At 69.5% G+C, this 55,181-nt stretch carries 63 protein-coding genes, 4 tRNA genes and 1 pseudogene (2 of these 68 only partly in view); 25 read left to right on the plus strand and 43 right to left on the minus strand.

The window, feature by feature from the left end; all coding sequences use genetic code 11:
• The 6 genes in view from AB0K11_RS10235 to AB0K11_RS10260 are tightly spaced (at most 56 nt apart) and all read right to left on the minus strand, a layout consistent with a single transcriptional unit that may run on beyond the window.
• Positions 1–892 carry the 5' portion of a TIGR03564 family F420-dependent LLM class oxidoreductase gene (locus AB0K11_RS10235; protein WP_364975477.1) on the minus strand. It extends 26 nt beyond the left edge of the window, so 892 of the gene's 918 nt are visible here — the first part of the coding sequence; its start codon is at positions 890–892; the stop codon falls past the left edge of the window.
• A 56-nt stretch (positions 893–948) separates the two neighbouring features.
• Complete coding sequence (locus AB0K11_RS10240; RefSeq protein WP_364975480.1) at positions 949–1,398, minus strand: SRPBCC family protein; 450 nt, start codon at positions 1,396–1,398, stop codon at positions 949–951.
• Between the two features lie 53 nt (positions 1,399–1,451).
• Complete coding sequence (locus AB0K11_RS10245) at positions 1,452–2,198, minus strand: alpha/beta hydrolase (RefSeq protein ID WP_364975483.1); 747 nt, start codon at positions 2,196–2,198, stop codon at positions 1,452–1,454.
• Between the two features lie 33 nt (positions 2,199–2,231).
• Positions 2,232–2,672, minus strand: coding sequence for an SRPBCC family protein (locus AB0K11_RS10250; protein ID WP_364975487.1), 441 nt, complete (start codon positions 2,670–2,672; stop codon positions 2,232–2,234).
• 6 nt (positions 2,673–2,678) lie between these two features.
• Positions 2,679–3,125 (minus strand): SRPBCC family protein, encoded by a 447-nt coding sequence (locus tag AB0K11_RS10255; RefSeq protein WP_364975490.1) that lies wholly within the window; start codon positions 3,123–3,125, stop codon positions 2,679–2,681.
• Positions 3,126–3,159: 34 nt separating this feature from the next.
• Complete coding sequence (locus tag AB0K11_RS10260) at positions 3,160–3,606, minus strand: SRPBCC family protein (RefSeq protein ID WP_364975492.1); 447 nt, start codon at positions 3,604–3,606, stop codon at positions 3,160–3,162.
• Positions 3,607–3,628: 22 nt separating this feature from the next.
• Here AB0K11_RS10260 and AB0K11_RS10265 point away from each other — a divergent pair, with 22 nt between their 5' ends.
• Positions 3,629–3,982: a UBP-type zinc finger domain-containing protein gene (locus tag AB0K11_RS10265; protein ID WP_364975496.1), complete on the plus strand. Its 354-nt coding sequence runs from the start codon at positions 3,629–3,631 to the stop codon at positions 3,980–3,982.
• Positions 3,983–4,033: 51 nt separating this feature from the next.
• Entirely contained in the window at positions 4,034–4,201 is a 168-nt protein-coding gene (locus AB0K11_RS10270; RefSeq protein WP_364975498.1) for a hypothetical protein, read from the plus strand.
• Between the two features lie 3 nt (positions 4,202–4,204).
• On the opposite strand, the gene AB0K11_RS10275 is transcribed toward AB0K11_RS10270, so the two are convergent.
• Complete coding sequence (locus AB0K11_RS10275) at positions 4,205–5,188, minus strand: NAD-dependent epimerase/dehydratase family protein (protein ID WP_364975500.1); 984 nt, start codon at positions 5,186–5,188, stop codon at positions 4,205–4,207.
• A gap of 92 nt (positions 5,189–5,280) precedes the next feature.
• Here AB0K11_RS10275 and AB0K11_RS10280 point away from each other — a divergent pair, with 92 nt between their 5' ends.
• On the plus strand, positions 5,281–6,651 hold the full coding sequence (locus tag AB0K11_RS10280; protein WP_364975502.1) for a wax ester/triacylglycerol synthase family O-acyltransferase: 1,371 nt from the start codon (positions 5,281–5,283) through the stop codon (positions 6,649–6,651).
• Between the two features lie 3 nt (positions 6,652–6,654).
• Here the strand turns inward: AB0K11_RS10280 and AB0K11_RS10285 are convergent, their stop codons facing one another.
• The 6 genes from AB0K11_RS10285 to AB0K11_RS10310 all read right to left on the minus strand — a co-directional run bounded on the left by AB0K11_RS10285 (position 6,655) and on the right by AB0K11_RS10310 (position 9,919).
• Complete coding sequence (locus AB0K11_RS10285) at positions 6,655–8,214, minus strand: NAD(P)/FAD-dependent oxidoreductase (RefSeq protein ID WP_364975505.1); 1,560 nt, start codon at positions 8,212–8,214, stop codon at positions 6,655–6,657.
• Positions 8,215–8,344: 130 nt separating this feature from the next.
• Positions 8,345–8,944, minus strand: a complete 600-nt coding sequence (locus AB0K11_RS10290; RefSeq protein ID WP_364975507.1) for a TetR/AcrR family transcriptional regulator — start codon at positions 8,942–8,944, stop codon at positions 8,345–8,347.
• Positions 8,945–8,984: 40 nt separating this feature from the next.
• Positions 8,985–9,587: a TetR/AcrR family transcriptional regulator gene (locus AB0K11_RS10295; protein ID WP_364975509.1), complete on the minus strand. Its 603-nt coding sequence runs from the start codon at positions 9,585–9,587 to the stop codon at positions 8,985–8,987.
• Positions 9,588–9,617: 30 nt separating this feature from the next.
• Positions 9,618–9,691: transfer RNA gene (locus tag AB0K11_RS10300), tRNA-Phe, on the minus strand.
• A gap of 39 nt (positions 9,692–9,730) precedes the next feature.
• A tRNA-Asp gene (locus tag AB0K11_RS10305) sits at positions 9,731–9,807 on the minus strand.
• 39 nt (positions 9,808–9,846) lie between these two features.
• Positions 9,847–9,919: transfer RNA gene (locus AB0K11_RS10310), tRNA-Glu, on the minus strand.
• A gap of 120 nt (positions 9,920–10,039) precedes the next feature.
• On the opposite strand from AB0K11_RS10310, the gene AB0K11_RS10315 reads away from it, so the two are divergent.
• Positions 10,040–10,115, plus strand: a tRNA-Lys gene (locus AB0K11_RS10315).
• Positions 10,116–10,135: 20 nt separating this feature from the next.
• Here AB0K11_RS10315 and AB0K11_RS10320 read toward each other — a convergent pair.
• The 6 genes from AB0K11_RS10320 to AB0K11_RS10345 all read right to left on the minus strand — a co-directional run bounded on the left by AB0K11_RS10320 (position 10,136) and on the right by AB0K11_RS10345 (position 14,238).
• Positions 10,136–10,801: a cation transporter gene (locus AB0K11_RS10320; protein WP_364975513.1), complete on the minus strand. Its 666-nt coding sequence runs from the start codon at positions 10,799–10,801 to the stop codon at positions 10,136–10,138.
• Complete coding sequence (locus AB0K11_RS10325; protein ID WP_364975516.1) at positions 10,801–11,145, minus strand: metalloregulator ArsR/SmtB family transcription factor; 345 nt, start codon at positions 11,143–11,145, stop codon at positions 10,801–10,803. The genes AB0K11_RS10320 and AB0K11_RS10325 overlap by 1 nt, the downstream gene beginning before the upstream one ends.
• 137 nt (positions 11,146–11,282) lie before the next feature.
• The gene (locus AB0K11_RS10330) at positions 11,283–11,552 is read right to left on the minus strand and encodes a hypothetical protein (RefSeq protein ID WP_364975519.1); all 270 of its coding nucleotides are present in this window, start codon (positions 11,550–11,552) and stop codon (positions 11,283–11,285) included.
• Between the two features lie 30 nt (positions 11,553–11,582).
• Complete coding sequence (locus AB0K11_RS10335) at positions 11,583–11,945, minus strand: group 1 truncated hemoglobin (RefSeq protein ID WP_364975521.1); 363 nt, start codon at positions 11,943–11,945, stop codon at positions 11,583–11,585.
• Positions 11,946–12,023: 78 nt separating this feature from the next.
• Complete coding sequence (locus AB0K11_RS10340; protein ID WP_364975523.1) at positions 12,024–13,199, minus strand: serine/threonine-protein kinase; 1,176 nt, start codon at positions 13,197–13,199, stop codon at positions 12,024–12,026.
• 34 nt (positions 13,200–13,233) lie between these two features.
• Positions 13,234–14,238, minus strand: a complete 1,005-nt coding sequence (locus AB0K11_RS10345; RefSeq protein WP_364975526.1) for an oxygenase MpaB family protein — start codon at positions 14,236–14,238, stop codon at positions 13,234–13,236.
• A 71-nt stretch (positions 14,239–14,309) separates the two neighbouring features.
• Here AB0K11_RS10345 and AB0K11_RS10350 point away from each other — a divergent pair, with 71 nt between their 5' ends.
• The 5 genes from AB0K11_RS10350 to phoU all read left to right on the plus strand — a co-directional run bounded on the left by AB0K11_RS10350 (position 14,310) and on the right by phoU (position 20,420).
• The gene (locus tag AB0K11_RS10350; protein WP_364975528.1) at positions 14,310–14,894 is read left to right on the plus strand and encodes a TetR/AcrR family transcriptional regulator; all 585 of its coding nucleotides are present in this window, start codon (positions 14,310–14,312) and stop codon (positions 14,892–14,894) included.
• Positions 14,895–15,046: 152 nt separating this feature from the next.
• On the plus strand, positions 15,047–16,042 hold the full coding sequence (locus AB0K11_RS10355) for an acyl-ACP desaturase (protein ID WP_364975531.1): 996 nt from the start codon (positions 15,047–15,049) through the stop codon (positions 16,040–16,042).
• The gene (dusB, locus tag AB0K11_RS10360) at positions 16,039–17,205 is read left to right on the plus strand and encodes a tRNA dihydrouridine synthase DusB (protein WP_364976737.1); all 1,167 of its coding nucleotides are present in this window, start codon (positions 16,039–16,041) and stop codon (positions 17,203–17,205) included. The genes AB0K11_RS10355 and dusB overlap by 4 nt, the downstream gene beginning before the upstream one ends.
• A 237-nt stretch (positions 17,206–17,442) precedes the next feature.
• The gene (locus tag AB0K11_RS10365; protein WP_364975533.1) at positions 17,443–19,647 is read left to right on the plus strand and encodes an LCP family protein; all 2,205 of its coding nucleotides are present in this window, start codon (positions 17,443–17,445) and stop codon (positions 19,645–19,647) included.
• A gap of 104 nt (positions 19,648–19,751) precedes the next feature.
• Positions 19,752–20,420, plus strand: coding sequence for a phosphate signaling complex protein PhoU (gene phoU, locus AB0K11_RS10370; protein WP_364975535.1), 669 nt, complete (start codon positions 19,752–19,754; stop codon positions 20,418–20,420).
• Between the two features lie 20 nt (positions 20,421–20,440).
• On the opposite strand, the gene AB0K11_RS10375 is transcribed toward phoU, so the two are convergent.
• From AB0K11_RS10375 to AB0K11_RS10420, 10 genes and pseudogenes are all read right to left on the minus strand, one after another.
• Positions 20,441–21,100, minus strand: coding sequence for a response regulator transcription factor (locus AB0K11_RS10375; protein WP_364976739.1), 660 nt, complete (start codon positions 21,098–21,100; stop codon positions 20,441–20,443).
• Positions 21,101–21,174: 74 nt separating this feature from the next.
• Positions 21,175–21,951 (minus strand): phosphate ABC transporter ATP-binding protein PstB, encoded by a 777-nt coding sequence (pstB, locus tag AB0K11_RS10380; protein ID WP_364975538.1) that lies wholly within the window; start codon positions 21,949–21,951, stop codon positions 21,175–21,177.
• 7 nt (positions 21,952–21,958) lie between these two features.
• A complete protein-coding gene (gene pstA / locus AB0K11_RS10385; RefSeq protein ID WP_364975540.1) occupies positions 21,959–22,870 on the minus strand; it encodes a phosphate ABC transporter permease PstA in 912 nt (303 codons plus the stop codon).
• A complete protein-coding gene (gene pstC / locus AB0K11_RS10390; RefSeq protein WP_364975542.1) occupies positions 22,867–23,913 on the minus strand; it encodes a phosphate ABC transporter permease subunit PstC in 1,047 nt (348 codons plus the stop codon). The genes pstA and pstC overlap by 4 nt, the downstream gene beginning before the upstream one ends.
• A 13-nt stretch (positions 23,914–23,926) precedes the next feature.
• The gene (gene pstS, locus AB0K11_RS10395) at positions 23,927–25,060 is read right to left on the minus strand and encodes a phosphate ABC transporter substrate-binding protein PstS (protein ID WP_364975544.1); all 1,134 of its coding nucleotides are present in this window, start codon (positions 25,058–25,060) and stop codon (positions 23,927–23,929) included.
• A gap of 157 nt (positions 25,061–25,217) precedes the next feature.
• Positions 25,218–25,670: a low molecular weight phosphatase family protein gene (locus AB0K11_RS10400; protein WP_364975546.1), complete on the minus strand. Its 453-nt coding sequence runs from the start codon at positions 25,668–25,670 to the stop codon at positions 25,218–25,220.
• Positions 25,671–25,722: 52 nt separating this feature from the next.
• Positions 25,723–26,772: pseudogene (arsB, locus tag AB0K11_RS10405) on the minus strand (ACR3 family arsenite efflux transporter); the annotation flags it as partial.
• Positions 26,769–27,146: a metalloregulator ArsR/SmtB family transcription factor gene (locus AB0K11_RS10410; RefSeq protein ID WP_364975548.1), complete on the minus strand. Its 378-nt coding sequence runs from the start codon at positions 27,144–27,146 to the stop codon at positions 26,769–26,771. The pseudogene arsB and the gene AB0K11_RS10410, both read right to left, overlap by 4 nt.
• A gap of 63 nt (positions 27,147–27,209) precedes the next feature.
• Positions 27,210–28,115 (minus strand): mycothiol synthase, encoded by a 906-nt coding sequence (gene mshD, locus AB0K11_RS10415; protein WP_364975551.1) that lies wholly within the window; start codon positions 28,113–28,115, stop codon positions 27,210–27,212.
• A complete protein-coding gene (locus tag AB0K11_RS10420; RefSeq protein WP_364975554.1) occupies positions 28,112–28,891 on the minus strand; it encodes a response regulator transcription factor in 780 nt (259 codons plus the stop codon). Before AB0K11_RS10420 ends, mshD begins: the two co-directional genes overlap by 4 nt.
• 166 nt (positions 28,892–29,057) lie before the next feature.
• Between AB0K11_RS10420 and lmeA the strand changes: the two genes are divergently transcribed.
• From lmeA to AB0K11_RS10460, 8 genes are all read left to right on the plus strand, one after another.
• On the plus strand, positions 29,058–29,855 hold the full coding sequence (gene lmeA, locus AB0K11_RS10425; RefSeq protein ID WP_364975556.1) for a mannan chain length control protein LmeA: 798 nt from the start codon (positions 29,058–29,060) through the stop codon (positions 29,853–29,855).
• On the plus strand, positions 29,852–30,274 hold the full coding sequence (locus AB0K11_RS10430; protein ID WP_364975559.1) for a thioredoxin family protein: 423 nt from the start codon (positions 29,852–29,854) through the stop codon (positions 30,272–30,274). Before lmeA ends, AB0K11_RS10430 begins: the two co-directional genes overlap by 4 nt.
• A gap of 29 nt (positions 30,275–30,303) precedes the next feature.
• Positions 30,304–30,396, plus strand: a complete 93-nt coding sequence (locus AB0K11_RS10435) for an Ms5788A family Cys-rich leader peptide (RefSeq protein ID WP_364975562.1) — start codon at positions 30,304–30,306, stop codon at positions 30,394–30,396.
• A gap of 86 nt (positions 30,397–30,482) precedes the next feature.
• Positions 30,483–30,938: a DUF4395 domain-containing protein gene (locus AB0K11_RS10440; protein ID WP_364975564.1), complete on the plus strand. Its 456-nt coding sequence runs from the start codon at positions 30,483–30,485 to the stop codon at positions 30,936–30,938.
• Between the two features lie 33 nt (positions 30,939–30,971).
• On the plus strand, positions 30,972–31,805 hold the full coding sequence (locus tag AB0K11_RS10445) for a sulfurtransferase (protein WP_364975566.1): 834 nt from the start codon (positions 30,972–30,974) through the stop codon (positions 31,803–31,805).
• Positions 31,806–31,810: 5 nt separating this feature from the next.
• Positions 31,811–32,113 carry a DUF1416 domain-containing protein gene (locus AB0K11_RS10450; RefSeq protein ID WP_264013941.1) on the plus strand — a complete coding sequence of 101 codons (303 nt, stop codon included), beginning with the start codon at positions 31,811–31,813 and terminating at the stop codon, positions 32,111–32,113.
• 222 nt (positions 32,114–32,335) lie between these two features.
• On the plus strand, positions 32,336–33,007 hold the full coding sequence (locus AB0K11_RS10455; RefSeq protein ID WP_364975570.1) for an FABP family protein: 672 nt from the start codon (positions 32,336–32,338) through the stop codon (positions 33,005–33,007).
• Complete coding sequence (locus tag AB0K11_RS10460; protein ID WP_364975573.1) at positions 33,004–33,270, plus strand: hypothetical protein; 267 nt, start codon at positions 33,004–33,006, stop codon at positions 33,268–33,270. Before AB0K11_RS10455 ends, AB0K11_RS10460 begins: the two co-directional genes overlap by 4 nt.
• Positions 33,271–33,291: 21 nt before the next feature.
• Here AB0K11_RS10460 and AB0K11_RS10465 read toward each other — a convergent pair whose 3' ends face one another.
• The 4 genes from AB0K11_RS10465 to AB0K11_RS10480 form a co-directional block, all read right to left on the minus strand.
• Positions 33,292–34,041, minus strand: a complete 750-nt coding sequence (locus AB0K11_RS10465) for an amino acid ABC transporter ATP-binding protein (RefSeq protein ID WP_364975576.1) — start codon at positions 34,039–34,041, stop codon at positions 33,292–33,294.
• Positions 34,038–34,880 (minus strand): amino acid ABC transporter permease, encoded by an 843-nt coding sequence (locus AB0K11_RS10470; RefSeq protein WP_364975578.1) that lies wholly within the window; start codon positions 34,878–34,880, stop codon positions 34,038–34,040. Before AB0K11_RS10470 ends, AB0K11_RS10465 begins: the two co-directional genes overlap by 4 nt.
• Positions 34,877–35,731 carry an ABC transporter substrate-binding protein gene (locus AB0K11_RS10475; protein WP_364975581.1) on the minus strand — a complete coding sequence of 285 codons (855 nt, stop codon included), beginning with the start codon at positions 35,729–35,731 and terminating at the stop codon, positions 34,877–34,879. Before AB0K11_RS10475 ends, AB0K11_RS10470 begins: the two co-directional genes overlap by 4 nt.
• A gap of 303 nt (positions 35,732–36,034) precedes the next feature.
• Positions 36,035–36,910 carry an aminodeoxychorismate lyase gene (locus tag AB0K11_RS10480; RefSeq protein ID WP_364975583.1) on the minus strand — a complete coding sequence of 292 codons (876 nt, stop codon included), beginning with the start codon at positions 36,908–36,910 and terminating at the stop codon, positions 36,035–36,037.
• 34 nt (positions 36,911–36,944) lie between these two features.
• On the opposite strand from AB0K11_RS10480, the gene AB0K11_RS10485 reads away from it, so the two are divergent.
• Complete coding sequence (locus AB0K11_RS10485; protein WP_364975586.1) at positions 36,945–38,030, plus strand: folate-binding protein YgfZ; 1,086 nt, start codon at positions 36,945–36,947, stop codon at positions 38,028–38,030.
• Positions 38,031–38,165: 135 nt separating this feature from the next.
• On the plus strand, positions 38,166–38,354 hold the full coding sequence (locus AB0K11_RS10490) for a DUF3073 domain-containing protein (RefSeq protein WP_364975588.1): 189 nt from the start codon (positions 38,166–38,168) through the stop codon (positions 38,352–38,354).
• A gap of 10 nt (positions 38,355–38,364) precedes the next feature.
• Here the strand turns inward: AB0K11_RS10490 and purM are convergent, their stop codons facing one another.
• Entirely contained in the window at positions 38,365–39,438 is a 1,074-nt protein-coding gene (gene purM / locus AB0K11_RS10495) for a phosphoribosylformylglycinamidine cyclo-ligase (RefSeq protein ID WP_364975590.1), read from the minus strand.
• 107 nt (positions 39,439–39,545) lie between these two features.
• Between purM and AB0K11_RS10500 the strand changes: the two genes are divergently transcribed.
• Both AB0K11_RS10500 and AB0K11_RS10505 read left to right on the plus strand, forming a co-directional pair.
• A complete protein-coding gene (locus AB0K11_RS10500; protein WP_364975592.1) occupies positions 39,546–39,992 on the plus strand; it encodes a cupin in 447 nt (148 codons plus the stop codon).
• A 75-nt stretch (positions 39,993–40,067) separates the two neighbouring features.
• On the plus strand, positions 40,068–41,048 hold the full coding sequence (locus tag AB0K11_RS10505; RefSeq protein WP_364975594.1) for an NAD(P)H-binding protein: 981 nt from the start codon (positions 40,068–40,070) through the stop codon (positions 41,046–41,048).
• Between the two features lie 3 nt (positions 41,049–41,051).
• On the opposite strand, the gene purF is transcribed toward AB0K11_RS10505, so the two are convergent.
• Positions 41,052–42,584 carry an amidophosphoribosyltransferase gene (purF, locus tag AB0K11_RS10510; protein WP_364975596.1) on the minus strand — a complete coding sequence of 511 codons (1,533 nt, stop codon included), beginning with the start codon at positions 42,582–42,584 and terminating at the stop codon, positions 41,052–41,054.
• 176 nt (positions 42,585–42,760) lie between these two features.
• Complete coding sequence (locus AB0K11_RS10515) at positions 42,761–43,153, minus strand: sterol carrier family protein (protein WP_364975598.1); 393 nt, start codon at positions 43,151–43,153, stop codon at positions 42,761–42,763.
• Between the two features lie 16 nt (positions 43,154–43,169).
• Here AB0K11_RS10515 and AB0K11_RS10520 point away from each other — a divergent pair, with 16 nt between their 5' ends.
• Positions 43,170–44,375, plus strand: a complete 1,206-nt coding sequence (locus AB0K11_RS10520; protein ID WP_364975600.1) for an MCE family protein — start codon at positions 43,170–43,172, stop codon at positions 44,373–44,375.
• 48 nt (positions 44,376–44,423) lie between these two features.
• Positions 44,424–44,846 (plus strand): PPOX class F420-dependent oxidoreductase, encoded by a 423-nt coding sequence (locus tag AB0K11_RS10525; RefSeq protein WP_364975603.1) that lies wholly within the window; start codon positions 44,424–44,426, stop codon positions 44,844–44,846.
• On the opposite strand, the gene AB0K11_RS10530 is transcribed toward AB0K11_RS10525, so the two are convergent.
• From AB0K11_RS10530 to AB0K11_RS10560, 7 genes are all read right to left on the minus strand, one after another.
• Positions 44,779–45,426 carry a CPBP family intramembrane glutamic endopeptidase gene (locus tag AB0K11_RS10530; protein ID WP_364975605.1) on the minus strand — a complete coding sequence of 216 codons (648 nt, stop codon included), beginning with the start codon at positions 45,424–45,426 and terminating at the stop codon, positions 44,779–44,781. The two genes, AB0K11_RS10525 and AB0K11_RS10530, sit on opposite strands and share 68 nt — an antisense overlap.
• 23 nt (positions 45,427–45,449) lie before the next feature.
• A complete protein-coding gene (locus tag AB0K11_RS10535; protein WP_364976741.1) occupies positions 45,450–47,141 on the minus strand; it encodes an alpha/beta hydrolase in 1,692 nt (563 codons plus the stop codon).
• 68 nt (positions 47,142–47,209) lie between these two features.
• A complete protein-coding gene (purL, locus tag AB0K11_RS10540; RefSeq protein ID WP_364976743.1) occupies positions 47,210–49,483 on the minus strand; it encodes a phosphoribosylformylglycinamidine synthase subunit PurL in 2,274 nt (757 codons plus the stop codon).
• Positions 49,484–49,512: 29 nt separating this feature from the next.
• Complete coding sequence (locus AB0K11_RS10545; protein WP_364975607.1) at positions 49,513–50,775, minus strand: cation:proton antiporter; 1,263 nt, start codon at positions 50,773–50,775, stop codon at positions 49,513–49,515.
• Positions 50,776–50,803: 28 nt separating this feature from the next.
• Positions 50,804–51,151, minus strand: coding sequence for a VOC family protein (locus AB0K11_RS10550; RefSeq protein WP_364975611.1), 348 nt, complete (start codon positions 51,149–51,151; stop codon positions 50,804–50,806).
• 15 nt (positions 51,152–51,166) lie between these two features.
• A complete protein-coding gene (locus AB0K11_RS10555) occupies positions 51,167–52,210 on the minus strand; it encodes an amidohydrolase family protein (protein ID WP_364975613.1) in 1,044 nt (347 codons plus the stop codon).
• Between the two features lie 49 nt (positions 52,211–52,259).
• Positions 52,260–53,531, minus strand: coding sequence for a M18 family aminopeptidase (locus AB0K11_RS10560; RefSeq protein WP_364975616.1), 1,272 nt, complete (start codon positions 53,529–53,531; stop codon positions 52,260–52,262).
• A gap of 50 nt (positions 53,532–53,581) precedes the next feature.
• On the opposite strand from AB0K11_RS10560, the gene AB0K11_RS10565 reads away from it, so the two are divergent.
• On the plus strand, positions 53,582–54,604 hold the full coding sequence (locus AB0K11_RS10565; RefSeq protein WP_364975619.1) for a Dyp-type peroxidase: 1,023 nt from the start codon (positions 53,582–53,584) through the stop codon (positions 54,602–54,604).
• Positions 54,604–55,181 carry the 5' portion of a family 1 encapsulin nanocompartment shell protein gene (locus tag AB0K11_RS10570; protein WP_364975621.1) on the plus strand. Its footprint extends 220 nt past the window's final position, so the window shows 578 of its 798 coding nt (coding positions 1–578); it begins with the start codon at positions 54,604–54,606; its stop codon lies beyond the right edge, outside the window. The genes AB0K11_RS10565 and AB0K11_RS10570 overlap by 1 nt, the downstream gene beginning before the upstream one ends.

Consider the following 55,181-nt stretch of genomic DNA (forward strand, 5'->3'; position numbering starts at 1 on the left):
GCGCCTGGCGGGCGCGGTCGTCCACCGGACCCACCGGCGCGAGCACGACGTCGGTGGCGCCCGCGTCGAGGTAGCGGCGGAGCTGCCGCAGCACCGACTCGGCCGGTCCGACGGCCGCGAGTTCCACTGCGCCGGAAACGTTCTCGCGCGCCAAGATCTTCTGGTACGACGGGATGGCGTTGTAGAAGTCCAGCTCCGCTGCCACGGCCTCCTGCACGCTGCCGCGGTCCTCGGTCACGAACACCGGCACCATGGCAATGACGCGCGGGCTCGGCCTGCCCGCATCGGCGGCGGCGCGGCCGATGGTGGGCACGATGAAGTCCGCGATGGTGCGCGGCCCGGCGAGGTAGGGCAGCGTCCCGTCGGCGAGCTCGCCGGTGACCTGCAGCGCCTTCGGTCCCATGGCCGCGACGTAGACGGGCACCGGGGTGCCGCCCGCCACCGTGGCCGGCCACGCCGGGCTGGAATTGATCGCCTCGCCGCGGAAGTCGACGGTGCCGGTGTCGAGCAGCGAACGCAGCACCGTGAGGTGTTCGCGCAGCCGGCCGACCGGGTCGGGCCATGCCTCGCCGAATGCCAGCCGTTCGGGTTCGTGGGCGCCGAGTCCGAGGCCGAGGCTGAAGTTGCCGTGCGCGGCGGCCTGTGCGGTCTGCGCCGCGGACGAGATCAGCAACGGATGTCGGGGATTGATCGGCACCACCGACGTGCCGACGCCGAGGCCGGGAACGGCGGCGCCGATCAGGCCGGCCAACGCGATGGCGTCGTGATCGACCCGCTGGGCCAACCACACCTGCGAGACACCGGCCCGGTGCGCGGCGGCGGCCTGTGCCACGGCGTCGTCGACCGCGTTGGCGGCGTCGGGTCGGGGGTGGATGACTACTCCGGTCGGCATGTCAGGTGTCAACCGGCATGACCGGTGCGCGCATTCCGTTCGGATCAGCGCGAGTTCTATTCGGCGCGAGTCCTACTGAGCACCCGGCGCCGCAGCTGCTCGATCGCCGAGTTCAGCACGATCTTCTTCGCCCGCTTGATCAGGAATTCCGGGATGGGCGCCGAGGGGTCGACGATGACGTCGAAGCGCACCCGGGTGCGGTCGCCCTCGCCCTCAGGGGTGAGGTTGTACTCGACGTGCTGCCCGCGCTGCTGGAAGGTGTCCGCGGCGTCCCACACCACCCAGCGGTCGCCCCAGTGGTATTCGAGCATCTCCTTGTCGGTGATGCCCATCAGGCGCAGCGTCGCGCGCACGTGGAACGGCCTGCCGTCGGGATGGCGGTCGAGCACCTCGACGTTCTTGTAGACCGACGACCATGCCGGCAGGTCCTCGATGTCGGCGAGCACGTCCAGGATCGCCTCCGGGGAGGCTTCGATCACTGCTTCCTTGGACGCGCGAACGGCCATACCAGCAAATGTAGACCCGCGCGGCCCGGTAGGTCGCGGTTCGGGCCAGCGCGTCAGTCGAGCGTGTCCCAGAAGCCGGCGAGGGCGGCCGCCCCGCGGGCGGGATCCTGCACCATCCACCAGTGCCCGAGGCCGTCGAGAACCTCGGTGCGCGCTCCGGCGCGGTCGGCGGCTCGCCCCCGCGACGGTCCCGGACGGGCGAAGGGATCGTCGGTGGCGACGATCGACAGACCGGGGCGCGCCGCGGCCTTCTCCAGGTCGCGACCGGCCTCTGCCATCGCGGGTTGGCGGGCCGAGCGGTACAGCAGCAGGATCGCGCGGGCCATCTCCGGCCCCTGCCCGGCGGCGATCTTCTCGCCCGTCTCCAGCGGTATGCCGAAGGTGGCCATCCGCTCCGCGCGTTCGCGCACCGTTCCGCCGAGCAGGTCGTCGACCAGCTTCTCGCCCTCGCCCTCCGTCTGCCAGATCTGCGCCATGTCGTGCCAGACGTAGTCGGGATCGAACAGCCCGAGGACGTCGCTGACCCAGCTACGCACCAGCTCCGGGCGGTGCATCACCACGTTGACGACGTGGCCGCCGCCCCAGTCGTGGCCGACGAGGTCGATCGGCCCGTCGATGCGCGTCAGCTCGTCTTCCAGCCAGTCCCGGTACGCCGTGAAGGTGGCGGAGAAGTCGTCGGGAAGTGGCGCGCCGAAGCCCGGCGGTGACAGCCGCACCACGTCGTCGCGCCCGAGCGCTTCGACCAGCGGATCCCACAGGGCGTCGGTCTCCGGATTGCCGTGCACCAGGACGATGGTCATGGTCCTGATCTTGGCACGGCGCGACGGCCGGAGTCAGGACTTCTTGACCTTCAACACCCGCTTGCGCAGGCCCTCGGTGGCGGTGTCGAGCAGGCCCTTGGCGCCCTTCTTGATCAGGAAGCCGGGCAGCGGCACCAGCGGGTCGACCGTGAGCTCGAACCGCACCTTGGTGCCGTCGCCGTCCGGGGTCAGGGTGTACCGGGCGTCCTGGCCCTTCTGCTGCTTCGATTCGACGAGCGTCCAGCTGACGCCGTCGTCGTGCACGGTGTAGTCGAGCACCTGCTCGTCGCTGACGCCGACGATCTTGACGACCTGCCGCGACCGTTTCGGGCGGCCCTGGTCGTCACGCTCGAGGATCTCGACCGACTGATGCGCCGACGACCACTCGGTCAGCGACTCGAGGTCGTAGAGGACGTCCATGATTTCGTCCGGGGTCGCCTCGATGGTGACCTCGCGGCTCTCGGTGATGGCCATGGTGGGCTATGTGCCACCCTTCTTCACTTTCAAAACCTGCTTGCGCAGTCCGTCGGTCGCCGTCTCCATGGCGCCCTTGAGCGCCCGCTTGAGGATGAAGCCGGGGATCGGCACCGACGGATCCGCCGTCAGGTCGAACCGCAGCCGGATCTTGTCCCCTTCCGGGGTCAGGGTGTACTTGCCGTCCTGCGCCTTGAGCTGGCCGGCCGACACGAGCGTCCAGCTCGCGCTCGAGTCGGTCCAGGTGTACTCGACGACCAGTTCGTCGGAGATGCCCGCCGACTTCACCTTCATCTTCACCCGGTGCGGCCTGCCGTCGTCGTAGGACTCGAGAACCTCGGCCTTCTGATACTGCGGCGACCAGTCCGGGGTCGATTCGACGTCGGCGATGACGTCGAGGATCTCGTCGGCGGTCGCTTCGACGAGCACTTCACGGGAATCGCTGACGGCCATGGCGTGACCCTAGCCAGCGCGCAGGCGCGGCGGGTTACTTCCCCCGCTTCCGTACCGCGAGCACCCTTTTCCGCAGCCCGTCGGTAGCCGTGTCGATCACGCCCTTGGCCGCCCGCTTGAGCATGAACCCGGGCATCGGCATCACGGGGTCGACGGTCACCTCGAACCGCACCAGGGTCCGATCGCCCTGTGGGACGAGGGTGTAGCGGGCGTCCTGCGATCGCTGCCACGTCGAGCTGACCAGGGTCCAGCCGTAGCCGTCGTCGTGATAGGTCAGGGCGATCTCGGTCTCGTCGGTGATGCCGACGGTCTGCACGGTCGCCCTGCTGCGCAGCGGCCTGCCCCGCTCGTCGCGCTCGAGCACCTCCGAGGTCCGGTGCGCGGCCGACCACTGCGGCAGCGACTCGAGGTCGAGCATCACGTCGAGGATCTCCTCGACGCCGGCCTCGATCATCACTTCGCGACGCAGCGTCAGGGCCATCCGTTGACGATAGGCTGCGCGCATGACTGAAGCCGTCGATCCCGCGGTGCCGCCGAGCGGAACCGGTTGTGTGGAATGCGATGCAGACAACGGCTGGTGGGTGCACCTGCGCCGGTGCGCGGCATGCGGGCACGTCGGCTGCTGTGACGATTCGCCCGCCCGGCACGCCTCGGCACACTGGCGCGGCAGCGGGCATCCGATCATCCAGTCCTTCGAACCCGGCGAGGACTGGTTCTGGAACTTCCAGACCGACGACTACTACGACGGCCCGGAACTCGCCGCGCCGCACAGCCGTCCGGCCGACCAGACGGTCCCCGGCCCGCGCGGCAGGGTCCCGAGGGACTGGGCCGAGCAGCTGCGCAACCGCACGGACTGACACGCCTGCGCCCGCCGTTTCCGATCCCGGTGACCAGGGTATTCAGGGCCGGTGAGCAAGGAAAAGCCGGACACCACCGAGACCGACAAGGGTTCCGATCAGGCCCAGGACGACGTCATCAGTGATCCCGCCGAGGGCGCCGACGACCGCGTCGACTGGTCGAGCGAGGGCGGCGCAACGCCGGGCGGCCCCGCCGACACCGGCGACCCCACCCAGTAGCCGTCACATGTAGGACTTGGCGAGCGCCGAAAGTGTCTCGGCCGCCGTGTGTTTCGGCGTCCAGCCCAGCTCGGAGCGGGCCCTGGTCGTGTCCATCACCACCGACGTGCGGCCGATGTGCAGCCACTCCAGCGCCGACGGCACGAACGGCAACCGCGCGACGACCTCGGACGCCGCCGACACCGTGAGCCGTGGCACCCGGACGGGTCGCGCACCGAGTGCGTCGGCCACGTCCGACATCGACAGCACGCCGTCGCCGGCGATGTTGTACGCCCCCGGCGGCGCCGAACTCGTCGCGGCCAGTGCGATCGCGTCGGCCACGTCGTCGTGGTGCACCAGTTGCAGCGGCGTACCGGGGTCCGGGAACGGCGGTTTGAGCAGCGGGAACTTCTGGGTGGCGCGGCGGACCGGCCCGGGCAGCTGGTTCCACGGCATCACGTCGGCCAGCGCGGGCGCGTCGGGACCGGCCACGATGCACGGTCGCAGCACGAACACCTCGAGGCCGGAGCCGTCGGTGACCTCGGCCAGCGCGGCCTCACACGTCGCCTTCTGCTCGGAGTAGTAGTGCTCGGGCGAGCCGCGGGGCGGGACGTCCTCGGTGATCGGCACCGGATTGTCGGAGTGGTAACCGTAGGCCGCCACCGACGAGGTGTAGACGAGCCGGCGGGGCCGCTCGGCGGCCACCGTCGCCTCGAAGACGTTGCGGGTGCCCGCCAGGTTCACCCGGGCGCTCTCGGCGCGCGAACCCATGATGATGAACGCCAGGTGCACCACCACGTCGGCGTCGGCCACCAACGCGTCGACGGCCGCCCGGTCGGTGATGTCGCCCTGCCGGTACTCGGTACGCGTCCATCCCCTGGCCGCCGGGTCGAAGGGTCTGCGGGCCATCCCGATGATCCGCTCGACGTCGGGGTTGCGCTCCAGCGCATCGACCGCCGACTTGCCGATCTCTCCGGTGGGGCCCGTGACAGCGACGCGAAGTGCCATCTCCAGGTCTTTCCCAGCGTTGGAAACGGTGAAACGTTGGAGATCCGGGCCCTTGGGGAATAGAAAGGACACCTACCTTCAAGAGGAGTGCGATGAAGCTCATCTCGCCGACCGATTCGATGTTCCTGCTCGTCGAATCCCGCGAGCACCCCATGCATGTCGGCGGCCTGCAGTTGTTCGAACCGCCCGACGGCGTCTCGGGTCCGGATTTCCTGCGCGAGATGCATCAGCAGATGATCGAGCACACCGAGTTCCACCCGACCTTCCGCAAGCACCCGGGGACGCTGCTCGGCGGAATCGCCAACCTCGCATGGGCCGAGGACGACGAGGTGGATCTCGACTACCACCTGCGGCGGTCGGCGCTGCCCTCACCCGGCCGGGTGCGTGACCTGCTCGAGCTGACATCGCGACTGCACGGCACACTTCTCGACCGGCACCGGCCACTGTGGGAGGCCCACCTCATCGAGGGCCTCAACGACAACCGGTTCGCGGTCTACGTCAAGTTCCACCACGCGCTGATCGACGGGGTGTCGGCGCTGAAGCTCACCCAGCGCACGCTGTCCACCGACCCCGACGACCCCGAGCTGAGGGTGCCGTGGCACCTGCCACGCAAGGAGCGCAAGGCCGAGCTGGAACAGTCGTCGTCGTCTCCGCTGCAGGCGCTCAGTCGCCGGCTGGGATCGGTTGCGGCGCTGGCGCCCTCGACGCTGTCCCTGGCCCGCTCGGCGTTGCTCGAGCAGCAGCTGCAACTGCCGTACGGCGCTCCGCGGACGATGTTCAACGTGCCGATCGGCGGCGCCCGGCGGGTCGCGGCGCAGTCCTGGGCGATGGAACGGCTGCGCGCGGTGAAGTCGGCCGCGGGCGTCACGGTCAACGACGTGGTGCTCGCGATGAGCGCCGGCGCGCTGCGTGCCTACCTGCAGGAGCAGGACGCGCTGCCGGACGCACCGCTGATCGCCATGGTCCCGGTGAGTCTGCGCACCGAGGAGGAGGCCGACACGGGCGGCAACATGACAGGTGTGGTGCTGTGCAACCTCGCCACCGACACGGCCGACGCCGCCAAGCGGCTCGAGATCATCAGCACGTCGATGCGCAACAACAAGAAGGTCTTCACGCAGTTGCCACGCGTACAGCAGTTGGCGTTGTCGGCGACGATGATCGCTCCGCTCGGTCTGGGCGCCGTGCCGGGATTCGTGTCGGCCGCGCCGCCGCCGTTCAACATCGTCATCTCCAATGTGCCGGGCGCCAGGGAGCCGCTGTACTGGCGTGGCGCCCGACTCGACGGCAACTACCCGCTGTCGATCGCGCTGGACGGCCAGGCGGTGAACATCACGGTGGCGAACAACGCCGACAACCTGGACTTCGGGCTGGTGGGTGCCAGGGGCAGCGTGCCGCATCTGCAGCGTCTGCTCGGCCACCTCGAGGACTCGCTCAAGGATCTGGAGCGCGCGACCGGCGTCTGAGCCTCAGGCGTCGGCCAGTGCCTGCTTGGCGGCGTTGTAACCGGGAACGAAGGTGATGCCGGGGCCGCCGTGGCAGCCGGCGCTGCCCAGGTAGAGGCCCTGCACCGGAAGCGGTTGATCGACATGGCCTTTCGGGCCCGGGCGGTTGGGGCCCAGTTGTTCGGGGTGGACCAGGCCGTGACAGTAGTCGCCGCCGGGGGCGCCGAACATGGTGCCCATGTGCTTGGGGGTGAAGGTGGTGTGCCGGATGATGCGGGACTCGAAGTCCGGGGCGATGCGGCCGATCTTCTCGATCACCCGCCTGCCCATCTCCGTCTTCATCTCGCCGTAGCTCGACTCCCCCTGCTCTACCGGGAACCACAGCGAGAACGCCGACGCGGCGTGCTTTCCGGCCGGCGCCAGGGTGGGGTCGTTGACCGACGGGATCTGCAGCGCGATCGACGGGTCGGCGGGCACGACGCCCCGGCGGCAGTCCTCCCACTGCTGCTGCAGTTCCTCCGGGGTGCTGAAGATGCCGATGTTGGACTGCATGGCGGGGTCGTTGAGCAGTTCGTAGGGCTCGGCGAATTCCGGTGTGCCGTCGAGGGCGAAGTGCATCTGCAGGTAGCTGCCGCGGTGGTCGACGCGGCCGTAGCGGGCCCGGATGTCGGCCGGTATCGCGGCGGGGTCGAGCAGTCGGGTCACCGTGAGGTCGGGGGCGACGGCGGAGACGACCACCGGGGCGCTCAGCCGCGTGCCGTCCTCGAGGCGCACACCGGCGGCCCGCCCATCGGCCACCAGGATCTCGGCGACCTCGGCGCGCAGCCTCAATTCGCCGCCGGCGGAGGTGAACACGTCCTGCAGGTGTGAGGTGAGCGCGCCGATGCCGCCGCGCAGTTTCTTGACCAACAGGGTGTTCTCGTCGGGCACGGCGAAGCCGTACGCGAGCGCCGCGGCGGTGCCGGGCGTGGCGGGCCCGCGGTAGGTGGTGTTGACCGCGAGCAGTGCCAGCATCCCCCGCAGTGCGCCGAACTTCTCGCGGTCGGGCAGGTAGCGGTCGAGCACGTCGGTGACCGAGCCGAACAACAGGTCGGTGATCGTCGAGCGCTCGAATTCGTTGGTGGCACAGGCGTACATCTCGTCGAGCGTCTTGGGGGGTTGGCCTGCCTCGAACCGCCCGAGCGCGCGGGTCGGGGCCTGACTCCAGGCCATCAGGCCCGCCATGCCGTTGACCGCCTCGGCACCGTGCACCTCGTTGAGGTGGGTGAGCAGTCGCACCGGGTCGGTGTAGTAGACGACGGGGTCGTCGCCGATGCCGCGCAGCGACACCGACATCACGTCGAGGTCGACGGTCGGCAGCGCGTCGAGACCGAGTTCGCGGCTCACCGTGGCGGCGGTCGGGATCTGCACCGAGCCGGCGATCTCGAACCGGTAGCCGTCGAAAAGCTCGACGGTGGAGGCCATTCCGCCGGCGTAGCGTTTGGCCTCCAGGCACACGGTACGCAGGCCTGCGCGCTGCAGCAGCACCGCCGCGGTCAGTCCGTTGTGGCCCGCGCCGACGACGATCGCGTCATGATCCGCCATCGGCTGAGGCTGACACGGGGACGCATGTTTTGTCAATATTGACGAAACTTCGGAGCCGCCAATGCTGGTTTCTGCGCTCTGGGCTGCGATCGGCGCGAATCAACGACCCTCGACGCAAAAACGAAAGCTGTCAGTCGATGATGCCGCCGCGCAGCGACTCCAACGCGGCGCGAGACAGCCGGGCCAGCTCCGGGAGTGACCGCGGCTCGCTGAGCATCCACATCTCCATCGCGCCGAACACCGCGGCGGCGATGCAGCGGGCCGTCACGGTCAGACGCAACCGCTCGTCGGCATCCGTCGGCGGTGGACGGTCGCGCACCAGGTGTTCCTCGACGGCCTCGGCGAAGTCCGCCTCGACCTGGCGGATGTGCCGCACGATGCGGCCAGGGTCGAGTTCCTCGGACCGCAGCGCGGCGATCTTGGCGACGGCGTCGACGTCGTAGGGCGCCGCGAGGATCGCCGAATGCACGGAATCGACCAGTGATTCGTCGGCGGAGCGGTCGGCCAGCGCGGAGCGGAACCACTGCAGCCCGGCGTCGTAGTCGGCGAACAGCAGATCGTGTTTCGACGCGAAGTGCCGGTAGAACGTCCGCAGCGACACCCCGGCATCGGCGGCGATCTGTTCGGCCGAGGTGTCCTCGACGCCCTGGGCGAGGAAGCGCACGAGCGCGGCCTGGCGCAGCGCGTCGCGGGTGCGTTCGCTGCGGATGGTCTGAGCCGGCCGGGCCATGCCGGTAACGTACCCGCCGCCGAGTGCCCGCCGGTCGCGGTCAGCCGGTCGGCGTGAGCAGGGCGATCGACGCGTCGACGGCCTCGTCGGTGACGTCGCTCATCCGGCCGCCGTCCTCGACGGTGATGGCGGTGAGTTCGCGCAGCCCGCCGAGCAGCATGATGACCCGCTGGCGCGACACCGGGCCGATGCCTGCGGCGCGGAACCGGTCGGTGGCGCCGAGCGCCTGCACCATGTCGACGAAGTTGTCCATCACGTCGCGCTGCAACCGGCGTGCGGACGCGCCGAGGGAGGGCATGTCGCGGATCCAGCTCAGCATCAGCGCCGGGCGCGATTCCGCGGACGCGATCCACGCCACGATGGCCTGACGCACCTGGTGCTGCCAGGGGGCGGTCGGGTCGACGGCGGCCGAGATGCTGCGGATGTGCTCGTCGTTGGCGGCGGTGAGCAGCGCGACGAAGCAGGCCTCGCGGTCCTCGAAGTGTTCGTAGAAGGTGCGGCGCGAGGTACGGGCACGGCGCACGATGCCGGCGATGGTGGTCTTCTGGTATCCGTCCTCGGCGATGGACGCCTCGAGCGCGTCGAGCAACCGCTGCCGGAAGCCGCCGCCGTCCTGCCGGCCGCCGTGCCGATCGGCGATCACTGCCTGTCCTTCGCGTCCGCCCCTGCTGAGTGGCCAGGGCCGGGATCGAACCGGCGACCTTCCGCTTTTCAGGCGGACGCTCGTACCAACTGAGCTACCTGGCCGGAAGGCACCGGCCTGACGACCGGTATGCCTCGCCGTGATGGCGACCCTGACGGGACTCGAACCCGCGACCTCCGCCGTGACAGGGCGGCGCGCTAACCAACTGCGCCACAGGGCCTTGCTGTAGTGCCACATCGACGTCGCCGCCGGTGCGTCGTACCCCCTACGGGATTCGAACCCGCGCTACCGCCTTGAAAGGGCGGCGTCCTAGGCCGCTAAACGAAGGGGGCCAAGCCGAATCTCTTCGGGGTACTCACAACGTCTCCGTTGGGAGCCTCGATAGCTTAGATTACCGGCTCCCGAATCCTCAAATGGGGTCCGGCGGGCCGCCCGGTATTGTGTTTCACCGCGCCCCTATAGCTCAGTTGGTAGAGCTACGGACTTTTAATCCGCAGGTCCCAGGTTCGAGCCCTGGTGGGGGCACCACGACCGGATCGGCCTCGGCGTCAGCCGTCGCAGCAGTCGTCCCGGCACGCCCGGCCGTCGGCCTCGATCGGTTGGGCACAGCATGCTTCACCACGCCACGCGTTGACGCCCTCCCTGATCGCGACTGCGGCGATCGCCAGGCCCGCGATCGGGTCGGCCCAGGACCAGCCGAAGGCACTGTTGAGCACGAGTCCGACCAACAGCACCGCCGACAGGTAGGTGCACAGCAGCGTCTGCTTCGAGTCGGCGACCGCGGACAGCGAACCGAGTTCGCGACCTGCCCGGCGTTGCGCGTACGACAGCACGGGCATGACGATCAGGCTCAGCGCGGCGAGCACGATCCCGATCGTCGAGTGCCGCGCCTCACCGGCGCCCAGCAGCGCCCGCACCGCGTCGACGGTCACATATGCCGCGAGGCCGAAGAACGAGAAGGCGATGATGCGCAGCGCGACCTTCTCGCGAGCCTCGGGGTCGCGGCCGGCGAACTGCCAGGCCACCGCGGCCGCCGAGGACACTTCGATCACCGAGTCGAGACCGAATCCGATGAGCGCGGTGGACGACACCCGGGCGCCTTCCGTGATCGCCACGACCGCCTCGATGACGTTGTACGAGATCGTCGCGGCGACGAACAGCCGGATGCGCCGGGACAGCAGGTCGCGCCGGGCGTCGGTGAGCCGAGATGCCATCAGCCGCAATCACATTCGCACTCGCCGCCGTCCGCGCCGGAACACCGGCAGTCGGGATCGACGGCCAGCACCAGACCCATCAGGTCGGTCAGCGCATGCCCGATGCGGGGATCGGCGAGTTCATAGCGCGCGCGACGGCCTTCGGGTACCGCCACCACCAGTCCGCACCCGCGCAGGCAGGCCAGGTGATTCGACAGGATCTGCCGCGACACCCCGATGGCATCGGCCAGCTCGGACGGATACCCGGGCGCCCGGCTCAGACGCAGCAGGATGCGCGTTCGCGTGGCGTCGGACAGGGCGTGACCGAACCGGGCGAGCGCATCGGTGTGCTGCAGTGTCTCCACACCACTGACAGTACAGCTGATTCTGTATTAGGGGCGTGCCAGCCACCGCGAATGTGAAGCCATGGCGGAATAACGGCCCGTTCTTCGCCATGGCTTCACATTCGGCGCACCGGACCGGACTCACAGCCACGCCACGTCTACCGGAGGTCGCGCCTATGGGAGCGCACGGACTTCACGAAGAGCACGATCCCGATCACCGCGATGCCGGCGAATACACACGTGAGCACCATGTTCGTCGTCTCACCGCTGAAGCAGGTGCCGCCGCGGGTCCCGCTGCCGCACGAGTAGGCGTCGTTCGGCTCGTCTCTCGCGAGCCACTTGTAGCCGAACACCCCGGCGAGCACCACGAACGCGACGATCCCCACCGACGCCAGGACGGCGTTCAGCCAGAAGCCGGCTTTGGTCACGGGCTCACGCTAACCCGGCACCCGGGGACGTCAGGCGCTACGCGCGCCCGCGATGTCGTCGGCCAGCGGCGCGACCGCACCGATGATCTGCCCGACGATCGGCGCGGGCACCCCCGCCGCATCCAGGCTCTCGGTCAGGTGCCCGGCCACCAGGTCGAAGTGGTGCATGGTGATGCCGCGACCCTGATGGACCTGTCGCATCGGCGCGCCGGTGTACGGCTCGGGCCCGCCGAGGGCGGCGGCGAAGAACTCCACCTGCTTGCCCCGCAACCGCGACATGTTCGTCCCTGTGAAGAACGGAGCCAGCTCCGGGTCGGCCAGAACCCGGTCGTAGAAGTCGGCGACGACGCCCTCCAGCGCCTCGGCGCCGCCGATCTGCTCGTAGATGCTCATCGACCGAGGGAATCGCGGTGGCGTTTCAGTTCCGTTGCCGCTGTGTCGCTCTGGCGCTACGAAGCCCTCACCGCGGCGTCAGTCGCCGCCCCTGCCGTTGCCGTTGCGCTTGGGCTTCTTGCCCGGCTTCTCGAACGGCGGGCCTTGCTCCACGGGCGGAGCCACCGTGGTGGGGGGCGGCGTCGTCGTCGGCGGCGTCGTGGTTGTCGTGGTGACCGGCGTGCTGGTGGTGGCGGGCTGGGGCGGCGGACTGGACGACGTCGCCGCCTCGAACACGGCCAACATCACCGCGAGCAGGATCGCCGCGACCGCCGCGCCGATCCACAGCTTCCTGCGATTCGGGCCCGAGCGGCGCAGGGGCGGCACGGCGACCATCGAGGGTGGCGGCACCGGGGTGTCGAGGACCCGGGTGCCCATCGGTCCGGGCGGTCCCGGCGCGGCCACGGGCATGGTGCCGGCGAGCGCCGCGCGCATCGCGCGGGCGTTGTGGAAGCGCAGCCCGGGATCGCGGGCCATCGCGCGTTCGATCACCGCGGCGAGCACCGGGTCGACGTCGGGCCGCAGCGCCCGCAGCGGCGGCGGCTGCTCGTCCATGATCGCGCGGGCCAGCGCGCCGGGATGCTCCGGCAGGAACGGACGCCTGCCGGCGAGCGCCTCGTAGCCCACCACGCCGACCGCGTACAGGTCGTCCGAGGGTGTGGCCGGGTGTCCCATCAACCGGTCCGGACTGAGATAGGCCATCGTGCCGACGATCTGGCCGGTCATGGTCACGCCGGCCTCCGCGGTCTTCGCGATGCCGAAGTCGGTGACCTTGGCCTCGCCCGACGGCGTGAACAGGATGTTGCCCGGCTTGATGTCGCGGTGCAGGACGCCTGCGTCGTGTGCGGCGGTCAGGGCGTCGAGGACGTCGTCGACGACCTTGTGCGCCATCGGCACCGGCAGCGGGCCGCGCGCGATCTGGTCGGCGAGCGAGAACCCGGAGAGCCGCTCCATCACGATGAACGGGATGCCGTTGTGTTCGCCGCTGTCGTGCACGGCGACGATGTGCGGGTGGTTGAGCCCCGCGGCCGAGCGGGCCTCGGCCTCGAACCGGGTCCGGGTCTCGGGCTGCGACCCGAGCGCGGGGTGGATCAGCTTGATGGCGACCGCACGATTCAGACGGGTGTCCCAGCCGTCGCGAACTTCGGCCATACCGCCCCGACCCAGGACGCCTCGCAGCTCGTAGCGGCCGCCCAGGATCTCGGGGGCCGTCATGGGATCAACCTAGCTGGCCGATCGACCGAAGTCTTCAGACCTCGGGGCAGTAGTGCGTCGACTTCCCGCGGCAGTCCAGCGGCGGCAGGTTGCGGGCGGGGGTGTGCACCAGCGCCGCGTCGGCCGGGATGCGTCCCCTGACCCGGTCCAGGCCTGCGCGGGCCCGCGGATGCATCCGGCGCCGCTCGGGCACGAGCCGGAACACCGTGCCCACCGCCTGCCCGAGCCGCCGGTGCCACCACTCGTCGCGGGCCGACCACGTGTAGCCCATGAGGTCGCGCACCGGTGGGTCGTACAGGCCGACGGTGAACCAGACGAAGAACGGCGCCAACATCTTTCGCTGCAGTCGCCACATCCAGTCCGGCATCGCCGACGCGAACGGCGGCTTGGGCAGATCGGTGAGGTCGAGCACCGCGCGGGCGGCGTAGTTGTTCTCGAGCACGTTGCGGCACATGTCGTCCCAATAGACCTGGAAGTCCTCCCAGGTCGCCGGGACCGGCCGCATGCTCATGCCGTACATGCGATACCACTCGACGTGCTCGTCGAACAGTTGGCGCTTCTCCGCCTCGGTGATCCCGCCGCAGAAGCGTTCGGCGACGATCAGCGTGCCCACGAAGAAGGTCGAGTGCGCCCAGTAGAAGACGTCGGGGTTCAGGGCGTGGTAGCGGCGGCCCTGGCCGTCGACGCCCTTGATGTCGGTGTGGTAGTCGCGGACCTCGGCACCGGTGGTCGGCGCGCGGTCGCCGTCGAACACCACGCCGCCGATCGGGTACAGCGAGCGCAGCAGCCGCTGCCACCGCTCACGGAAGAACGTCGAGTGCTCCTCGACCGCGGCGCCCAGCTGGGGGTGCATGTTCTGCATCGAGCCGGCCCACGGCCCCTGCAGCAGTCCCCGCCAGTCGCCGAAGTACTTCCACGTCAGCGAGTCGGGGCCAAGCGGCGCGGGCGGGGCGTCGTAGCCGCCGGGCGCCACCGGGCACCCGGTGGCCGGCGGCGATTCGCTGGTCAGCGGACTGGCCGCAGACGTATCTTGAGTCACTGATATCAGTCCCATCGACGCCAGTAGCCAATCTGACTACGAGTGTTGTCACATCGAGCTTAGGGAGTGATGTGCCCTCCGGTCAACGACGCGGCCGCTGGTCGGGCGTTCCGCTGCAGGATCGCCAGGTGCTGCGTCGCGACGAACTGGTCGCCGCCGGGGTGAAACTGCTCGGCAGCGCGGCCGGGCCCGCGCTGACCGTCCGGGCGGTGTGCCGGGAGGCCGGCCTGACCGAGCGCTACTTCTACGAGAGCTTCGGCGACCGCGACGAGTACGTCCGCGCGGTCTACGACGACGTCTGCGCCCGCGCGATGGCCGCCCTGACGAGCGCGGAGACGCCGCGCGACGCGGTGGAACAGTTCGTCGCGCTGATGGTCGACGACCCCGCGCGCGGTCGCGTGCTGCTGCTCGCCCCCGAATCGGAACCGGTTCTCGTCCAGTCCGGCGCGGAATGGATGCCCGGCTTCATCGACCTGCTGCAGCGCAAGCTGACCCGGATCACCGATCCTGCGCTGCAGGCGATGGTCGCAACCGGACTGATCGGGGCGCTGACGGCGCTGTTCACCGCGTACCTCGACGGCAGGCTCAAGGCCTCCCGCGAGCAGTTCATCGACTACTGCGTCGACATGCTGCTCAGCCGGGTGGCCGACTACTGAGAACCGCCCGCTTCGGTGGGTACCCGAGCGGGAGTGACGCCGGGAAACGCGGCGCGGCGGGTGGGCGACACCCGGTGCGGGCCAACTTGATGTCACCGGAGTACACAGATATATTGAGTGCAACCATCAGGTACAGATAACCGGAGGGGCCCATGGCGATCGACCTGACCGACCTGCACTTGCTCAAAGAGCTCGAGCCGGTCGTCGAGGCGAACCTCAACAGGCACTTGCGCATGCGCAAGGACTGGAATCCGCACGACTACATCCCGTGGTCGGACGGCAAGAACTACTACGCGCTGGGCGGACAGGACTGGGATCCCGAGCAGTCCAAGCTGTCGGAGGTCGCCCAGACCGCGATGGTGCAGAACCTGCTCACCGAGGACAACCTGCCCAGTTATCACCGTGAGATCGCGATGAACTTCGGCATGGACGGCGCCTGGGGCCAGTGGGTCAACCGCTGGACCGCCGAGGAGAACCGGCACGGGATCGCGCTGCGCGACTACCTCGTCGTGACGCGCGCCATCGACCCCATCCAGCTCGAGGAACTGCGCGTCGAGCAGATGACCCGCGGCTTCTCCCCCGGCCAGAACGCCCAGGGCGACATGTTCGCCCACAGCCTCTTCGACTCCGTCATCTACGTGACGTTCCAGGAGCTGGCCACCCGCGTCTCGCACCGCAACACCGGCAAGGCCTGCAACGAGCCGATCGCCGATCAGCTGCTGGCGCGCGTCTCGGCCGACGAGAACCTGCACATGATCTTCTACCGCGATGTCAGCGAGGCCGGTCTCGCGATCGCGCCGAACCAGGCGATGAAGTCGCTGCACCGCGTGCTGCGCAACTTCAAGATGCCCGGCTTCACCGTGCCGGAGTTCCGGCGCAAGGCCGTCATCATCGCCGTCGGCGGCGTCTACGACCCGCGCATCCACCTCGAAGACGTGGTGATGCCGGTGCTGAAGAAGTGGCGGATCTTCGAGCGCGAGGACTTCACCGGCGAGGCTGCGCGGATGCGCGACGACCTCGGCGTGCTCATCGAGGAACTCGAGGAGGCCTGCGTCAAGTTCGAGCTCGCCAAGGAGAAGCGCCTCGAACGGGAACGCAAGATGGCCGAGAAGCGCAACTCGAAGGTGCTCGCCTCATCAGCGTCCTGACCGAACACCGCGCGCCGGCCCGATCTGCACTTCAGATCGGGCCGTTCGCGCTGTCCAGCCCCGTCGTGCTGGCGCCGATGGCCGGCGTGACGAACGTCGCGTTCCGGACGCTGTGCCGCGAGCTCGAGATCGCCCGCGCAGGCACGGTCAGCGGGCTGTACGTGTGCGAGATGGTGACCGCGAGGGCGCTCGTCGAGCGGCATCCCGTCACCCTGCACATGACCACCTTCGCGCCGGACGAGTCGCCGCGGTCGCTGCAGCTCTACACCGTCGATCCGGACACCACCTACGCGGCGGCGCGGATGATCGCCGACGAGGGCATGGCCGACCACATCGACATGAACTTCGGCTGCCCGGTGCCGAAGGTGACCCGCAGGGGCGGCGGCGCCGCGCTGCCCTACAAGCGCCGGCTGTTCGGCAGGATCGTGGCCGCCGCGGTGCGCGCCGTCGAAGGCTCGGGGATCCCGGTGACCGTCAAGTTCCGGATCGGCATCGACGACGAGCACCACACCCACCTCGACGCGGGCCGCATCGCCGCGGAGGAGGGCGCCGCCGCCGTGGCACTGCACGCCCGCACCGCCGCACAGCGGTACTCCGGTACCGCGGACTGGTCGCAGATCGCCGCGCTGAAACAGCACGTCACCACCGTTCCGGTGCTCGGCAACGGCGACATCTTCGACGCCGACGACGCGCTGGCGATGATGTCGTCCACCGGCTGCGACGGCGTCGTCATCGGCCGCGGCTGCCTTGGCAGGCCGTGGCTGTTCGCGGAACTGTCCGCGGCGTTCGCAGGCCGCGAGATCCCGGTTCCGCCGACGCTGGGTGAGGTGGCCGCGATCGTCCGGCGTCACGGCGAGCTCCTCGCCGACCACTTCGGTGAGGACAAGGGCATGCGCGACATCCGCAAGCACGTCGCCTGGTACCTGCACGGCCTGCCCGCCGGAGCCGAGCTGCGGCGCGGGCTGGCGCTGGTGAAGACGCTGGCCGATCTGGACCGGCTGCTCGACGAACTTGATCCCGACGTCCCGTTCCCGGCCGAGGCGACCGGCCCCCGCGGCCGACAGGGCTCGCCCGCGTCGGTGACGCTGCCGGAGGGCTGGCTGGCCGACCCCGACGACTGCACCGTCCCCACCGGTGCGGACGTCATGCATTCGGGCGGCTGACCAGGGTTCGAAGGGGCGCGCGAGGCGGCGACGTAGCACGTTCGTGACAATTCGAGACGAACCTGTCACCCGCTCCGACTGGCTCACTCACAGGTTGTCTCAGTACGATGTGGGTCTTGCTGTGATGGCTCCGGTGGCGGAGCCGATCTCGATGCTGCTACGAGACATGTGGCATTGCACAAGCCCGCTGAGCGCCGACGCGCCTGCGGGTCCACGGAGTCGGAGGCCGATGAGGACATGAGTGACGGCGACAACGCCACTCCTGGCCGTCGGCGAGCACCGGACCCGGGCCCGGATCACGACGCGGACAACCAATGGCTCACCCGAACTCCGCGGCGATCCTTCGGTGCCGCGCCGTGGGAGCGCAGCGATCGGCACCCCATCGCGCCCACGCCCACCGAAGAGCCGGCCGACGAGCCCGGCGGTAGCCACACCGACGGCGGCCTGACCGTCGCCGACCTCATCGCCAAGATGGCGGAGGAGAGCGGCAGCCGGCCCGGACGGAAGCGGCGCCGCCTCGAAGAGCCCGAGCGCGATGCTCCGCCCGCTCCGCCGACCGAGATCATCGACGCCGTCCCGCCGGCCGAGCCGCCCGCGCCACCCACCGAGATCATCGACGCCGTCCCGGCCGAGGCCTACGAGCAGTACGAGGACTACGAGTCCTATCAGCCCTACGACGGCTACGAGTCGGTGGCCGCCGACGGTGACGCCCGTCCGTCGGACGCGGACCGGCAGGACACCGAGATCATCCCGTCGGTGCCGTCCGCATTCGACGACGACATCCCCGTCCTCAGCTCTTCGCGGGTGCCGCCGTCGCGGATCGGTCGGCGGGCGGCGGGCGCGCCGGATGACGAACCGCGGCGCCGCAGGCGGGTGATGCTGGCGGGCCGCACGGCCGCCGCGCTGCTTGCGGCCTTCGCGCTGGTGCTCACCGGCGGCGCGTGGCAGTGGCAGTCGTCGAAGAACAACAGCATGAACAAGGTGTCGGCGCTGGACCGCGATTCGCGCGACATCATCGACGCCAACGCGCAGTTCGGCGACGAGAACTTCCTGATCGTCGGCGTGGACAGCCGGATCGGCGAGAACAGCGACATGGGCGCCGGGGACACCGAGGACGCGGCGGGCGCCCGCTCGGACACCGTGATGCTGGTCAACATCCCGGCCAATCGGGAGCGGGTGGTCGCGGTGTCGTTCCCCCGTGACCTGTCCATCGAGCCGATGCAGTGCGAGCCGTGGAATCCCGAGACCGGCGCCTACGGACCCATCACCGACGAGAACTCGCCGATGTACGGGCTCGAGGAGGCGTGGACCGAGACCAAGCTGAACTCCGCATACGCCGTCGGCGGCCCGAAGTGCCTGGTCAAGGTCATCCAAAAGCTGTCCGGGCTGTCGGTGAACCGATTCATGGCCGTCGACTTCGCCGGCTTCTCCAAGATGGTCGACGCGATCGGCGGCGTCGAGGTGTGCAGCACCACCCCGATCGAGGACTACGAACTGGGCACCGTGCTGCCCAACGCCGGGCGCCAGATGATCGACGGGCACACCGCGCTGAACTACGTGCGGGCCCGCCAGGTCACCACCGAGATCAACGGCGACTACGGCCGCATCAAGCGCCAGCAGCTGTTCCTGTCGTCGCTGTTGCGCTCGCTGATCAGCAAGGAGGTGTTCTTCTCGCTGAACAAGCTCAACGACGTGGTCAACAAGTTCATCGACGACACCTACGTCGACAACATCGGCACCCGGGAACTCGTCGACCTGGGCCAGTCGATCCAGGGTGTGTCCGCCGGCCGGATCAGCTTCGTCACCGTTCCCACCGTCGGTTACGCCGACGACTACGGCAACGAGGTGCCGCGCGAGGAAGACATGGACGCCCTGTTCGACTCGATCATCAACGACAACCCGTTGCCCGGCGAGAAGAACGCCGACAACACCCCCGTGCCGGGCACCCCGGAATCGGCCACCGCGACCCCGGAGTCCACCACCACTCAGGCGCCTGAGCCGGCGCCGGCGGCGGGCTCCGGCGAGCTGGTCAACGCGGTCACCACGGACCCCGCGCAGATCACCGTCCAGGTGTCGAACTCGACCGGCCAGAACGGGCTCGGCGCCACCGCGGCCGACGAACTGCAGGCACACGGGTTCAAGGTCACCACCCCCGACGACTACCCCGACTCGCTGTCCGCGACGACGGTGTTCTTCGCACCGGGCAACGAGCAGGCGGCGGCCACCGTCGCGTCGTCGTTCGCCAACGCCACCGTCGAACAGGTCACCGGCCTCGGTGACACCGTGCAGGTGGTGCTCGGGCCGGACTTCAACACCGTGGGCGCCCCGACGCCGAGCGGGTCGCCTGTGCAGGTCCAGGTGGTGCGGGCGACGAGCACCACCCCGTCGCACCTGCCCGACGATCTCTCGGTCACCAACGCCGCGGACACCACGTGCGAATAACGGCTTGGCGTATCGGCCTGCGGTGCGTCCCGGCGGCTGTCATTCACCTGTCGTTCACTGTCGGCGTCGTGACGTGTGACCTGCTCAACCTCTAGGCTTGGCCCATGCGAACCGCGTACCACGAACAGCTGGATTCCCTGACGAGGCAGCTCGGCGAAATGTGCGGCCTGGCGGGTACGGCGATGGAACGCGCGACGCAGGCTCTGCTGCAGGCCGATCTGGTGCTGGCCGAGCAGGTGATCAGCGATCACGAGCAGATCTCCGCGCTGAGCGTCCGCGCCGAGGAGTCCGCGTTCGTGCTGCTGGCGCTGCAGGCCCCCGTGGCCGGTGACCTGCGCTCGGTCGTCGGCTCGATCCAGATCGTCGCCGACGTCGACCGGATGGGCGCACTGGCCCTGCACGTCGCGAAGATCGCGCGGCGTCGGCACCCCCAGCATGTGCTGCCCGAGGAGGTCAACGGCTACTTCGCCGAGATGGGCCGCGTCGCAGTCGAACTCGGCAACGCCGCGCAGGAGGTGCTGCTCACCCGCGATCCGGAGAAGGCCGCCCGCATCCAGGAGGAAGACGATGCGATGGACGACCTGCACCGGCACCTGTTCACGGTGCTGATGGACCGCGAGTGGAAGCACGGCGTGACGCCCGCCGTCGACGTGACGCTGCTCAGCCGGTTCTACGAGCGCTTCGCCGACCACGCCGTCGAGGTGGCGCGCCGGGTCATCTTCCAGGTGACGGGCACCTATCCGACCGAGGAGCAGATCCCCACGCCGCGCTGACACCAGCCCGGCGAAGCGATTCAGGCGGAGATGGACGGCGCGAGGCGATAGCCGGCGCCGCGGATGGTGCGGATGTATTCGCCGTGTTCGGGATCGTGACCGAGCTTCTCGCGCAGGCGCCGCACGTGCACGGCGACGGTGTTCGTGTCGGCGGGACGGCCCCACACGGCGCGGCTGATCTCATCGCTGCTGGCCACCCGTCCGCGGCGCTCGATCAGATACACCAGCAACTCGAGTTCGCGGTGGGTCAACTGGACGTCGCGCCCACGCACGCGGGTCTCGTAGCCGTCCGGGTTCACCTCGATCGGGCCCGCCGTATGGATCCGCCGACCCTCCCGGGATGAATGAATCCCGTTGAACGCGAACGGCGCGATCGTGTTGATGTCGTACGGACGGACGATCAGCGCCGACGCCCCTGCCGACAACGCCCTGCGGGTGACCTCGTCGGCGCTCGGCGCGCCGATCAGGATCGGCAGACTCCATCTGTTGCGCACCGCTGACGTGATCCGGGCGGCATCGACGACGCTGGTCCGTGCGGCCAGCACCAGCACATTGGGTTGTTCGACGCCGATGGCCAGCAGCGCCTCGGCGCCGTCGTCACACCAGGTGGTCTCGATGCCCATCCTCGCCGCATCGTCCATCAGGGGTGCGGCGACACCGGGATCGGTGTCGACGAGCATCAGCGTTCCGCGGGTGGGCGGGACCGCCGCGCCCGTCACTCTGCCGCCCCCTCGCGCGACGTGCATGCGCCCCGTCAGCCGAAGCGGCCCGAGATGTAGTCCTCTGTCGCCTTCTGCGTCGGGTTGGAGAAGATCTTCTCCGTGTCGTCGACCTCGACCAGCCGGCCGGGCTTGCCGGTCGCCTCGAGGTTGAAGAACGCCGTCTGGTCGCTGACCCGGGCGGCCTGCTGCATGTTGTGGGTCACGATCACGATCGTGTAGTCCTGCTTGAGCTCGGCGATCAGATCCTCGATGGCCAGCGTCGAGATCGGGTCGAGCGCCGAACACGGCTCGTCCATCAACAGCACGTCGGGCTGGACCGCAATCGCACGGGCGATGCACAGCCGCTGCTGCTGACCACCGGACAGTCCGCCGCCCGGCTTGTCCAGCCGGTCCTTCACCTCGGTCCACAGGTTCGCGCCCTTGAGCGAACGCTCAGCGACCTCGTCGAGGGTCTTCTTGTTGCGCGTGCCCTGCAGCTTGAGACCCGCCACCACGTTGTCGCGAATCGACATGGTGGGGAACGGGTTCGGCCGCTGGAACACCATGCCGATGGTCTTGCGGACGCTCACCGGGTCGATCCCCGAGGCGTAGATGTCCTCACCGTCGAGCAGCACCGAACCCTCGACGCGGGCGCCGGGGATCACCTCGTGCATCCGGTTGAGCGTGCGCAGCACGGTCGACTTCCCGCAGCCGGACGGTCCGATGAACGCGGTGACGCTTCGCGGCAGCACCGCGAGACCCACGTTGGACACGGCGTGGAAGCTGCCGTAGTAGATGTTGAGATCCTTAAGATCCAGGCGCTTGGCCATGATGCTCCTAAACTCGGTTCCGCGTGAGGTATCGGTTGATGAAGGCAGCGCCGAGGTACAGGGCCGCGATGATGAGGATCAGGGTCAGTGCGGCGCCCCAGACCCTCAGCGCGCCAGCTGATTCCGGGTTGATCAGTTCGGTGTAGATCAGCAGGGGCAGCGACGCCATGTTGCCCTCGAAGGCGTCGTAGTTGATCGACCGGCTGTAGCCGACGAGCACCAGCACCGGCGCCGTCTCACCCATGACTCTGGCCAGGGCGAGCAGGATGCCGCTGATCATGCCGGGCAGCGCGGTCGGCACCACGACCCGCATGATGGTCTTCCACTTGGGAATTCCCAACGCGTAGGACGCTTCTCGCAACTCGTCGGGAACGAGCTTGAGCATCTCCTCGGTGTTCCGCACGACGACGGGCAGCATGAGCAGCACCAGAGCAAGTGACACGGCGAAGGCGCTCTGTTCGAAGCCCAGCGTGGCGATCCACAGCGCGAAGACGAACAGTGCGGCCACGATCGACGGCACACCGGCGAGGATGTCCACCATGAACGTGGTGACCTTGGCGAACCGGCCCCGGCCGTATTCGACCAGGTAGACCGCCGCCATCACCCCCAACGGCACGGAGAGCACGGCGGCGATGGCCGCCTGGATCAGGGTGCCGTAGATCGCGTGGTACACGCCGCCGGCGAACTCCTCCGGCAGCACCCCCGCCAGCGAGTTGGTCCACCACGTGGACAAGGTCATCGCGCGGACGCCCTTGGCCAGCACGGTGTAGATCAGCCACACCAACGGGATCATCGCGATCACGAACGACGCGGTGAACAGCGTCGTCGCGATGTTGTTCTTCAGTTTTCGGCTGACGCTGACCGGGTGGAAGGTCGGGGCCTTCACCGGCTGGTCGAGCGATGACGTCGTTGCGGTCATCCGCCGCTGACCCTTCCGCCGGCCGCTGCCCGGGCCAGCGCGTTGACCACGAAGGTCAGCGCGAAGAGCACGAAGCCGGCGGCGATGTAAGCACCTGTGGGCAGTGGCGCACTGAATTCTGCTGCTGCCGAGGCAATCTTGGACGCGAACGTGTAGCCACCGTCGAACAGCGACCAGTGGCCGGCCTGCGCCGCGGTGCGCAGGATGATCAGGATAGCGATCGTCTCGCCGAGCGCGCGGCCCAATCCGAGCATGGATGCCGCGATCATGCCGCTGCGGCCGTAGGGGAAGACCGTCATCCGGATGACTTCCCACTTCGTGGCGCCGAGAGCCTGCGCGGCCTCGACGTGCCCGCGCGGGGTGAGGGCGAAGACCTCGCGGGTGACCGAGGTGATGATTGGCAGGATCATCACCGCCAGCACGATTCCTGCCGTGAAGATGGTTCCGCCGCCCGCCAGCGACACGTTGCCCTGGGAGAACAGGAAGAACCAGCCGAGGCTGTCGTTGAGGAAGGTCGCCACCGGGCTGAGCCACGGAGCGAGCACGAAGATGCCCCACAGACCGAAGACGATGGACGGCACGGCCGCCAGCAGGTCGACCAGCATGCCGAACGGCCGCGCCAGCCGCTTGGGTGCGTAGTTCGTCAGGAACGCCGCGATGCCGATCGCGATGGGCACGGCGATGATCAGGGCGAACACCGAGCTGAGCACCGTCACCATGAAGAGGTCACGGATGCCGAAGCGCAGATTGTTGGAGTCGCTGGTGAGGAACTCGGTGCTGGTGAGGAAGTTCGCCTGATTGGCCTGCAGCGAGGGAATCGCCTTGATGATCAGGAAGAGCGCCATCAGCGCGATCGCGCCGATGATGGTGGCGCCGGCCGCGATCGCGATGGACTTGAAGACGGTGTCGCCCCAACGTCCCTCGCCCTGCTTCAAGGCCGATCCCTTCCGGTTCTTGGTTGGCTTCTCCGGCGTTCGCCCGCCCTGCTGTGGGCTCGTCGTCTCCGACGAGCCCACAGCGGTCGAGTCTGGTGTGACAGCCATTGTGTGGTTGCTGCTACGCCGTCGCGTTGATGGCGTCGACGGCCTCGGTCAGCCGCGTCTTGAACGCCTCCGGCACCGGGATGTAGCCGTTGTCCTCGAGTCCATTCTGCCCGTTGCCGAGGGCCGAGTTCAGGAACGCCTTGACCGCGGTCGCCACCTCGGCATCCGGGTACTTCGAGCACACGATCTCATAGGCCGCGAGCATGATCGGGTAGGACCCGGCCTCGGTCGGCTTGTAGAACGACGCGGTGTCGAGGACGAGGTCATTGCCCTCACCCTTGAACTTGACGGCGTCGATGGCCTTGCCGGCCGTCTCCGAGCTCAGTTCCACCGGTTCGGGCCCGGCCGACGTGATGATCTTGGCGATCGACAGGTTCTGCGACTTGGCGAACGACCACTCGTTGTAGGTGATCGAACCCGGCGTGCTCTTGATCGCCGCCGAGGTGCCCTCGTTGCCCTTGGCGCCCTCGCCGACACCGCCCGCGAAGGACTTGCCCGCACCCTTGCCCCAGGACCCGTCCGACGCCGCATCCAGGTACTTCTGGAAGTTGTCGGTCGTACCGGACTCGTCGCTGCGGAAGATCACGTTGATGGGCTCGGCCGGCAGGGTGGCGCCCCCGTTGAGCGCCGCGATCTCCGGGGCGTTCCAGGTCTTCACCGCGCCGTTGAAGATCTTGCCCAGCGTCGGTCCGTCCAGCACCAGGCTGTCGACGCCTGCGACGTTGTAGGTCACGGCAATGGGGCCGAAGACGGCGGGGAGATTCCACGCGTCGCTGCCGCCGCAGCGTTCCTTGGCCTTCTCGACCTCGCCCTTGTCCGCGCTGAGCGGCGAGTCGGAGCCGCCGAAGTCGGTCTGGCCGCCGAGGAACTCGGACACGCCCGCACCTGAACCGCTCGAGGTGTAATTCAGGGTGAAGCCGGGGCAGTCCTTCTCGTAGGCATTGATGAACCGCGTCATCGCGTTGGCCTGGGCACTCGAGCCGCTCGCCTTCAGCGCTTCCTTGCCGCCGCACTGACCGGCCGCCTGCGATCCGGATTCGCCGGATCCGGATCCCGAAGAGGTGTTGTTGTCGCTGCCACACGCCGACAGCAACAGGGCACCGGCGGCCAGCAGGCCGAGCGCAGCACCAGAACGATTCGCCTTCACGAAGCTCCTTCTCGAGTTCACGGGTGGACGCTGCCCGTCGTCGGCGCGTCAAGCAGACCCATTGCTGCTCGGCTGTGAACCTAAAGGGACGCCATGAATGAACTGCCTACGCATGGTGAACGCAGAATGAACCGCGACGGCGGAGTGCGCCACATTCTCACAACGTGTTGACAGGATCGGACGCATCCGGCCCGCCTCGCAGCAGCCGGGTCGCGAGTGCGTCCACCCGGGCAGCGATGTCGTCGCGGACGAGCCGCATCCGTTCGATGCCGTCGATGCCCCGCTCGGACGGCTCGTCGGTGTCCCAGTTCTCGAAGCGCGTTTCCGGCACGGGCTCGACCTCGGCTTCCCGGCCCAGGATGACCACCAGATCGACCTTCGCGACCAGTTCCGGATCGATCGGTGTCGGCGTCTGGTCGGTGACGTCGACGCCGACCTCGGCGAGCACTTCCGCGGAGAGGGCGTTGACGGCAGTGCCCGGCCTGGTGCCTGCGGAGTACACGTCGACGGCATCCGCTGCGACCTTGCGCATGAGCCCCGCGGCCATCTGTGACTTGCCGCCGTTCTTCACGCACACGAACAGCACCGCCGGCTTCGCGTGCTCAGGCATGTCGAACACCCCCGTCATCCGATGCGGCGCGGTCGGATGGCAAGGATCGGCGCCGCAATGCGAGCGAGACGTACACCAGGGCGACGAGCACCGGCACCTCGATCAGCGGGCCGACGACACCGGCGAGGGCCTGCCCGGACGTCGCTCCGTAGGTGGCGATCGCGACGGCGATGGCCAGTTCGAAGTTGTTGCCGGCAGCGGTGAATGCCAGTGTGGTCGTGCGCGCGTACCCCAGGCCGATGGCCGCGCCGAGAAGGTATCCCCCGCCCCACATCACGGCGAAGTACACCAGCAGCGGCAGGGCGATCCGTGCCACATCGAGTGGGCGAGCGGCGATCTGCTCCCCCTGCAGGGCGAAGAGGACGACGATCGTGAAGAGCAGGCCGTAGAGCGCCCACGGCCCGACCGTCGGCAGGAATCTCGACTCGTACCAGTCCCGCCCCTTCGCTCTCTCCCCGAACCGGCGCGACAGGTAGCCCGCCAGAAGCGGAATGCCGAGGAAGATCAGCACCGACTGGGCGATCTCCCATGGCGACGTGGAGATGGTGGCCTGTTCGATGCCGAGCCAGCCCGGCAGCACCGAAAGGTAGAACCAGCCCAGCACGGCGAACATGATCACCTGGAAGAGGGAGTTGAGGGCGACCAGCACGGCCGCGGCTTCCCGGTCGCCACAGGCCAGGTCGTTCCAGATGATCACCATGGCGATGCACCTGGCGAGGCCGACGATGATCAGCCCCGTCCGATACTCCGGCAGGTCGGGCAGCATGAGCCAGGCCAAGGCGAACATCAGCGCGGGACCGAAAACCCAGTTCAGCACAAGGGAACTCACGAGCAGCCTGCGATCGCCGGTGACGGTGTCGAGGCGGTCGTAGCGCACCTTCGCCAGCACCGGGTACATCATGATCAGGAGACCGAGGGCGATGGGCAGCGAGACACCGTCGATCGCGACGCGACCCAGAGCGGTGTCCAGCCCGGGGATCCCGCGGCCGAGCAGCAGGCCCGCGGCCATTGCGAGGCCGATCCACAGCGGCAGGAAACGGTCGAGGGTGGAGAGCTTGCCGACGACGTCCGTGGTGTCGGCGGTCGCAGCTGTCCGAGTCATGCCGGCGCTCCGGCCGCCACGTGCACTGGGCCGACGGCGAACAAGGCCGCCAGATCGCGCAGCGCATCCGGTGCCACGGCGTAGTACACCCATGACGCGCGCCGTTCAGACGTGAGCAGTCCGGCGTCGCGCAGCACCTTCAGGTGGTGGGAGATCGTCGGTTGTTTGACGTCGAGGCCGTCGGAGATGTCGCAGACGCAGGCCTCGCCGTTGGCCCTGCTGGCGATGGCACTGAACAGTCGCAGCCGCACGGGATCGGCCAGTGCCTTGAGCGTGGCGGCCATCTGCGTGGCGCCGTCTGCCGTCAGCGGCTCACGCAGCAGCGGCCCGACGTCACAGCAGTCGGCCGGTTCGACGGGCGCCTGATTCGACATCTGTCGATATTGACACTGATCGAATCAGCGGGCAAACGAACGTCAAGTGACCGAGCCGAGGCCTCAGGAGCCAGAGGGGGCACCGGCGGCATACGCGACGTCGACGCTGTGGATGTCGAAGCCCAGCTTCCGGTAGGTGTTCACCGCCGCCGCGTTGTCCGCCTCGACGTAGAGCATGACCGTCGGCTCCGCGCTCTCGGACAGCCGCTTCGCGAGGTGGTGCAGACCCGTCAGCGTCAGCGTCGCGCCGAGTCCGCGGCCCTGGGCCGCGGGGTCCACGCCGACCACGTAGACCTCGCCGAGATCCCCGTCGTGGATCTTCGTCCAGTGGAAACCGAGCAGTTCGCCGGTCGTGTCATCGCGACCGAGGAACAGTCCGTCGGCGTCGAACCACGGCTCGCCACGGCGCTCGGCGATGTCGGCGTCGGTCCAGCCGCCCTGCTCCGGATGCCAGGCGAAAGCGGCGTTGTTGACGCGCAGCAGGTCGGCGTCGTCGGCAGGCCCGGAGTAGGTCGTGATGCTCACCCCCTGCGACGTCACCGGCGCGGGAAGATCGCGCAGCGAGCGGCGCATCTGCAGCAGTTCTCGGCGCACCACCAGACCGAGTGACCGGGCGGTGGCCTGGGCGGGCTCCAGGTTGCCGTGCGCCCAGATCCTGGCGTCCTCGCCACCCGCGACAAGTCCGGCGGTCGCCAGTTGCGATCCGACACCGCGGCGGCGCGACGGCGGATCCACCACCAGTTCGGCCATCGCGGGGGCGTCGTCGGAGGCGGCAGCGAGGTTCAGATAACCCACGATGTCGTCGCCGTCGAGAGCCACCAGGTGGCGCGTCCGGTCGGCGTCCAGTTCCCGCAGCACCTGATCCCCCACCGGCGCAACGCCGTCCGCGATTGTGGCGGTGTGGATCAGCGCACGGATGCGGTCCTGGTCGGCCGCGGAGAGATTGGTGCGCCAGTCGAGCGTCGTCACTGCGTGCGGAGCGGGTCGAAGGACTCGGGCACGCTGTCCGGCGCGTGCGCGTAGTCGTCCTCCTCGTCGTCGTCGGCCAACTCCGTGCCGGGAGCGGGCGGTCGACCGCGCGCGGGCCGGACCGCTTTGTACCCGACGTTGCGCACGGTGCCGATCAGCGACTCGTACTCGGGACCCAGCTTGGCGCGCAACCGGCGCACGTGCACGTCCACCGTGCGGGTGCCGCCGAAGAAGTCGTACCCCCACACCTCTTGCAGCAGCTGGGCGCGGGTGAACACCCGGCCCGCGTGCTGGGCCAGGTACTTCAGCAGTTCGAATTCCTTGTAGGTGAGGTCGAGTGGCCGTCCGCGCAGTCGTGCCGTGTAGGTGCCCTCGTCGATGACGAGCTCACCGAGGCTGACCTTGCCGACGTTCTCCTGGTTGGCCATGCCGCCGCGGCGCCCGACCAGCAGGCGGAGACGGGCGTCGATCTCGGCGGGACCGGTGCCAGGCAGCAGGATCTCGTCGAGCCCCCACTCGTGGTTCACCGCGACCAGGCCGCCCTCGTTGACCACGGCCACGACGGGCACCGACGTGCCGGTGGTGCCCAGCAGCCGGCACAGTCCGCGCGCGGCGGCGAGGTCGGTGCGTGCGTCGACGATGGCGATGTCCGCAGTGCCGGCCTCGAGCAGAGCTGACACCTCGGTCGGCGCCGACCGGACGTTGTGCGCGAGCAGCGCCAGTGACGGCAGGACCGACTCAGGATGCGGATCGACGGTCAAGAGAAGTAGGTCCACAGGCCCTCCAGCGTCCCCGGGGTGCAATCAACTCCTGCGGTGATCTCCCAGATTCATGCCTGACATGTCGCCGTTACCGGCTGTTGGTCACGTAACGATACCGCGCCACCTGCGGATCAGCCGCGTCGAGCGGACCGCGCCGGTCGAGGTAGGCCAGAATGTCCAGGTGCGCAGGCTGCTGATCGGACTGGGGGCGACGCTGACCGTCCTGCTCCTCACCGCGGTCGGCGCCGACTTCGGCGCCGCGATCTACGCCGAATACCGACTGGCCAGGGCCGTGCGCAGCGCCGCGGACCTGGAGTGGGACCCGTCGGTGGCCATTCTGGGCTTCCCGTTCGCCACCCAGGCGATGGACCGCCACTACGACGAGGTCGAGATCCGGGCCAGTGGCGTTGATCACCCGGTGGTCGGCAAGGTCTCCCTGGAGACCACCCTGCACGACATCGGCCTCGGCCAGGCGTCGTGGCTGGTGAGGCCGCAGGCGCCGCTTCCGGTCGGCAAGGTGGAGAGCCGCATCATCATCGACTCCACCCACGTGGGGCGCTTCATGGGGATCCCCGACCTGCTCGTGGAAGCGCCGTCGCGGGAGACCAACGACTCCACCGGCGGCACCACCGAGTCGGGCATCTCGAGCAACCGCGGACTGGTGTTCACCGGCACCCCGAAGTCCGCGGACGTGACCGAGCGGGTCAGCGTGGCGGTCGACCTGTCCCGGCCGGAAGGCGACCAGAGCACGCTGGTGCTCACGGCCACCGGAGTGCTCACCGGCCCCGGTACCGCCGACCAGGAGGTGCCCGAGGACAAGGTGGCCGCGGTCCTGGCCGCGTTCAGCACCACGATGCCGGGCCAGGAGCTGCCCTTCGGCATCGCGCCCACCAGCGAGGGCGCCCGCGGTTCGGACATCATCATCGAGGGCATCGCTGAGGGAGTAACGATCGCGCTGGACGGGTTCACACAGTCATGAGCAGTCAGTGGGCGGTGGTCATCACCGTGCTGATCGCCGTCTTCGGCGTCGCCTTCGTCGTCGGCCGGCTGATGTCCATGCGCGCCGGAATGCTGAAGGGGGCCGAGGCCGCGGCCGACGTGGACACCTCCGATCTCGGGTTGTCGGGCACAGGTCCGACCATCGTGCACTTCAGCGCGGTGTGGTGCGGCCCGTGCGCCGCGGTGCGCAAGGTGGTCAACCAGGTGTGCGCCGAACTACCCGCGGTCGCGCACGTGGAGATCGACATGGACGCCAATCCGGCGGCGGCCCGGCGGCTTTCGGTGCTGTCGCTGCCCACCACGCTGATCTTCGACGCCGACGGCAGGCCGCGGTACCGCACGACCGGCGTGCCGAGGGCCGCTGACCTGCGTTCCGCGGTCGAGCCGCTGTTGGCCTGATCACCCTGTCATTGGGTAAGCTGACCGACGTGTTCGCCCGCATCGAGCTTGTGCTCACCAAGCGCCGCGCAGTTGATCTGTGCCGCGTCGCGGGTTGTTGCTGTTGTTGTTGTAGCTGCTGAGCGCCCTCGCGTCGTCACGCGTCCGCTCGGAGCAGGCCTTCGTGGCATGCCCGTGACCAGCCCAACCGTGCAACAGGAGCCGATTCATGACCATCACGCCGGACCACGTGGACGTGCGCGGACCCCGGTTCGTCGCGTGGGTCACCACGGCCGTGCTCGTGGCGACGTTGTTGACGGCCGCGGTCGATGAGGCCGCCGCCGCCGTCGTGCTCGCCGTGCAGGCCGCGGTGTTCGCGATCGGGGCGGTGCGCGGACCGCGCGGCCATCCGTACGGTGCGCTGTTCAGCCGGTTCATCGCGCCGCGCCTCGGCCCGGCCACCGAGACCGAACCGGTGCCGCCGCTCAAATTCGCCCAGGTCGTCGGCCTGGTGTTCGCCGCCGTCGGGGTGGCCGGCTTCGCCCTGGGGCTGTCCCCGCTGGGTCTCACCGCGACGGCGTTCGCGCTGTTCGCGGCGTTCCTCAACGCGGCCTTCGGCATCTGCCTGGGCTGCCGGCTCTACCCGCTCGCCATCCGCCTCCGCCGCAGTCCCGCTCATTCCTGATCGAATTCACAAGCAACCGAAGGGATCTCATCCATGGCACGCTCCGACGTCCTGGTCACCGCAGACTGGGCCGAGAGCAATCTCGACGCGCCGAACATCGTCTTCGTCGAGGTCGACGAAGACGTCTCGGCCTACGACGGCGGTCACATCCAGGGCGCCGTCAAGCTCGACTGGAAGACCGACCTGCAGGATCCGGTGCGCCGCGACTTCGTCGACGCCGCGCAGTTCTCCAAGCTGCTGTCCGACCGCGGCATCGGCAACGACGACACCGTGGTCCTCTACGGCGGCAACAACAACTGGTTCGCCGCCTACGCGTACTGGTACTTCAAGCTGTACGGCCACCAGGACGTCAAGCTGCTCGACGGCGGCCGCAAGAAGTGGGAGCTCGACGGTCGCGCGCTGTCGACCGAGCCGGTCAACCGGGCGGCCACCACGTACACCGCCCAGGCGCCGGACACCAGCATCCGCGCCTTCCGCGACGAGGTGATCGAGGCCATCGACAGCAAGAACCTGGTCGACGTGCGCTCCCCTGACGAGTTCTCCGGCAAGATCCTCGCGCCGGCGCACCTGCCGCAGGAGCAGAGCCAGCGGCCGGGGCACATCCCCGGTGCCATCAACGTTCCGTGGAGCAAGGCGGCCAACGAGGACGGCACGTTCAAGTCCGACGACGACCTGGCGAAGCTGTACGCCGAGGCCGGGCTCGACGGCAGCATGCAGACCATCGCCTATTGCCGCATCGGCGAGCGTTCCTCGCACACCTGGTTCGTGCTGCGCGAGCTGCTGGGCCACCAGAACGTCAAGAACTACGACGGCAGTTGGACGGAATACGGTTCCCTCGTGGGAGCCCCGATCGAGTTGGGAAGTTGATTGATATGTGCTCTGCACCGAAGCAAGGGCTGACGTTGCCCGCCAGTGTCGACCTCGAGAAGGAGACCGTGATCACCGGCCGCGTGGTCGACGGATCCGGGCAGGCGGTCGGCGGGGCCTTCGTGCGGCTGCTGGACGGCTCCGACGAGTTCACCGCCGAGGTCGTCGCATCGGCCACCGGTGACTTCCGGTTCTTCGCCGCACCCGGCACCTGGACGCTGCGCGCGCTGTCGCCCGCCGGCAACGGCGACGCCAGCGTCGCCCCGTCGGGCGCCGGCATCCACGAGGTCGACGTCAAGGTCGCCTGACCTCTCTGGCTTGTTGGCGCGGGTGTGGGTGTCTGCACGGCGACACGCCGCCGATAGTGAGCAATCACGCACGCTCGCGCCGGCCCGCGGCTTCATGCCGTGGGCGTCAGACGGTTAGACTCGCATCGTGGTGCTGTTCTTCGAACTCCTCCTGGTCGCCTGCACCGTGGTGATCACCTGGTTCGCGCTGTACGCGGTGTATCGCCTCATCACCGACGAGTCGTGAGCTCCCCCGACGGCCCCGAGGACCTCACCGGTTCGATCTTCGGCTCGGGCGACAGGGCGGTGGCTGCGGCCGCGCAGCGCGCGAGAGAGACGGCGCCGCGCAACATCCCGGTGTTCGACGACCTGCCGCTGCCGACCGACACCGCGAATCTCCGCGAGGGTGTGGACCTCAACGAGGCGCTGCTCGCCCTGCTGCCGCTGGTGGGCGTGTGGCGCGGCGAGGGCGAAGGCCGCGGCGCGGGCGGCGACTACCGCTTCGGGCAGCAGATCGTGGTCAGCCACGACGGCGGCGACTACCTCAACTGGGAGGCCCGCTCGTGGCGCCTCACCGAGACCGGTGAGTACGACCGGCCCGCACTGCGCGAGACGGGGTTCTGGCGGTTCGTCCCCGACCCGGCCGACCCGTCGGAGTCGCAGGCGATCGAACTCCTGCTGGCGAACTCCGCCGGCTACGTCGAACTCTTCTACGGCCGCCCCCGCAACCAGTCGTCGTGGGAACTGGCCACCGACGCGTTGGCGCGCAGCAAGTCCGGCGTGCTCGTCGGCGGCGCCAAGCGGCTCTACGGCATCGTCGACGGCGGCGACCTGGCGTACGTCGAGGAACGGGTGGACGCCGACGGCGGGTTGGTGCCGAACTTGTCTGCCCGGTTGTCTAGATTCGTCGGATGACGCGCCGCCTCGGAATCTGTCTCGGTACCGGACTCACCGCAGTCGCCCTGCTCGCCGGGTGCTCCTCGGAGAGTGCGCCTCCCCCGGACCCGTCGACCTCCGAGACGCCCAGCGGCCACGGCACCTTCGCCGAATGCCTTGGCGCACATGGTGTTCCCGCGCCGCCGGGGCCTGTCGCCGGGCCACCACCCGGGGTGGACGCCGCGAAGTGGAAGACCGCCATGGACAGCTGCTCCACGTTGGCGCCCGGCCCCGCCGGCTAGACAGCCCGCAGCACTGACCCGTCACCCCCGACGCACCCGGGCGAGGAACTCCCTGGCGCGGTCGTGGGTCGGGTCGGTGAGCAGCTGTTCGGCAGGCCCGGATTCGACGACGACCCCGCCGTCGACGAAGCACACCGTGTCGGCGACCTGGCGGGCGAAGCCCATCTCGTGGGTGGCCATCAGGATGGTGCGGCCCGCCGCCGCGAGTTCACCGACGAGGTCGAGCACGTCGCCGACCAGTTCGGGGTCCAGCGCGCTGGTGATCTCGTCGAGCAGGAGCAGCCGCGGCTCATACGCCAGGGCGCGCGCGATCGCGACCCGCTGCTGCTGACCGCCCGACAGCGTGTCGGGATAGCAATCGGCCTTGTCCGACAACCCGATCCGGTCGAGCAGCTCACGTCCGCGGCGGTCGGCCTCTCGCCGCTCGGCGCCGTGCACCACCCGCGGGGTGAGCGTCACGTTGGCGAGCGCGGTCATGTGCGGGAACAGGTTGTAGGACTGGAACACCATGCCGATCGCCCGCCGGGCGGCGTCGGCGTCGACCCGGGGGTCGCTGATGTCGCGGCCGTCGAGCAGGATCTGCCCGTCGTCGATCTCCTCGAGCAGGTCCACACACCGCAGCAGCGTGGACTTGCCCGAGCCGGACGGCCCGATGAGCACCACCACCTGGTGCTCGCAGACGTCGAGGTCGATCCCGTTCAGTACGGTCCGTCCGCCGTAGCTCTTGTGCAGGCCGCGGATCGACAGCACCGTCGCCGCGGCGGCGCTCACACCGCCCCCTGGCGGGTCGCGGCGCGGCGGGCCACCCAGTCGGCGAGCCGCGCCGACGGCACGGCCAGCGCCACGAACAGCAGCCCTGCCACCACGTACGGGGTGAAGTTGTAGGTCGAGGCGGACTCGATCTGCGCGGCGCGCACCGCGTCCACCGCGCCGAGCACGGAGATCAGCCCGCAGTCCTTCTGCAGCGCGACGAAGTCGTTCAGCAGGGCGGGGGTGACGCGCCGGACGGCCTGGGGCAGCACCACCAGGCGCATGGTGCGGCGGTAGTTCAGCCCCAGCGACTTCGCGGCCGCCAGTTGCGACGGGTGCACCGATTCGATGCCGGCGCGGAACACCTCGGCGACGTAGGCCGAGTACACCAGGACCAGAGCCAAGCCGCCGAGCAGCACGGGGTCGTTCGGCACCCCGTTCAGCCGCAGCCCGGGCAGGCCGAATCCGACCAGGTAGAGGCAGATCAGCAGGGGCAGTCCGCGGAACACGTCGACGTACCCGGTCGCCATGGCGCGCACCGGGAACCACACCGGTCCCCGCGAGGCCCGCACCAGCGCCAGGGCGAGGCCGACGACGAGCACCAGCACCGTCGCCACCGCGAGCACCCGCAGGTTCAGCCAGAGCCCCGTCAGCACCGCGGGCAGGCTGTCCCAGCCGATGCGCAGATCGAAGAACGATTCACGGACCCGCGGCCAGCCCGGTGCGTTGGTGACGACCAGCACCAGCACCGCGGCGAACACCACGGTCGACAGCAGCGCCACCAGCGTGGAGCGGCGGGCCCTGCTGCGGCGGAACGCCTGCCGGTCGAGCAGTGGCGCGGAGACGACGGGTGGTGTCACGAGAGGAACGGCGCCGCTCCCGGCCCGGCCAGCCACTCCTTCTGCAACCGGAACAGCACCCCGTCGTCGCCGAGCTGGTCGACCGCCTGTGACACACACGAGGTCAGGGCGCTGCCCTTGTCCAGCACGATGCCGAACTGTTCGGCCTTGCCGGGCTCGGACGGCAGCTGGCCGATGATCTTCGACTCGGGCAGTTCCAACTGCACCGCGAAGGCGGTCGGCAGGTCCAACGCCAGCGCGTCGATCTGTCCGCTCACCAGCGCTGCCTTGGCGTCCTCGTTGTTGTTGTACACCGAGACCTCTGCACCGCCGCTGACCTTCTGGGCGGCTTCGAAACTGGTGGTGCCCACCTGCGCGCCCACCCGCACGTCACGCAGCTCGTCGAGGGTGGTCACCGACGCCGCGGGCGACGACGGCAGCGTGATGAACGCCTGGGTGACGTCCAGGTACGGCGAGGAGAAGTCGACGGCCTGCCTGCGTTCGTCGGTGATGGAGAACTCGGAGAGGTTGGCGTCGAAGTTCTTGGGCCCGGGGGCGATCGCGGAGTTGAACGGCACCCGTTCCCAGCGCACGTCCTCCTTGGCGTAGCCCAGCTTCTCGGCGACGGCGTAGGCGACCGCCGATTCGAAGCCCTGGCCGTTCGCCGGGTCGTCGTTGATGAACCACGGCTGGTAGGCCGGTTGGTCGGTGGCGAAGGTCAGCACCCCGTCGGTCAGGGTGGGCAGCGCCTCCTTCTGGCAGCTCTGCGCCGAAGGAGTGGACGGTGCGGATTCGTCGGCGGGGGCGCAGGCGCTCAGCACGGCCAACGCGATCAGTGCGGGCCCGGCCACCAAGATCGGGAGTGTGCGCATGGCCGCGATCTTCGCGTACTCGGTGGGGCGGCGCCAACCGGCACCCGTGGTGCGGACATGGAGCGGCCCCCGAGCCAAGGATCCACAGCTGGACGGACCGAGGGGCTCGGGGGCCGGGTGACTGCGGGGAATTCGCCAGCGCGCGCAACTAGTTTCGCCGAACGGCGGTCCCCATTGGTGCTGCTAGCTCGCAGCCACCTCACATGTCCATGAGTCATTCAAAATGTCGGACCACCTCCCTTCCTGTGTACGAGCGACCATACCGACGGCTCGGCGGCCCGACAAGCAATTTTCGTTTCGCGCTCAGCGATCACAGACGATCGCGGCGTCGACCAGCCCGGACAGCTCGGCGGCCAACGGCGACGGCGGCAGCGGCCTGCCGTCGAGGGTGTGCACCCGGGCGGCGAGCGTGATGCTGGAGATCAACCAGACGCCGTGCGCCGCACCCAGATCCGCGGGCCGCAGCGCGCGGTAGTCGCAGTCGAAGCCCTTGTTGCGGGCGACTTCGAACAGCGCCTGAGCCGTGGTGCCCCGCAGGATCGGATACCAGGGCGGCGGCGTCAGCAGCACGGGGTTGTCCGGCTCGCCCGCGGCGATCACCACCGTCGAGCGCGGCCCCTCGAGCACATAGCCGTCGGAGCTGACGAAGATGACGTCGCCCGCGCCGTGGCGTTCGGCGTGCCGCAGCGCGGCCATGTTCACCGCGTAGGACAGCGTCTTGGCGCCGGCCAGCAGCCACGGCATGTCCGCCGCGCCTGCCGACAGCCCGCGGTCGAGCAGCATGGCGGCCACACCGTCGCGGCGCGCCACGGCCACCCGGGCGGCCAACGCGCCGACGGTGGCGTAGGCCGTCGGCTCCGAACCGCTCTCCCGCCCGCGGCTGTACACCAGGCGCAGCACGCCTTCGCCCTCGTGGTTCGCCGTCCACGCCGCGGTGGCCGCGGCCACGGCGGCGCGCCAGCGGTCGAGATCGGGTGCGGGCAGGTCGGACATCTTGGCCGACTGGGTCAGCCGTGCCAGGTGCGCCTCGAGCAGGCACGGCGCGCCGTCGCGGATCAGCAGCGTCTCGAAGATGCCGTCGCCGCGCACGGCGGCGAGATCGTCGGCGTGCAGCAGCGGCGCGTGCGGGTCGTGCAGCGTGCCGTCGAGGGTCACCACGACCGCGGGTTGGCTGCCCATGGCCGGTTAGCCTAGCGCTCGTACAGTTGACGGTATGTCCGCAGTTCCCGTGCCCGAGGGCAGTCCCGATGCCGGCGCAGTCTGGCATCACGGTGATCCGTTCGGCGAGCAGCGTGCCGCCGCGCACGACGCCGTCCTGGTGGACCGCTCCCACCGCGGCGCGCTCGCACTGACCGGCGCCGAGCGCCGCAGCTGGCTGCACAGCATCTCCACCCAGCACGTCAGCGAGCTGCCCGACGGCACGGTCGCCGAGAACCTCAGCCTCGACGGCCAGGGCCGCGTCGAGGACCACTGGCTGCAGACCGAACTCGACGGCACCACCTACGTCGACACCGAGCCCTGGCGGGGTGAGCCGCTGCTGGCCTACCTGCGCAAGATGGTGTTCTGGGCCGACGTGCAGGTCGAGCCCGCCGATCTGGCGGTGCTGTCGCTGCTCGGTCCCGCGCTGGGCGACACGCCGGTGCTCGACGCGCTCGGCGTCGATTCGCTACCGGCGGAATCGACGGCGGTGGCCCTCGACGGCGGCGGATTCCTGCGCCGGCTGGTCGCCGACGGTCTGGAGATCGACCTCGTCGTGCCGCGCGAGCGGGCCGCAGAATGGCGGGCCCGGCTGACCGCGGCGGGCGTGCGCCCGGCCGGCGTGTGGGCCTACGAGGCGCACCGCGTCGCGGCCGGGCGGCCCCGGCTCGGCCTGGACACCGACGAGCGCACCATCCCCCACGAGGTGGGCTGGATCGGTGGCCCCGGCGTCGGCGCCGTCCACCTGGACAAGGGCTGCTACCGCGGTCAGGAAACCGTCGCCCGGGTGCACAACCTGGGTAAACCGCCCCGGATGCTGGTGCTGCTGCAGCTGGACGGATCGAGCGACCGGCCCGCGACGGGCGATCCGGTGCTGGCAGGAGGACGCGCGGTCGGCCGGCTCGGCACGGTGGTCGACCACGTCGACGAGGGCCCGATCGCGCTGGCGCTGCTGAAGCGGGGCCTGCCGGTCGACACCGCGCTCGCCACCGGCGGCGCGGCCGAGGTCGCCGCGGTGATCGATCCGGCCTCCGTGCCGGCGGCCGACTCGACGGGGGCGGGCCGGCTCGCCGTCGAGCGGCTTCGCGGCGGCGCGCGGTGAGGGTGGTCACCCAAGGCAGGGCCTACCAGCAGACCGCAGCCGGGCACGGTAAAGTAACCGCAGGACAATAAACACACTCAGATCGGAGCCGCCTGCTCGCTGGGCCGCTCCGTTATTGCGCGAGGGGGTCCCCCCATGGGCCGCGGCCGGGCGAAGGCAAAGCAGACCAAGGTTGCACGTGAGCTCAAGTACAGCTCACCGCAAACCGATTTCGAGCGGCTCCAGCAGGAGCTGGGCGGCGGGTCGAGCTCTCCTGGAAACAGCGACGGGTTCGAACCCGAGGACGCTGGAAACTACCTCGAAGACGACGACTGGCGGCGCTAGTCCCCTCGTTTCAGAACCGCGGGTGCTGACCGACCAGGTGTGCCCGCGGTTCGTCCTTACCGGCCTTCTTGACGGTGCCGAGCGTCCAGCAGTCGAGATGACGGGCAGTCAGAATCGCCAGCGCACGGTCGGTGTCCTCCGGCGCGACGACGGCCACCATGCCGATTCCCATGTTGAACGTCTGCTCCATCTCGGCGCGGTCGACGCGGCCGCGCTGCGCGATCATCTGGAACACCGGGGCCGGCGTCCAGGTGCCGCGGTCGAGTTCGGCTGACAGCCCGTTGGGCACGACGCGTTCCAGGTTGCCCGCCAGCCCGCCGCCGGTGATGTGGCAGAACGTGCGGACCTGGCTCTCCGCCGCCAGCGCGAGGCAGTCCTTGGCATAGATGCGGGTGGGTTCGAGTAGTTCTTCGCCGAGTGTGCGGCCGAATTCCTCGACGTGACCGGCCAGGTTCATCCGGTCGATCTCCAGCAGCACCTTGCGGGCCAGCGAGTAGCCGTTGGAGTGCAGCCCCGACGAGCCGAGGGCGATGATCACGTCGCCGGGTTTCACCCGGTCGGGGCCCAGCACGTCGTCGGCCTCGACGATGCCGACGCCGGTGGCGGAGATGTCGTAGTGGTCGGGCGCCATCAGGCCCGGATGCTCGGCGGTCTCGCCGCCCAGCAGTGCGCAGCCGGCGATCACGCAGCCGTTGGCGATACCGGAGACGAGTTCGCTGACCCGTTCGGGCACCGTGCGGCCGACGGCGATGTAGTCCTGCAGGAACAGCGGCTCGGCGCCGCAGACCACCAGGTCGTCGACGACCATGGCGACCAGGTCCAGCCCAACGGTGTCGTGTTTGTCCATGGCCTGGGCGACGGCGAGCTTGGTGCCCACACCGTCGGTCGACGAGGCCAGCACCGGCTCTCGGTAGCCGCCACGCAGGGCGAACAGCCCGGCGAAGCCGCCGAGGCCGCCACGGACCTCGGGCCTGGTGGCCTTCGCGGCGAGGGGCTTGAACAGTTCGACGGCGCGGTCACCGGCTTCGATGTCCACCCCGGCCGACGCATAGGAGATGCCGTGTTGTTCGGCGCGATCGGTCATCGAAGGAAAGGCTACCGGTACCGGCCGCGGCACGGTACGCGCCTCGAGTCATCGCTGCCTGCGCGTTTCCGCGCCGAGCGGCCCGCGGTGTGACACCGTGACCCGCCATGGACAACTTTCACCGGTCGGCGGTGGCCGCGGCGGTGTCGGTGCTCGCCGCGACGGCACTCGCGGCGCCGGCCGCGGCCACCCCGCCGCGGGACACCGACGGCGTCGTGACCTGGGAGATGACCGACGGCGCCGCCCCCACCGGCACCGACTACATCTTCCGCCGGATCACCATCGCGCCCGGCGGCAGCACCGGCTGGCACTCCCATCCCGGGCAGCTCTTCGGCACGGTGAAGGAGGGCATCCTGATGCACAACCGGGCCGACTGCACGATGGACGGCCTCTACGTCGCCGGTCAGGAGATCGCCGAGAAGGGCGGTCCGGGTTATGTTCACATCGGCCGCAACGTCGGGCCGACGCCCCTGGTGCTGGAGATCCTGTACGTCAACCCGGCCGGGGCGCCGCTGTCGCAGGACGCACCGGATCCGGGTTGCGGGTTTGCCTGACCCCTGAAACGGTCATCCGGCGGCGTACCGGCTTCGAATACCTGGAGACGGCTGAACGAGAGATGGAGACCGCGGGTGCCCGCTGAACAGATCCGCTGCCTGGTGACCGGCGCCACCGGTTACATCGGTAGCCGCCTGGTGCCCCGTCTGCTCGACGAGGGCCGTCAGGTCCGCGCCATGGCCCGTACACCGGAGAAGCTGGACGACGCGGCGTGGCGCGATCGCGTCGAGGTGGTGCGCGGCGACCTCACCGAGCCCGACTCTCTGGTGGCCGCGTTCGAGGGCATGGACGTCGTCTACTACCTCGTGCACTCGATGGGGACGTCGAAGGATTTCGTCGCCGATGAGAAGCGCTCGGCGTCCAACGTGGTGGCCGCGGCGAAGAAGGCCGGTGTCTCGCGGATCGTCTACCTGAGTGGACTTCATCCGAAGAACGTCGCGTTGTCCCGTCACCTGGCGTCACGTACGGAGGTCGGGGACATCCTCATCGCCTCCGGCATCGAGACCGTGGTGCTGCAGGCGGGCATCGTCATCGGCTCGGGTTCCGCGTCGTTCGAGATGATCCGCCACCTCACCGACCGACTGCCTGCCATGACCACCCCCAAGTGGGTGCACAACAAGATCCAGCCCATCTCGATCGACGACGTCCTGTACTACCTGACCGAGTCCGCCACCGCCGAGATCCCCGAGTCACGGACCTGGGACGTCGGCGGACCCGATGTCCTGGAGTACGGCGACGCGATGCAGGTCTATGCGAACGTCGCGGGTCTGCGGAAGAGATTCATCGTCGTGATGCCGTTCCTGACGCCGTCCATCGCGAGTTGGTGGGTGGGTCTGGTGACCCCGATTCCGTCCGGTCTGGCCCGGCCCTTGGTCGAGTCGCTGGCGCACGACGCGGTGATGGCGGAGCACGACATCGACGCGGTCATCCCGCCGCCACCGGGCGGTTCGATGTCCTACCGCGAATCGGTGACCGAGGCGCTGCGGCAGGATGGCACCGCGTCCACCGGCGGGCGGCGCCACCTGGTGAAGTTCAGTCCGACTGCGCCGCAATAACTTTCAGGGGCGACGCACGGCTGAGGCGTTGTCGTTCTCGATCGACAGCGGCAGCCCGTTGCGTGCGGCCGTGGCCAGCATGTGTTCGATGACGTTCTTGCCCAGTGCTGTCTCACCCGGAAGCTCGATCGGGTACTTGCCGTCGAAGCACGCCGAACACAGCCTCGACGCGGGCTGTTCGGTCGCCGCGATCATGGCGTGCTGGGAGATGTAGCCGAGGCTGTCGGCGCCGATCGCCCGGCGGACGGCTTCGAGTGTCTCGTCCTCGTCCTCGACGGCGTTCGCGATGAGCTCGGCGGGGGTGGCGAAGTCGATGCCGTAGAAGCACGGCCACTTCACCGGCGGTGAGGCGATCCGCACGTGCACCTCGAGCGCACCCGCCTCGCGCAGCATCCGGATCAGCGCGCGCTGCGTGTTGCCCCGCACGATCGAGTCGTCGACGACGATCAGCCGCTTGCCGCGGATCACTTCCTTGAGCGGGTTGAGCTTGAGCCGGATACCCAGCTGCCGAATCGTCTGCGACGGCTGGATGAAGGTGCGGCCCACGTACGCGTTCTTCATCAGGCCCTGGCCGTAGGGGATCCCGGAGCCCTGCGCGTACCCGACGGCGGCGGGTGTCCCCGATTCGGGGACGCCGATCACCAGGTCGGCGTCGACGGGTTTCTCGGCGGCCAGCCTGCGGCCGATCTCGACGCGGGTGCCGTGCACGGACCGGCCGCCGATGACGCTGTCCGGCCGGGCGAGGTAGACGTACTCGAAGACGCAGCCCTTGGGCGTCGGGTTGGCGAACCGGGTGGAGCGCACCCCGTCGGCGTCGATGGCCAGCAGTTCGCCCGGCTCGATGTCGCGGACGAACGACGCGCCGACGATGTCGAGCGCGGCGGTCTCGGAGGCCACCACCCACCCGCGGTCCAGCCGGCCCAGCGACAGCGGCCGTACGCCGTAGGGGTCGCGTGCCGCATAGAGGGTGTTCTCGTCCATGAAGGTCACGCAGAACGCGCCGCGGACGGTGGGCAGCAGCGCGAGCGCGGCCTGTTCGAGCGTGCTGTCGGCCGCGCCGTGGGCGAGCAGGGCGCCGAGGATGTCGGAGTCCGTGGTGGCCGCGCCGGGTGTGCGGGGGTTGATCAGCCCGGCGTCGCGCGCGCGGGCGGCGAGTTCAGTGGTGTTCACCAGGTTGCCGTTGTGGCCGAGCGCGACCCCGGTGCCCGCGGCGGTGTTGCGGAACACCGGCTGGGCGTTCTCCCACGTGGTCGACCCGGTGGTCGAGTAGCGGCAGTGGCCGATCGCGACGTGGCCGTCCATCGCGGCCAGCGTCTGCTCGTCGAAGACCTGACTGACCAGGCCGAGGTCCTTGAACACCAGCACCTGCGAACCGTCCGCGACGGCGATGCCCGCGGCTTCCTGGCCGCGGTGCTGCAGGGCGTAGAGACCGTAGTAGGTGAGTTTCGCGACGTCCTCGCCCGGTGCCCAGACACCGAAAACGCCGCACTCTTCCTTGGGGCCCTCTTCGGGCTCGAGGTCTGTCTGGCCGGTCACGTTAGGGGCTGCTCCGTGGGGGCGTTGGGTGACATGACCGAGCATACGGTCAATGGCGGGTGTTCGAGGAATCGCGGCGGCAGTGTCGCCGGTGGATCTCAGCGGTGCAACGCCGGCGCGGGTGCAGGTCATTCCCGGGGCGCGGTCCGCGGACGGCCGTGGGGGGTGTGGCGAAACTAACTCTCCAGCGCCACCACGGGGAGCCACTGGGCGATCTCGCCGGCCCGCGACCCGGACAGGGTGATGTCGTGTGCGGCCGCCGCGGCGTCGACGGTCGTCAGCCCCGTCGCCAGCCGCAGCCAGGTGCGCCCGTCGGTCTCGACGACGTTGGGCGGGTTGCCCCGGGTGTGGCGCGGGCCGGAGATGCACTGCACCGCAACGAAGGGCGGGACGCGGACTTCGACGCTGGCGCCGGGCGCGGACGCGGCGAGGGTGCGGGCGGTGAGGCGCACCGCCTCGGCGACGTCGGTGCGCGACGGTTCCGCACGGGTGGCGTCACGCAGCCAGTCGGCGACCGCCACGACGGCGGCGCGGGTCTTTGCCGGATCGGGACTACGACGGGTGGCCATATCTTAGGGTCGCAAAGTGATTGATCTTCACCACCACCCGCCGTACAAAACGGCGGGTGCGGTGTTGATCGCACTGATGGTCGTCGTCGGCGTGCTGTTCTCCCTGCAGTTCCGTGGCGCGTTCACACCGAGGGCCGAGCTGACCGTCGTGTCGTCACGCGCGGGATTGGTCGTCGATCCAGGGTCGAAGGTGACGTTCAACGGGGTCGAGATCGGCAGGGTCACCGAAATCGGCACGGAGCCCACCGACGACGCGCAGCAGGCCCGGCTGTCGCTGGACGTCGATCCCCGCTACCTGGGTCTCATCCCGGCCAACGTGGTGACCGACATCAATGCGAGCACAGTCTTCGGCAACAAGTACATCGCCTTCAGCTCACCGACCGATCCTGCCGCGCAACGCCTTTCGGACGGCGACGTGGTGGTGGCCTCGTCGGTGACCACCGAGTTCAACACGGTGTTCGAGACGGTCACCGCGCTGGCCGAACAGGTCGACCCGATCAAACTGAATCAGACGCTGAGCACAACGGCGCAGGCGCTGACCGGGCTCGGCGACCGGTTCGGCAACTCGCTGACCGACGGCAACGCCATCCTCGAGGACCTCAACCAGCGGATGCCGCAGCTGCGCGAGGACGTCACGAACCTGGCCGACCTCGCCGACGTCTACGCCGACGCCTCGCACGACCTCTGGGACGGCCTCGACGACGCCGTGCTGACCGCCCGCGCGCTGAACGACCGGCGTGCCGACGTGGACGCCGCCCTGCTCGCCTCGATCGGGTTCGCGAACACCGGCGGCGACGCCTTCGAGCGGGCCGGTCCGTACTTCGTGCGGGTGGCCGAGGATCTGGGGCCGACGGCCAAGCTGCTCGACGACTACCGCGGCATGATCTTCTGCACGATCCGCAACTATCACGACGTCGCCCCGGAGATCCAGCGCACCCTCGGCGGCGACAACGGGTTCTCGCTGCGGTCGGCAGGTGCGCCCACGGGAGCGGGCAACCCGTACATCTACCCCGACAACCTGCCCCGGGTGAACGCCCGCGGCGGTCCCGGTGGCAGGCCCGGGTGCTGGCAGAAGATCACCCGCGAGCTCTGGCCGATGCCCTACCTGGTGATGGACACCGGATACAGCATCGCCCCGTACAACCACATGGAGATCGGCCAGCCCTTCGCGATCGACTACGTGTGGGGCCGCCAGTTCGGCGAGCTCACCATCAACCCCTGACCCCCGCTTGTTGACATCAAGTTTCCTTGAGGTTCTACGTTGGCGGCCATGACGTTCAAGCCACACGAGATCGCCTTCCTGCGTGACGCCGACCTGGGTCGGCTCGCCACCGTCCAGCCCGACGGCACCCCGCAGAACAGTCCGGTCGGTTTCACCTACAACGACGAACTCGGCACCATCGACATCGCCGGCTACCGGATGTCGCGCAGCCAGAAGTTCCGCAACATCGCCCACGACGCCCGCGTGGCGTTCGTCGTGGACGACATCTACTCGCGCGACCCGTGGCGGGTCCGCTGCCTGGAGATCCGCGGCACCGCCGAGCAGGCGCACACCGGGCCGTCACACGGCGGTTCCGGCGACGAACTCGACCCCGCGATCATCCGCGTGCATCCCCGCCGCATCATCAGCTTCGGCATCGACGACACCGAGACCGCACCGCACGATCTCGTCGCCGACATCCGCGACGTCTGACCACCAGCGCGGCGACGGCGCCCGCCTCGTTGACCGCGAGGTGCGCCAGCATCGGCGCGGCGATGCTGCCCGAGCGTTCGGCGAGCAGGGCGAACCCCCAGCCGGCCAGTCCGGTCGCCACGACCACGGCCGGTACCGGCTGACCGGCTGCCCGCGCGTCGGCGATGTGCGACAGCCCGAACGCCGCGGACTGCAGCAGCCGCCCGCCGTCCGGCCCGAACCCTTCGGCGGCCAGCGTTGCGAGCGCGGCGCGGAACGCCGTCTCCTCGGCCCACACCGTCCCGAGTGGGATCCGCAGCAGCAGCCAGCGCACCGGGCGGTCCGGCACCTTCTGGTCGGCCATCGCCGAGCGCACGACGGGCAGCGCGGCCGCCGCCCCGACCGCCGCCGCCACGACGGCGACCACGGCCAGTCCGTGCCGCAGTCCGCTCCGTAGCTCGGGCGGGCGCAATCCCAGCGGCGCGCGGGTGAGCCGCACCAGGGCGGTGCCGAAGGCGGCCTGCACCAGCGGGTGCCAGCGCGCAGGCAGCCGCGGGCTCACCAGGCCCTTGAGCGCAACGAGGATGACGGCGAGCGCCACCGCCCGAAACCCGGCCGGCGACACTAGTATTCGGGCCCGTCGGCGGCGGACTTCTCCAGCGCCATCCGGATGCGCGCGGTGTCCTCGGCGGTCCAGCCGTCGGGCGGCGCGACGGCCGCCCAACCGTCGAGCACCGAGTCGCCGTAGTTGTGGCCGTGCCCGCCCGGCACCCCGGCGGCGTTCGTCATGTCGGCACCGACCTGCCAGAAGGTGACGATCGGGTACCAGCGCATCGACGCTGTGCGGTCACGACCCGGCGCCTCCCTCAGCCAGTCGGGCCGGGAGAACAGCAGATCCGGCGACCACCACACGATCGGATCCGACGGGTGTTGCAGGAACAGCACGCGGGTGCCCTCCCACGGCGCGGCGGTGTCCGCAGCGATCTCCTGCGGACCGGTCGCCTCCGAGAAGCGGACGGTGCGCCCGTTGTCGTAGCGCGGGGCGACCTCCGGAGTGCCGGGATCGCGCCGCTCGATGATGGCCCGCCACAACGGGCTGGCGTTGGGCGGGCCCACCCAGAGCACCGAGGAGAATCCCATCCTGGCGATGTCGGGCAGCCACGCGAACGCGCCCTGCCCGCCCATCGAACCGAGACTCTCGCCGTAGAGCACCAGTTCGGGTCGGCGGTCTGCGGGGCGCCGCTCCCAGCGCTGGTGGATCGCGTCGATCATCAGCCGGCCGGTGTCCATCGACTTCTGCCGGTCACCCAGGAACGAGATCCAGCTGGGCAGGTAGGAGTACTGCATCCCGACCAGCGCCGTGTCGCCGTTGTACATCAGTTCCAGGGACCGCGCGGCCACCGGGTTGATCCACCCGGTGCCGGTGGTCGGGACGATCACCAGCACCTGCCGGTCGAACGCGCCGGTGCGCTCGAGTTCGCTGAGCAGCAACGCGACTCGCTGCTCGTCGGTGTCGGCGGACTGCAGCCCGGCGTACACCCTGATCGGCTCGAGCGCGGGCCGCCCGTTGACGGCTTCGAGCTCGTCGGCGTCCGGCCCGGAGGCGACGAAGTTGCGGCCCTGGAAGCCCAGGGAGTCCCACGAGGCGAAGGATTCCGGGCTGCCCGAGCGTTGCGGTTGGGTCGGCGCCACGATGCCGTCGCGGGTGGTGGTGTTCTGCGGCTGGAACACCCGGTTCGCGCCGGCCAGGAAGCCGCGCAGCAGCACGCCGTTGACCAGCGTGATCACCAGCACCACCACGATCGCGGTGCCGATGAACAACGCCACCTCCTGGTGCAGGTGCCAGCGTCTGATCAGCGCGCGGGCAAGCACTTTCACCGCGTCGAGCAGCACCCGGGTTACCGCCACACACGCGGCGCCGACCAGCACGGCGATGATCAGCGTGCGGGAATGCCCCAGCGTCGTCGGGCCCTCGACGCCGGTCACGGCCGACACCTGCCGCTGCCACGCCGCGGCGGGCACCAGCATCGCCACACTCGCGACGATCGCCAGCACCACCGTCAGACCTTTGGCCCGGTACAGCGCGCGCTTCGGCGGCGGCCAGCGCCGGGAATGACGAAGAACGAAGCGGTGCAGCATCGTCGCGGTGAACACACCGATCCCGTACCCGATGGCGCCGTTGATGCCGCCGATCAAACCCTGGAACAGCCAGTCCCTCGGCAACAGCGACGGTGTCAGCGACAGACAGAAGAACAGCGCGCCGAAGGCCATGCCGACGAAGTCGAGGCGGACCAGGCTCCAGGCCCAGATCAGCAGGGGGTGGCGCGAACGGCGTTGTTGCGCCTCGGCGAATCGCTCGCCGGTGCGGTCGTGGGTCGGTGCACTCACCCGAACAATCCGGGCAGCACGCCCTCCGACGTGCTGCGCAGATCCGCCAGGGTCACGCTGAACTGGTCCTGCACCTCGACGGCATCGCTGCCGTCGTCGACCACGCCGATGCGGGTGGCGGGCAGCCCGCGGGCCTCGCACATCGACCGGAACCGGCTCTCCTCGGTGCGCGGCACGGCGACCAGCACCCTGCCCGCCGACTCGGAGAACAGCGTGACGAAGGGGTCGGCGCCGTCGGGAAGGATGACGCGGCAACCGGTTTCGCCTGCCAGCGCCGCCTCGACCACGGCTTGGATCAGCCCGCCCTCGGACAGGTCGTGCGCCGCGGAGACCAGGCCGTCGCGCGACGCGGCGGTCAGCACCTCGGCGAGCAGCTTCTCCCGGTCGAGGTCGACCCGCGGCGGTGTGCCGCCGAGGTGCCCCGCGGTGACCTGCGCCCAGATGGAGCCGTCGAATTCGTCGCGGGTGTCGCCCAGCAGGATCAGCGTCTCACCCGGTTCGGTGCCGACGCCGGTGGGGATGCGGCGCTTGACGTCGTCGATCACGCCGAGCACGCCCACCACCGGGGTCGGCAGGATCGGGGTGCTGCCGGTCTGGTTGTAGAAGCTGACGTTGCCGCCGGTGACCGGAATGCCCAGTGCCGCACACCCGTCGGCGAGCCCGCGGACCGCTTCGGAGAACTGCCACATCACCCCGGGGTCCTCCGGCGAGCCGAAGTTCAGGCAGTTGGTCACGGCGACCGGGGTCGCACCGGTGACGGCGACGTTGCGGTAGGCCTCGGCGAGCGCCAGTTGCGCTCCCGCATAGGGGTCGAGCGCGGTGTAGCGGCCGGAGGCGTCGGTGGAGACCGCGATGCCGCGGCCGGTGGCCTCGTCGATGCGCAGCACACCGCCGTCGGCATGTTCGGCGAGCACGGTGTTGCCGCGCACATAGCGGTCGTACTGCTCGGTGATGTACGCGCGGCTGCACAGGTGCGGGCTGCCCACCATCGCCAGCAGGGTTGCGCGCAGGTCGTCACCGGTCTGCGGACGGGGCAGTCCGGCGGTGGTGTCGGCGATCAGCGCGTCCTGGGTGTCGGGGCGGGCCAGCGGTCGCTGGTAGACCGGGCCCTCGTGCGCCACGGTGCGCGGCGGGACGTCGACGACGGTCTCCCCGTGCCAGGTGATCTCCAGCCGGTCGCCGTCGCTGACCTCGCCGATGACGGTGGCCAGCACCTCCCACTTGCGGCACACCGCCAGGAACGCGTCGACGTTGTCGGGGGTGACCACCGCGCACATGCGTTCCTGCGACTCGCTGGACAGCACCTCCGCCGGAGTCATGTTCTTCGCCCGCAGCGGCACGCGGTCCAGCTCGATACGCATGCCACCGTCGCCGGCTGAAGCCAGTTCGGATGTGGCGCAGGACAATCCGGCACCGCCGAGGTCCTGGATGCCGACCACCAGCCCGGCGGCGTACAGCTCGAGGCAGCACTCGATGAGCACCTTCTCCATGAAGGGGTCACCGACCTGCACGCTGGGCAGCTTCTTGCGTCCCGGGCCCGATCCCTCGTCGCCGCCGAAGGTCTCCGAGGCCAGCACCGACACCCCGCCGATGCCGTCCAGACCGGTGCGCGCGCCGAACAGGATGATCTTGTTGCCGGTGCCCGACGCGAAGGCCAGATGCAGATCCTCGGTGCGCATCGCCCCGACGCACAGCGCGTTGACCAACGGATTGCCCGCGTAGGAGGGGTCGAAGACGGTTTCACCGCCGATGTTCGGCAGGCCGAGCGAGTTGCCGTAGCCACCGATACCGCGCACCACGCCGTCGAGCACCCGGCGGGTGTCGGGGGCGTCGGCCGCCCCGAAGCGCAGCTGGTCCATCACCGCGACCGGGCGGGCGCCCATCGCCATGATGTCGCGCACGATGCCGCCGACGCCGGTGGCCGCGCCCTGGTAGGGCTCCACGTACGAGGGATGGTTGTGCGACTCGACCTTGAAGGTGACCGCCCAGCCGTCACCGATGTCGACGACGCCGGCGTTCTCGCCGATGCCTGCGAGCATGCCGGCGCGCATCTCGTCGGTGGTGGTCTCGCCGAAGTAGCGCAGATGCACCTTCGAGGACTTGTAGGAGCAGTGCTCGCTCCACATCACCGAGTACATCGCCAGCTCGGCGTCGGTCGGCCTGCGGCCGAGGATCTCGCGGATCCGCTGGTACTCGTCGTCCTTGAGGCCCAGCTCGCGGTGGGGCTGGGGTTGGTCGGGGCTGGCTGCCGCCCGCTCGACGGTGTCCAGTGTGGGTCCGACCTCCTGCGTCACGGGGATCAGTCTAATTCCCCTGTCGCTCCGCTCCTGCCCGCCGCACCTAGTCGCCCCGGGGCGCTGTGCTCCTGCCCACCGCTCCGCGCGTGCGCGCGGGCGACGGCCGGAGCGCCCAGTCCGTGCAGCACCACGCTGCCCAGCACGGTGACCACCATCGCCAGCAGCACCTCGTGTTCGGCCGTGTCGGACAGCGTGTTGAAGGCGAGCAGACCGAAGACGATGGACGTGGTGCCGCGCGGTCCCAGCGCGCCGAGCAGCCACCGCTCGCGCCAGTTCGGTCGCGAGCCGAGCAGGCCGATGAGCATCGGCACCACCCGCACCGCGGTCAGCGCCAGCAGGCAGAAGACCACCATGCCGATGGACACGCCGGACTGCAGCGCCACCACCGCCGCGGCGCCGAACACGAACCACATGCCGACGGCGAGCAGGAAGCCGACATCGTCGACCAGTTCGAGTTCGCGACCGATGTTCGCCGAATGCCGGAGGTTGCGCAGCGCCAGTCCGCAGACGAAGGCCGCCACGAAGCCGTTGCCGTCGACACCCAGGCTGAGCCCGAACGCGATCAGCGGGGCGGCCACCAGCAGCCACCGCTTGGAGTGCTCGGTCATCAGGCCCCTGCGGTCGGCGGCATTCGACAGCACGGCCAGCGCCGCCCCGACGGCGAGCCCGACCAGGATCGCCTTGATCGCCTGCGGCACCGCCGATCCCAGGGCCGCCAAGGGATTCTCGGCGTCACCGCCCTCGCCGGCGAGCACCAGGGCGAAGATGAAGATCGGCGAGACGATGCCGTCGTTGTAGCCGGCCTCGACGTTGAGCAGGTTGCGCACCCGTTCGGGGATCCGCTCATCGCGCAGGATCGACGTGGCCGGCGCGAAGTCGATCGGCACCACGATGCACGCGATGATCAGCAGTACCGCCCATGACAGCCCCGGCAGCAGCCACAGCCCGAGCAGCAGGGCGGCGCCCAGGCACAGCGGCATCACGATGAACAGCACCCGCAGCGCCGACCGCGGTTCCCGGCCGAACAGGCCGCCGCGCACGTCGGTGGCGTCGACGAACAGCAGGATGGCGAGGATCACCTCGGCGATGTGCTCGGCGGCGTCGGTGTTCAACGACGCCGCCACCTGATCCCGGGTCGCGAAGCCGACGGCGATGCCTGCGAGCACCAGCACCATCGGCGCGGTCAACCGCCAGGACTCCAGCCGCCGGGCCAGCAGCGACCAGCCGGCGAGCACTACGGAGACCGCGATCAGTGACAGCAGCACGGGCGCGATCTTTCCAGCCCGCTCGCGGCTATCCCTCCGCGATACAGAACGCGTTGCCTGCGGGGTCGGCGAGCACCACCCAGCGGAACTCCTCGCCGAAGCTGTGCCGACCCGTCTCGGTCGCGCCGAGGCCCACCAGCCTGGCCACCTCGGCCTCCAGGTCTGCGGCCGCGAAGTCCACGTGCAGCCGGTTCTTGCCCGGTGTGGGGTCGGGCACCCGCTGGAAGCCCAGTTGCGGACCGTCGGCCTGCGCGACGAGCACGAATTCGCCTGGCACGACGGCGTTGACGTCGCCGCCCACCGCCCCGGCCCACCACGCGGCCAACCCGTCGGGGTCGTCGCAGTCGAAGGTCAGCGTCTCCACTCTGAGTGCCATGCACCCGACCCTAGGTCAGCCCACCGACAACCGATAGACGCGCCGGGCGTTGTCGCGCAGCACGGCGTCCTCGTCGAACGCGTCGCCCAGGACTTCGCGCAGGATCCAGATGCTGTCCGGCAGCGCCACATTGGGCTTGTCGATCGGGAAGTTCGACGACCAGAACGTGCGCTGCGGCCCGAACACCGACTGCAGGTGGGTGATCAGCGGTGCGGCGAGGTCGCGCAGTCGTTCACGCGGCACCGGCCCGGCGCCCAGCACCGGCATGCCGAGGCCGCCGAGCTTGGCGACGACGTTGGGCAGCGCTGCGAGTGCTGCGACGTCGTCACGCCAGCGGGCCACGATGTCGTCACGCTCGGCAGGGGTCGTGCCGGTGTGCCTGCCGCGCGGGCCGAGCGCACCCACCGGCGTGGCGAAGTGGTCGAGCACGAAGGTCGTCTGCGGGTACTCGCGGGCGAGCGTCACCGCGTCGGGCAACTGGTGGCTGTAGACCCAGATGTCGTAGGTCAGGCCGCGCTCGGCCACCGCCGCGAAACCACGGAGGAAGGCCGGTTCGGCGAGCAGGTGCGGCGACGGCGTCCAGTCCATCACGCCCGGGTCGTCGTGGTGGGCCGCCAGGCAGCGCACACCCCGCACCAGCGGGCTCGCCGCCAGGTGGGCGTCGAGCACTCGGCCGACACCGGACTCGCCGGGGTCGGCGTGCACCACGATCGCCCCGAGGTCGGGTGCGCCGTCTCGACCGAATGGCAGTGCGGCCACCCACCGCGTCTCGTCGACCGCGCCGAGCGGATCCTTCGACTCCCAGCCGGCCTGGATGTGTACCACGGTGCGCACCCCCGCGGCCGCCGCGTCGCCTCGGTAGTCGTCGGGCAGGTACCGGTCGAACAGGTACTGCGTTTCGCCGACGAACTCGCGGTTGCTGCGCGGGAACACCCGCACCAGCACCGGCATCACCAGCGGCGCGCGGCGCACCACCTTCGCCACCGTCGACACTTTGCGCGGCGTGGTGAACGGGTCCCACTGGTGGATGTGCGCGTCCACCACGTCCTGTGCGGTCACGGGTTCACTGTTGCGCCCTCACCGCGCATCGGCAGGCGAATCGGAGAAATCAGGCGGGCGCCAGGAACGCCTGCAGCGCCGCCGAATACGCCGCGACATCGTGGGCGCCCATCAGCTCGCGGGCGGAGTGCATGGCGAGCTGGGCGGCACCGACGTCGACGGTCGGGATGCCGGTGCGCGCGGACGTCATCGGGCCGATGGTGGACCCGCACGGCAGGTCGGCGCGGTGCTCGTAGCGTTGCAGCGGGACGCCTGCCTGATCGCAGGCGAGCTGGAACGCCGCGGCGGTGCGGCTGTCGGTGGCGTAACGCAGATTCGGCTGGACCTTCAGCACCGGGCCGGCGTTGACCTCGATCAGATGCAGCGGCTCGTGACGCTCGGGATAGTTCGGATGGGTGGCGTGCGCCATGTCGCCGGAGGCCACCATCGATCCGGACAGTCTGCGCAGCAGGTCTTCGCGGGCGCCGCCCGCCACCAGCGTGATCCGTTCCAGCACGGTCGGCAGCAGGTCGGACTGCGCGCCGTGATCGGACGTCGACCCCACCTCCTCGTGGTCGAACAGCGCCAGCACCGGTATGTTCCGACCGCCCGCGGCGGTGGCGAGGAACGCCTCCAGACCGGCGTAGCAGGTGCCCTGGTTGTCCAGCCGGGGCGCACTGACCAGTTCGTGCTCGGCGCCGACGAGCCGCGAACCCGCGAGGTCGTGGGTCATCAGGTCCGCGGCGAGCACGTCGCCCGCCGCGAAGCCCGCGTGGTCGGCGACGTACTCGAGGAACGAGCGGGTTCCGCTGCCCACGCCCCACACAGCGTTCAGATGACGCTGCGGGTCCAGGGTGACGCCCTTGCGGTCGTCGGACAGGTGGATGGCCAGCTGCGGCACCCGCAGGATCGGCTCGTCGACGCGCACCAGCACGTCCCGCACGCCACCGATTCCCCCGCCGCTGCGCACCGAGAGCCGGCCGCTGACCCCGAGGTCGCGGTCCAGCCACGAGTTGAGCCAGGCACCGCCGTAGGGCTGCAGCGCCACCACCTGCCAGCCCGAGACGAATCGGTCGGGGTGCTGCTTGACCCGCAGGTTGGGGCTGTCGGTGTGGCCGCCGACGATCCGGAACGGCGCACCGGGATCGTCGCCCGCCCGCCACGCGACCAGCGATCCCGCCCGCACCGTGAAGTAGTCACCCGGTTCGGTCGGCCAGGCGTCGGACTCGGCCAGTTCGGTGAAGCCCGCGGCCCGCAACCGTTCGGCCACGGTGACGCAGACGTGGAACGGTGACGGCGAGGCATCGATGAACTCACACAGGTGCTGGGGGCTAGCTGCCATCTTTCAAGTTTGACGGGCGATTTCACTGATCTTGACGCTAGGGTCCAGTTGTGCCCGATCCACTGCCGCAACCGGTGCTGGCGCCGCTCACCCCGGCCGCCGTCTTCCTGGTCCTCACCGTCGACGACGGCGGCGAGGAAACGGTGCACGACGGGCTCGCCGACATCTCAGGCCTGGTGCGCTCCATCGGCTTTCGTGATCCGGCCAAGCGATTGTCGGTGGTGGCCTCGATCGGCTCCGACGCCTGGGACCGGTTGTTCTCCGGCCCCCGGCCCGCCGAGTTGCACCCCTTCGTCGCGCTGCACGGTCCCCGCCACGACGCCCCCTCGACGCCCGGCGATCTGCTGTTCCACATCCGTGCCGAATCGATGGACGTCTGCTTCGAACTGGCCACCAAGCTGGTCGAGGCGATGGCCGGCGCCGTCACCGTCGTCGACGAGGTGCACGGCTTCAAGTTCTTCGACAACCGGGACCTGATGGGTTTCGTCGACGGCACCGAGAACCCGGACGGCCCGCTGGCACGCAGCGCGACGCAGATCGGTGACGAGGATCCGGACTTCGCCGGCGGCTGCTATGTGCACGTCCAGAAGTATCTGCACGACATGGGCTCGTGGAACGCGTTGCCGGTCGGTGAGCAGGAGCGGGTGATCGGGCGCACCAAACTCGACGACATCGAGCTCGACGATGCCGCGAAGCCCGCCAACGCGCACATCGCGCTCAACGTGATCACCGACGATGCTGGCAACGAGCTGAAGATCGTGCGGCACAACATGCCGTTCGGCGAGATCGGCCGGTCGGAATTCGGCACCTACTTCATCGGCTACTCGCGCGCCGCGGCCGTGACCGAGCGGATGCTGCACAACATGTTCATCGGCGATCCGCCCGGGAACACCGACCGCATCCTCGACTTCTCCACGGCCGTGACGGGCGGCATGTTCTTCTCCCCCACGATCGACTTCCTCGACGACCCACCGCCGCTGCCCGACGCGGTGCGCATTCCGGCGGCCTCCCCCGCGCCGGCCCCCGCCTATGCCGGTTCCCTGTCGATCGGCAGCCTGAAAGGACAGTCCTGATGAACAACCTCTACCGCGAGCTGGCCCCGGTCACCGCCGAGGCGTGGCAGCAGATCGAAGAGGAGGCGACCCGAACGTTCAAGCGTCACATCGCCGGTCGTCGCGTCGTCGACGTGAGCGAGCCGGGTGGACCGGTGACCGCCGCGATCAGCACCGGCCACCTGATCGACGTGACCTCCCCGGGTGACGGCGTGTCGGCACACCTGCGCGACAGCAGGCCGCTGGTGCGGCTGCGGGTTCCGTTCACGGTGTCGCGCAGCGCGATCGACGACGTCGAACGCGGCTCGCAGGACTCCGACTGGGATCCGGTCAAGGACGCCGCGAAGAAGCTGGCGTTCGTCGAGGACCGCGCCATCTTCGAGGGCTACCCGGCCGCGTCGATCGAGGGCATCCGCGGGTCGAGTTCGTGCCCGAGCCTCAAACTGCCCGCGGATCCGCGGGAGATCCCCGACGTCATCACCCAGGCGCTGTCGGAGCTGCGGCTGGCAGGCGTCGACGGCCCGTACAGCGTGCTGCTGTCGGCCGACGTGTACACCCAGGTGAGCGAGACGACGGTGAACGGCTATCCCATCCGCGA

The sequence above is a fragment of the Mycobacterium sp. NPDC050551 genome (assembly GCF_040674075.1).
Lineage (GTDB): Bacteria > Actinomycetota > Actinomycetes > Mycobacteriales > Mycobacteriaceae > Mycobacterium.

Coding starts and splice junctions, on each gene's coding strand:
- AB0K11_RS10240 (WP_364975480.1), bottom strand. CDS start 1,398: ATGGCCGTTCGCGCGTCCAAGGAAGCAGTGATCGAAGCCTCCCCGGAG.
- AB0K11_RS10245 (WP_364975483.1), bottom strand. CDS start 2,198: ATGACCATCGTCCTGGTGCACGGCAATCCGGAGACCGACGCCCTGTGG.
- AB0K11_RS10250 (WP_364975487.1), bottom strand. CDS start 2,672: ATGGCCATCACCGAGAGCCGCGAGGTCACCATCGAGGCGACCCCGGAC.
- AB0K11_RS10255 (WP_364975490.1), bottom strand. CDS start 3,125: ATGGCCGTCAGCGATTCCCGTGAAGTGCTCGTCGAAGCGACCGCCGAC.
- AB0K11_RS10260 (WP_364975492.1), bottom strand. CDS start 3,606: ATGGCCCTGACGCTGCGTCGCGAAGTGATGATCGAGGCCGGCGTCGAG.
- AB0K11_RS10265 (WP_364975496.1), top strand. CDS start 3,629: ATGACTGAAGCCGTCGATCCCGCGGTGCCGCCGAGCGGAACCGGTTGT.
- AB0K11_RS10275 (WP_364975500.1), bottom strand. CDS start 5,188: ATGGCACTTCGCGTCGCTGTCACGGGCCCCACCGGAGAGATCGGCAAG.
- AB0K11_RS10280 (WP_364975502.1), top strand. CDS start 5,281: ATGAAGCTCATCTCGCCGACCGATTCGATGTTCCTGCTCGTCGAATCC.
- AB0K11_RS10285 (WP_364975505.1), bottom strand. CDS start 8,214: ATGGCGGATCATGACGCGATCGTCGTCGGCGCGGGCCACAACGGACTG.
- AB0K11_RS10290 (WP_364975507.1), bottom strand. CDS start 8,944: ATGGCCCGGCCGGCTCAGACCATCCGCAGCGAACGCACCCGCGACGCG.
- AB0K11_RS10320 (WP_364975513.1), bottom strand. CDS start 10,801: ATGGCATCTCGGCTCACCGACGCCCGGCGCGACCTGCTGTCCCGGCGC.
- AB0K11_RS10335 (WP_364975521.1), bottom strand. CDS start 11,945: ATGAGCATCTACGAGCAGATCGGCGGCGCCGAGGCGCTGGAGGGCGTC.
- AB0K11_RS10340 (WP_364975523.1), bottom strand. CDS start 13,199: ATGACGGCCCCCGAGATCCTGGGCGGCCGCTACGAGCTGCGAGGCGTC.
- AB0K11_RS10355 (WP_364975531.1), top strand. CDS start 15,047: ATGGCGATCGACCTGACCGACCTGCACTTGCTCAAAGAGCTCGAGCCG.
- AB0K11_RS10365 (WP_364975533.1), top strand. CDS start 17,443: ATGAGTGACGGCGACAACGCCACTCCTGGCCGTCGGCGAGCACCGGAC.
- phoU (WP_364975535.1), top strand. CDS start 19,752: ATGCGAACCGCGTACCACGAACAGCTGGATTCCCTGACGAGGCAGCTC.
- AB0K11_RS10375 (WP_364976739.1), bottom strand. CDS start 21,100: ATGCTCGTCGACACCGATCCCGGTGTCGCCGCACCCCTGATGGACGAT.
- pstB (WP_364975538.1), bottom strand. CDS start 21,951: ATGGCCAAGCGCCTGGATCTTAAGGATCTCAACATCTACTACGGCAGC.
- pstA (WP_364975540.1), bottom strand. CDS start 22,870: ATGACCGCAACGACGTCATCGCTCGACCAGCCGGTGAAGGCCCCGACC.
- pstC (WP_364975542.1), bottom strand. CDS start 23,913: ATGGCTGTCACACCAGACTCGACCGCTGTGGGCTCGTCGGAGACGACG.
- AB0K11_RS10400 (WP_364975546.1), bottom strand. CDS start 25,670: ATGCCTGAGCACGCGAAGCCGGCGGTGCTGTTCGTGTGCGTGAAGAAC.
- AB0K11_RS10410 (WP_364975548.1), bottom strand. CDS start 27,146: ATGTCGAATCAGGCGCCCGTCGAACCGGCCGACTGCTGTGACGTCGGG.
- AB0K11_RS10430 (WP_364975559.1), top strand. CDS start 29,852: ATGAGCAGTCAGTGGGCGGTGGTCATCACCGTGCTGATCGCCGTCTTC.
- AB0K11_RS10440 (WP_364975564.1), top strand. CDS start 30,483: ATGACCATCACGCCGGACCACGTGGACGTGCGCGGACCCCGGTTCGTC.
- AB0K11_RS10445 (WP_364975566.1), top strand. CDS start 30,972: ATGGCACGCTCCGACGTCCTGGTCACCGCAGACTGGGCCGAGAGCAAT.
- AB0K11_RS10450 (WP_264013941.1), top strand. CDS start 31,811: ATGTGCTCTGCACCGAAGCAAGGGCTGACGTTGCCCGCCAGTGTCGAC.
- AB0K11_RS10460 (WP_364975573.1), top strand. CDS start 33,004: ATGACGCGCCGCCTCGGAATCTGTCTCGGTACCGGACTCACCGCAGTC.
- AB0K11_RS10475 (WP_364975581.1), bottom strand. CDS start 35,731: ATGCGCACACTCCCGATCTTGGTGGCCGGGCCCGCACTGATCGCGTTG.
- AB0K11_RS10480 (WP_364975583.1), bottom strand. CDS start 36,910: ATGGGCAGCCAACCCGCGGTCGTGGTGACCCTCGACGGCACGCTGCAC.
- AB0K11_RS10485 (WP_364975586.1), top strand. CDS start 36,945: ATGTCCGCAGTTCCCGTGCCCGAGGGCAGTCCCGATGCCGGCGCAGTC.
- AB0K11_RS10490 (WP_364975588.1), top strand. CDS start 38,166: ATGGGCCGCGGCCGGGCGAAGGCAAAGCAGACCAAGGTTGCACGTGAG.
- purM (WP_364975590.1), bottom strand. CDS start 39,438: ATGACCGATCGCGCCGAACAACACGGCATCTCCTATGCGTCGGCCGGG.
- AB0K11_RS10500 (WP_364975592.1), top strand. CDS start 39,546: ATGGACAACTTTCACCGGTCGGCGGTGGCCGCGGCGGTGTCGGTGCTC.
- AB0K11_RS10515 (WP_364975598.1), bottom strand. CDS start 43,153: ATGGCCACCCGTCGTAGTCCCGATCCGGCAAAGACCCGCGCCGCCGTC.
- AB0K11_RS10525 (WP_364975603.1), top strand. CDS start 44,424: ATGACGTTCAAGCCACACGAGATCGCCTTCCTGCGTGACGCCGACCTG.
- AB0K11_RS10550 (WP_364975611.1), bottom strand. CDS start 51,151: ATGGCACTCAGAGTGGAGACGCTGACCTTCGACTGCGACGACCCCGAC.
- AB0K11_RS10560 (WP_364975616.1), bottom strand. CDS start 53,531: ATGGCAGCTAGCCCCCAGCACCTGTGTGAGTTCATCGATGCCTCGCCG.